The sequence below is a fragment of the Leptolyngbya sp. CCNP1308 genome (assembly GCF_034932455.1).
GTDB lineage: Bacteria > Cyanobacteriota > Cyanobacteriia > Phormidesmidales > Phormidesmidaceae > Nodosilinea.
In genome coordinates, this window is the sequence record NZ_JAYGIH010000036.1 from 168,637 (window position 1) to 225,006 (window position 56,370).

The 56,370-nt window shown below is 57.6% G+C and carries 55 protein-coding genes (2 of these 55 cut by a window edge); 30 read left to right on the plus strand and 25 right to left on the minus strand.

The features are described 5' to 3' along the window. The 3 genes from serA to VB780_RS10675 form a co-directional block, all read left to right on the plus strand. On the plus strand, positions 1-1,399 hold the 3' portion of the coding sequence (serA, locus tag VB780_RS10665; protein ID WP_323351127.1) for a phosphoglycerate dehydrogenase. Its footprint begins 182 nt before the window's first position; 1,399 of the gene's 1,581 nt are visible here — the last part of the coding sequence; its start codon lies beyond the left edge, outside the window; the stop codon is at positions 1,397-1,399. A gap of 156 nt (positions 1,400-1,555) precedes the next feature. Next, the gene (gene prmA, locus VB780_RS10670) at positions 1,556-2,458 is read left to right on the plus strand and encodes a 50S ribosomal protein L11 methyltransferase (protein ID WP_323351128.1); all 903 of its coding nucleotides are present in this window, start codon (positions 1,556-1,558) and stop codon (positions 2,456-2,458) included. Between the two features lie 222 nt (positions 2,459-2,680). Then, positions 2,681-3,859, plus strand: a complete 1,179-nt coding sequence (locus VB780_RS10675) for a homocysteine biosynthesis protein (RefSeq protein WP_323351129.1) — start codon at positions 2,681-2,683, stop codon at positions 3,857-3,859. Between the two features lie 10 nt (positions 3,860-3,869). On the opposite strand, the gene VB780_RS10680 is transcribed toward VB780_RS10675, so the two are convergent. Next, positions 3,870-4,991, minus strand: coding sequence for a hypothetical protein (locus tag VB780_RS10680; protein WP_323351130.1), 1,122 nt, complete (start codon positions 4,989-4,991; stop codon positions 3,870-3,872). Between the two features lie 455 nt (positions 4,992-5,446). Here VB780_RS10680 and VB780_RS10685 point away from each other — a divergent pair, with 455 nt between their 5' ends. Beyond that, complete coding sequence (locus tag VB780_RS10685; RefSeq protein ID WP_323351131.1) at positions 5,447-6,328, plus strand: tetratricopeptide repeat protein; 882 nt, start codon at positions 5,447-5,449, stop codon at positions 6,326-6,328. On the opposite strand, the gene VB780_RS10690 is transcribed toward VB780_RS10685, so the two are convergent. Then, positions 6,325-6,639 carry a hypothetical protein gene (locus VB780_RS10690; protein ID WP_323351132.1) on the minus strand — a complete coding sequence of 105 codons (315 nt, stop codon included), beginning with the start codon at positions 6,637-6,639 and terminating at the stop codon, positions 6,325-6,327. The genes VB780_RS10685 and VB780_RS10690 overlap by 4 nt on opposite strands. A gap of 131 nt (positions 6,640-6,770) precedes the next feature. Here VB780_RS10690 and VB780_RS10695 point away from each other — a divergent pair, with 131 nt between their 5' ends. Next, on the plus strand, positions 6,771-7,367 hold the full coding sequence (locus VB780_RS10695; RefSeq protein ID WP_323351133.1) for a pseudouridine synthase: 597 nt from the start codon (positions 6,771-6,773) through the stop codon (positions 7,365-7,367). A 379-nt stretch (positions 7,368-7,746) separates the two neighbouring features. Beyond that, positions 7,747-9,510 (plus strand): serine/threonine phosphatase, encoded by a 1,764-nt coding sequence (locus tag VB780_RS10700; RefSeq protein ID WP_323351134.1) that lies wholly within the window; start codon positions 7,747-7,749, stop codon positions 9,508-9,510. Positions 9,511-9,532: 22 nt separating this feature from the next. Here VB780_RS10700 and VB780_RS10705 read toward each other — a convergent pair whose 3' ends face one another. Beyond that, positions 9,533-9,769 (minus strand): DUF4327 family protein, encoded by a 237-nt coding sequence (locus VB780_RS10705; RefSeq protein ID WP_323351135.1) that lies wholly within the window; start codon positions 9,767-9,769, stop codon positions 9,533-9,535. Between the two features lie 388 nt (positions 9,770-10,157). Between VB780_RS10705 and thrS the strand changes: the two genes are divergently transcribed. After that, positions 10,158-11,939: a threonine--tRNA ligase gene (thrS, locus tag VB780_RS10710; protein WP_323351136.1), complete on the plus strand. Its 1,782-nt coding sequence runs from the start codon at positions 10,158-10,160 to the stop codon at positions 11,937-11,939. Positions 11,940-11,942: 3 nt separating this feature from the next. On the opposite strand, the gene VB780_RS10715 is transcribed toward thrS, so the two are convergent. Beyond that, positions 11,943-12,380, minus strand: a complete 438-nt coding sequence (locus VB780_RS10715; RefSeq protein WP_323351137.1) for an S-layer homology domain-containing protein — start codon at positions 12,378-12,380, stop codon at positions 11,943-11,945. Between the two features lie 137 nt (positions 12,381-12,517). Here VB780_RS10715 and thrB point away from each other — a divergent pair, with 137 nt between their 5' ends. The 4 genes from thrB to VB780_RS10735 all read left to right on the plus strand — a co-directional run bounded on the left by thrB (position 12,518) and on the right by VB780_RS10735 (position 16,687). Continuing rightward, entirely contained in the window at positions 12,518-13,435 is a 918-nt protein-coding gene (gene thrB / locus VB780_RS10720) for a homoserine kinase (protein WP_323351138.1), read from the plus strand. Positions 13,436-14,012: 577 nt separating this feature from the next. Then, a complete protein-coding gene (locus tag VB780_RS10725) occupies positions 14,013-15,623 on the plus strand; it encodes an NAD(P)H-quinone oxidoreductase subunit 4 (protein WP_323351139.1) in 1,611 nt (536 codons plus the stop codon). A gap of 257 nt (positions 15,624-15,880) precedes the next feature. Beyond that, positions 15,881-16,033, plus strand: a complete 153-nt coding sequence (locus tag VB780_RS10730) for a hypothetical protein (RefSeq protein WP_323351140.1) — start codon at positions 15,881-15,883, stop codon at positions 16,031-16,033. A 57-nt stretch (positions 16,034-16,090) separates the two neighbouring features. Then, positions 16,091-16,687 (plus strand): sulfite oxidase-like oxidoreductase, encoded by a 597-nt coding sequence (locus tag VB780_RS10735; protein WP_323351141.1) that lies wholly within the window; start codon positions 16,091-16,093, stop codon positions 16,685-16,687. On the opposite strand, the gene VB780_RS10740 is transcribed toward VB780_RS10735, so the two are convergent. Both VB780_RS10740 and VB780_RS10745 read right to left on the minus strand, forming a co-directional pair. Continuing rightward, on the minus strand, positions 16,684-16,986 hold the full coding sequence (locus VB780_RS10740) for a hypothetical protein (RefSeq protein ID WP_323351142.1): 303 nt from the start codon (positions 16,984-16,986) through the stop codon (positions 16,684-16,686). The genes VB780_RS10735 and VB780_RS10740 overlap by 4 nt on opposite strands. A gap of 103 nt (positions 16,987-17,089) precedes the next feature. After that, the gene (locus VB780_RS10745; RefSeq protein ID WP_323351143.1) at positions 17,090-18,535 is read right to left on the minus strand and encodes a GAF domain-containing protein; all 1,446 of its coding nucleotides are present in this window, start codon (positions 18,533-18,535) and stop codon (positions 17,090-17,092) included. A gap of 333 nt (positions 18,536-18,868) precedes the next feature. On the opposite strand from VB780_RS10745, the gene VB780_RS10750 reads away from it, so the two are divergent. Further along, positions 18,869-19,522 (plus strand): PTPA-CTERM sorting domain-containing protein, encoded by a 654-nt coding sequence (locus VB780_RS10750; protein ID WP_323351144.1) that lies wholly within the window; start codon positions 18,869-18,871, stop codon positions 19,520-19,522. 6 nt (positions 19,523-19,528) lie between these two features. Here the strand turns inward: VB780_RS10750 and VB780_RS10755 are convergent, their stop codons facing one another. From VB780_RS10755 to purE, 4 genes are all read right to left on the minus strand, one after another. Further along, positions 19,529-20,845 (minus strand): GTPase family protein, encoded by a 1,317-nt coding sequence (locus VB780_RS10755; RefSeq protein WP_323351145.1) that lies wholly within the window; start codon positions 20,843-20,845, stop codon positions 19,529-19,531. Between the two features lie 103 nt (positions 20,846-20,948). Then, positions 20,949-22,973 carry a DICT sensory domain-containing protein gene (locus tag VB780_RS10760; protein ID WP_323351146.1) on the minus strand — a complete coding sequence of 675 codons (2,025 nt, stop codon included), beginning with the start codon at positions 22,971-22,973 and terminating at the stop codon, positions 20,949-20,951. A 283-nt stretch (positions 22,974-23,256) separates the two neighbouring features. Continuing rightward, a complete protein-coding gene (locus tag VB780_RS10765; protein ID WP_323351147.1) occupies positions 23,257-24,684 on the minus strand; it encodes an ammonium transporter in 1,428 nt (475 codons plus the stop codon). Between the two features lie 514 nt (positions 24,685-25,198). Continuing rightward, complete coding sequence (gene purE, locus VB780_RS10770; RefSeq protein WP_323351148.1) at positions 25,199-25,732, minus strand: 5-(carboxyamino)imidazole ribonucleotide mutase; 534 nt, start codon at positions 25,730-25,732, stop codon at positions 25,199-25,201. Positions 25,733-25,907: 175 nt separating this feature from the next. On the opposite strand from purE, the gene bchM reads away from it, so the two are divergent. From bchM to VB780_RS10785, 3 genes are all read left to right on the plus strand, one after another. Then, complete coding sequence (bchM, locus tag VB780_RS10775) at positions 25,908-26,597, plus strand: magnesium protoporphyrin IX methyltransferase (RefSeq protein WP_323351149.1); 690 nt, start codon at positions 25,908-25,910, stop codon at positions 26,595-26,597. Positions 26,598-26,623: 26 nt separating this feature from the next. Next, on the plus strand, positions 26,624-27,010 hold the full coding sequence (locus tag VB780_RS10780; RefSeq protein ID WP_416349219.1) for a DUF423 domain-containing protein: 387 nt from the start codon (positions 26,624-26,626) through the stop codon (positions 27,008-27,010). 110 nt (positions 27,011-27,120) lie between these two features. Further along, positions 27,121-27,348, plus strand: a complete 228-nt coding sequence (locus VB780_RS10785) for a hypothetical protein (RefSeq protein WP_323351151.1) — start codon at positions 27,121-27,123, stop codon at positions 27,346-27,348. 53 nt (positions 27,349-27,401) lie between these two features. Here the strand turns inward: VB780_RS10785 and VB780_RS10790 are convergent, their stop codons facing one another. Both VB780_RS10790 and VB780_RS10795 read right to left on the minus strand, forming a co-directional pair. Further along, on the minus strand, positions 27,402-27,638 hold the full coding sequence (locus tag VB780_RS10790) for a ferredoxin-thioredoxin reductase variable chain (RefSeq protein ID WP_323351152.1): 237 nt from the start codon (positions 27,636-27,638) through the stop codon (positions 27,402-27,404). 117 nt (positions 27,639-27,755) lie between these two features. Continuing rightward, complete coding sequence (locus tag VB780_RS10795; RefSeq protein WP_323351153.1) at positions 27,756-28,193, minus strand: hypothetical protein; 438 nt, start codon at positions 28,191-28,193, stop codon at positions 27,756-27,758. Positions 28,194-28,350: 157 nt separating this feature from the next. Here VB780_RS10795 and VB780_RS10800 point away from each other — a divergent pair, with 157 nt between their 5' ends. After that, positions 28,351-29,058: a substrate-binding periplasmic protein gene (locus tag VB780_RS10800; protein WP_323351154.1), complete on the plus strand. Its 708-nt coding sequence runs from the start codon at positions 28,351-28,353 to the stop codon at positions 29,056-29,058. Here the strand turns inward: VB780_RS10800 and VB780_RS10805 are convergent. After that, positions 29,012-32,776 carry an EAL domain-containing protein gene (locus VB780_RS10805; RefSeq protein WP_323351155.1) on the minus strand — a complete coding sequence of 1,255 codons (3,765 nt, stop codon included), beginning with the start codon at positions 32,774-32,776 and terminating at the stop codon, positions 29,012-29,014. The genes VB780_RS10800 and VB780_RS10805 overlap by 47 nt on opposite strands. Before the next feature lie 268 nt (positions 32,777-33,044). Continuing rightward, the gene (locus VB780_RS10810; RefSeq protein ID WP_323351156.1) at positions 33,045-33,755 is read right to left on the minus strand and encodes a lysozyme; all 711 of its coding nucleotides are present in this window, start codon (positions 33,753-33,755) and stop codon (positions 33,045-33,047) included. Positions 33,756-34,163: 408 nt separating this feature from the next. Here VB780_RS10810 and VB780_RS10815 point away from each other — a divergent pair, with 408 nt between their 5' ends. Both VB780_RS10815 and VB780_RS10820 read left to right on the plus strand, forming a co-directional pair. After that, positions 34,164-35,483 carry a pitrilysin family protein gene (locus tag VB780_RS10815; protein WP_323351157.1) on the plus strand — a complete coding sequence of 440 codons (1,320 nt, stop codon included), beginning with the start codon at positions 34,164-34,166 and terminating at the stop codon, positions 35,481-35,483. 12 nt (positions 35,484-35,495) lie between these two features. Continuing rightward, positions 35,496-36,356, plus strand: a complete 861-nt coding sequence (locus VB780_RS10820; protein WP_323351158.1) for a fructosamine kinase family protein — start codon at positions 35,496-35,498, stop codon at positions 36,354-36,356. Here the strand turns inward: VB780_RS10820 and VB780_RS10825 are convergent. Both VB780_RS10825 and VB780_RS10830 read right to left on the minus strand, forming a co-directional pair. Next, on the minus strand, positions 36,345-37,445 hold the full coding sequence (locus tag VB780_RS10825; RefSeq protein ID WP_323351159.1) for an alpha/beta hydrolase: 1,101 nt from the start codon (positions 37,443-37,445) through the stop codon (positions 36,345-36,347). The two genes, VB780_RS10820 and VB780_RS10825, sit on opposite strands and share 12 nt — an antisense overlap. Positions 37,446-37,539: 94 nt before the next feature. Further along, positions 37,540-37,716: a hypothetical protein gene (locus VB780_RS10830; protein WP_323351160.1), complete on the minus strand. Its 177-nt coding sequence runs from the start codon at positions 37,714-37,716 to the stop codon at positions 37,540-37,542. Positions 37,717-37,749: 33 nt separating this feature from the next. Here VB780_RS10830 and VB780_RS10835 point away from each other — a divergent pair, with 33 nt between their 5' ends. Beyond that, on the plus strand, positions 37,750-38,460 hold the full coding sequence (locus VB780_RS10835) for a J domain-containing protein (RefSeq protein ID WP_323351161.1): 711 nt from the start codon (positions 37,750-37,752) through the stop codon (positions 38,458-38,460). A gap of 310 nt (positions 38,461-38,770) precedes the next feature. Continuing rightward, entirely contained in the window at positions 38,771-39,724 is a 954-nt protein-coding gene (locus tag VB780_RS10840; protein WP_323351162.1) for a pseudouridine synthase, read from the plus strand. Between the two features lie 50 nt (positions 39,725-39,774). Here VB780_RS10840 and VB780_RS10845 read toward each other — a convergent pair whose 3' ends face one another. Next, positions 39,775-40,182, minus strand: a complete 408-nt coding sequence (locus VB780_RS10845) for a GNAT family N-acetyltransferase (RefSeq protein ID WP_323351163.1) — start codon at positions 40,180-40,182, stop codon at positions 39,775-39,777. Positions 40,183-40,472: 290 nt separating this feature from the next. Here VB780_RS10845 and VB780_RS10850 point away from each other — a divergent pair, with 290 nt between their 5' ends. Next, positions 40,473-40,904 carry a pentapeptide repeat-containing protein gene (locus VB780_RS10850; protein ID WP_323351164.1) on the plus strand — a complete coding sequence of 144 codons (432 nt, stop codon included), beginning with the start codon at positions 40,473-40,475 and terminating at the stop codon, positions 40,902-40,904. Here VB780_RS10850 and VB780_RS31395 read toward each other — a convergent pair. From VB780_RS31395 to VB780_RS10860, 3 genes are all read right to left on the minus strand, one after another. Then, entirely contained in the window at positions 40,901-41,215 is a 315-nt protein-coding gene (locus VB780_RS31395) for a rhodanese-like domain-containing protein (RefSeq protein ID WP_416349220.1), read from the minus strand. The two genes, VB780_RS10850 and VB780_RS31395, sit on opposite strands and share 4 nt — an antisense overlap. Positions 41,216-41,351: 136 nt before the next feature. Next, entirely contained in the window at positions 41,352-41,822 is a 471-nt protein-coding gene (locus VB780_RS10855; protein WP_323351165.1) for a DUF6220 domain-containing protein, read from the minus strand. Continuing rightward, entirely contained in the window at positions 41,819-42,265 is a 447-nt protein-coding gene (locus VB780_RS10860; RefSeq protein WP_323351166.1) for a DUF6010 family protein, read from the minus strand. The genes VB780_RS10855 and VB780_RS10860 overlap by 4 nt, the downstream gene beginning before the upstream one ends. Before the next feature lie 98 nt (positions 42,266-42,363). Between VB780_RS10860 and VB780_RS10865 the strand changes: the two genes are divergently transcribed. Continuing rightward, complete coding sequence (locus tag VB780_RS10865; RefSeq protein ID WP_323351167.1) at positions 42,364-43,035, plus strand: helix-turn-helix transcriptional regulator; 672 nt, start codon at positions 42,364-42,366, stop codon at positions 43,033-43,035. 11 nt (positions 43,036-43,046) lie between these two features. Here the strand turns inward: VB780_RS10865 and VB780_RS10870 are convergent, their stop codons facing one another. Beyond that, a complete protein-coding gene (locus VB780_RS10870) occupies positions 43,047-44,801 on the minus strand; it encodes a M48 family metalloprotease (RefSeq protein ID WP_323351168.1) in 1,755 nt (584 codons plus the stop codon). Between the two features lie 238 nt (positions 44,802-45,039). On the opposite strand from VB780_RS10870, the gene VB780_RS10875 reads away from it, so the two are divergent. Next, positions 45,040-45,519, plus strand: a complete 480-nt coding sequence (locus tag VB780_RS10875) for a DUF4079 domain-containing protein (protein WP_323351169.1) — start codon at positions 45,040-45,042, stop codon at positions 45,517-45,519. A 128-nt stretch (positions 45,520-45,647) separates the two neighbouring features. Here VB780_RS10875 and VB780_RS10880 read toward each other — a convergent pair whose 3' ends face one another. Then, positions 45,648-46,397: a DUF1997 domain-containing protein gene (locus tag VB780_RS10880; protein ID WP_323351170.1), complete on the minus strand. Its 750-nt coding sequence runs from the start codon at positions 46,395-46,397 to the stop codon at positions 45,648-45,650. A gap of 227 nt (positions 46,398-46,624) precedes the next feature. Here VB780_RS10880 and VB780_RS10885 point away from each other — a divergent pair, with 227 nt between their 5' ends. After that, positions 46,625-47,287 (plus strand): SDR family oxidoreductase, encoded by a 663-nt coding sequence (locus VB780_RS10885; RefSeq protein WP_323351171.1) that lies wholly within the window; start codon positions 46,625-46,627, stop codon positions 47,285-47,287. Between the two features lie 190 nt (positions 47,288-47,477). Further along, positions 47,478-48,251 carry a DUF4058 family protein gene (locus tag VB780_RS10890; protein ID WP_323351172.1) on the plus strand — a complete coding sequence of 258 codons (774 nt, stop codon included), beginning with the start codon at positions 47,478-47,480 and terminating at the stop codon, positions 48,249-48,251. A 177-nt stretch (positions 48,252-48,428) separates the two neighbouring features. Here the strand turns inward: VB780_RS10890 and VB780_RS10895 are convergent, their stop codons facing one another. The 3 genes from VB780_RS10895 to ppsA form a co-directional block, all read right to left on the minus strand. Then, entirely contained in the window at positions 48,429-49,799 is a 1,371-nt protein-coding gene (locus VB780_RS10895; RefSeq protein ID WP_323351173.1) for a hypothetical protein, read from the minus strand. Between the two features lie 10 nt (positions 49,800-49,809). After that, the gene (locus VB780_RS10900) at positions 49,810-50,244 is read right to left on the minus strand and encodes a hypothetical protein (RefSeq protein ID WP_323351174.1); all 435 of its coding nucleotides are present in this window, start codon (positions 50,242-50,244) and stop codon (positions 49,810-49,812) included. 430 nt (positions 50,245-50,674) lie between these two features. Beyond that, positions 50,675-53,167, minus strand: coding sequence for a phosphoenolpyruvate synthase (gene ppsA, locus VB780_RS10905; RefSeq protein ID WP_323351175.1), 2,493 nt, complete (start codon positions 53,165-53,167; stop codon positions 50,675-50,677). A gap of 302 nt (positions 53,168-53,469) precedes the next feature. Here ppsA and VB780_RS10910 point away from each other — a divergent pair, with 302 nt between their 5' ends. The 5 genes from VB780_RS10910 to VB780_RS10930 all read left to right on the plus strand — a co-directional run. Next, entirely contained in the window at positions 53,470-53,682 is a 213-nt protein-coding gene (locus VB780_RS10910) for a hypothetical protein (RefSeq protein WP_323351176.1), read from the plus strand. Between the two features lie 163 nt (positions 53,683-53,845). Further along, positions 53,846-54,628, plus strand: a complete 783-nt coding sequence (locus VB780_RS10915) for an ABC transporter permease (protein WP_323351177.1) — start codon at positions 53,846-53,848, stop codon at positions 54,626-54,628. 5 nt (positions 54,629-54,633) lie between these two features. Further along, a complete protein-coding gene (locus VB780_RS10920; RefSeq protein ID WP_323351178.1) occupies positions 54,634-55,254 on the plus strand; it encodes a glutathione S-transferase family protein in 621 nt (206 codons plus the stop codon). A 233-nt stretch (positions 55,255-55,487) separates the two neighbouring features. Continuing rightward, the gene (locus tag VB780_RS10925; protein ID WP_323351179.1) at positions 55,488-56,072 is read left to right on the plus strand and encodes a hypothetical protein; all 585 of its coding nucleotides are present in this window, start codon (positions 55,488-55,490) and stop codon (positions 56,070-56,072) included. Positions 56,073-56,086: 14 nt separating this feature from the next. Beyond that, positions 56,087-56,370 carry the 5' portion of a hypothetical protein gene (locus VB780_RS10930; protein ID WP_323351180.1) on the plus strand. It continues 220 nt past the right edge of the window, so the window shows 284 of its 504 coding nt (coding positions 1-284); its start codon is at positions 56,087-56,089; its stop codon lies off the right edge, out of view.

Consider the following 56,370-nt stretch of genomic DNA (forward strand, 5'->3'; position numbering starts at 1 on the left):
GCAGAACCTAAAAATTATTGGCCGAGCCGGGGTTGGGGTCGATAACGTCGATGTGCCCGAGGCCACCCGGCGGGGCATTGTGGTAGTCAACTCCCCCGAGGGCAACACCATTGCCGCCGCCGAGCATGCCCTGGCCATGATGATGTCGATGTCGCGCTACATTCCCAGCGCCGATCGCTCCGTAAAATCTGGCGAATGGAAGCGCAAAGACTTTACCGGGGTTGAAATCTATAAGAAAACCCTGGGGGTAGTGGGCCTGGGCAAAATTGGCTCCCACGTTGCTACCGTGGCGCGAGCCATGGGCATGAAGCTGCTGGCCTACGACCCGTTTATTTCGGCGGAGCGCGCCGAGCAGCTGGGCTGCCGCTTGGTGGAGCTAGACCTGCTGTTCCGCGAAGCCGACTACATTACCCTACACCTGCCCAAGACCCCCGAGACCACCCACCTGGTCGATGAAAAAGCCCTAGCCACCATGAAGCCCACAGTGCGGATCATCAACTGCGCTCGGGGCGGCATCATCGACGAAGCCGCCCTGGCTAAGGCCCTGCGCGAGGGCACCATCGGCGGCGCTGCCCTGGATGTCTACGAATCTGAACCCCTGGGCGAGTCAGAGCTGCGCGAGCTAGACAAGGCCATCATTCTCACCCCTCACCTGGGAGCCTCGACCGAAGAGGCCCAGGTGAATGTGGCGATCGACGTGGCCGAGCAGATTCGTGATGTGCTGCTGGGGCTACCGGCCCGCTCTGCGGTGAATATCCCTGGCCTGCGCCCCGAGGTGATGCAAAAGCTGCGTCCCTACCTGCAACTGGCCGAGACCTTGGGCAACCTGGTAGGGCAGCTGGCCGGGGGCCGTGTCGAAGAGCTGACGGTTCGCCTCCAGGGCGATATTGCCGGGGGCGATACCCAGCCGATCATGGTGGCGGCCCTCAAGGGGCTGCTCTCCCACGCGCTGCAAGAGCGGGTCAACTATGTCAACGCCTCTATCGAAGCGAAGGAGCGGGGCATTCATGTGATTGAGACCCGCGATGCCGACATTCGCGACTATACGGGTTCGTTAAATTTGTCAGCTAAGGGCAGCCTGGGCGAACACTCCGTGACTGGCGTGCTGCTGGGGGGCAGCGAAATTCGCGTAACCGATATCGACGAGTTCCCTATTAACGTGCCGCCGACCCAGCACATGCTGTTTACCCTGCACCGCGATATGCCGGGCATTATCGGCAAAATTGGTTCGCTGTTGGGCAGCTTTAACGTCAACATTGCCAGTATGCAGGTGGGCCGCAAAATTGTGCGCGGCGACGCGGTCATGGCCCTCAGCCTCGACGATCCGCTACCGGAGGGCATCCTGGAGGAAATTCTCAAGGTGCCGGGCATTCGCGATGCCTACACTGTGAACCTGTAGCTTTGGTAACCCGGTAGGATGAGTAAGGGCAACAGCGCTTGGCTTTGCCAGAAAATGGGTGGTGGGCGGTGCTCACCCTACAGGGGCACGGTTAGGAGCGCAGGGTAGAAGGAGAGCGTTAGCTCCAAGTTTGATAGTTGCGAGGCAGCCCCTAGAATGGCCGTGGTTAATACCTGGTGGGAAGTAAAAGTACTGTGCGATCCATCCCTGGAGGACACGGTTTTTTGGCGGTTTGATAGCTTTGGCAGCCAGGGTACCTCGACCCAGCAGCGCGGATCTTCCTGCGTAGTGCAGGCCTATTTCCCGCAGCATCGGCTTGAATTGCTCGACCTATCGGCCATGGCTCTGCTAATTAAGCAAGACGCTCTGTGCAACGATCTGGTGATGCCTCGCATCAGCTGGCAGCTGATTGACGAAGAAGACTGGTCTAAAAGCTGGAAAGACCACTGGAAGCCTGAACCAATTGGCGATCGCTTCCTAATTACCCCGGCATGGCTAGAGCCCCCCGCCGACAACCAGCGGCTGGTGCTGCGCCTCGACCCCGGCGTGGCCTTTGGCACTGGCAACCACCCCACCACCCAGCTCTGTTTAGAATCGCTTGAAATGCGGCTCACCTACGAAAAAACCGATGTCACCATCGCCGATATCGGCTGCGGGTCGGGCATTCTCTCGATTGGGGCGCTGCTATTGGGAGCCCGGCGGGCCTACGCTGCCGATACCGATGATTTAGCAGTGCATTCGGCCATGGGCAACCGAGCGTTGAACGGGCTGACGGAAGAGCAGCTGCCGCTGCTGCACGGCAGTTTGGAGACCATTGCCCAAGCCATCGCCGCCCCCGTAGACGGCATCGTCTGCAACATTCTGGCGGAGGTGATTATGGATCTGATTCCCCAGATGCACACCATTGTCACCCCCGACGGCTGGGGCATTCTCAGCGGCATTCTGCTCGACCAATCCAAACTGGTGGCCGATACCCTAGAGCAGCACGGCTGGGTGGTGGCCACCCTCTGGCGACGACAGGAGTGGTGCTGTCTCAACGTGCGGCGATCGCCCGCCTGAACCTATGAATCGTTCTGATGTCAGCTTTGTGGCTAAGGTAATCGTACTCTCTGGGATCCTGAGCGTCCTGATCAAGTACGGGTTGCCTATGGCGCTGACGGGTTCTCAAGGCTCTTTCAATACTCCTGCCCTGGGAATAGTTATAGCGCTGTTGGTGGCTCCCTCAGCACTCATGGGCGGTCTTTTTTGGCTACGGCGCAGCTCTAACTCTTAGGCCAATCCATGCGCACCATCGACAGCATCAACGCCAAAATCCGCGCTGGGCAGGTGGTGGTACAAACCGCCGAAGCCTTTAAAGTTCTGGCCAAAGAGCAGGGCATTGCCGCCGCCGCCAAAGCGGTGGATGTGGTAGTTACTGGCACCTTTGAGCCGATGGAATCGTCGGGAGCCATCCTCAACCTGGGCCACACCGACCCGCCCATCAAGCTGCTGGAGTGCTACCTGGATGGGGTGCCCGCCTACGCAGGCTTTGGCGCGGTGGATGTGTGCCTAGGGGCGAGCCAGCCCGCCGTAGCTGGGCGAGGAGCCGACTTGGGCGACACCGAAACCCTGCGCGAGCACGGCGGCGGCCACGTGATTGCCGATCTGATCGCCGGGCGCAGCGTACCGCTCCAGGCCACGGGCCACGGCACCGACTGCTATCCCCGCACCGCCCTCGAAACCACCATCACCCGCGACAGCATCAACCAGTTTTACCTGTTTAGCCCGCGGGGGGTATACCAAAATTTTATTGTGGGGGTGAATGGGGGCGATCGCCCCCTCTCCACCTATCTCGGCCCTCTTCAGCCCCGCCTTGGCAATGCCGTGTACGCCAATCCAGGGGCGCTGTCGCCGTTGTTGAATGACCCCGACCTAGAGGCCGTCGGCATTGGCACCCGCATCTTTTTTGGCGGCGGCATCGGCTACCTCGCCTGGGAGGGCACCCAGCACTTTCCCCTGCAGCGGCGGTTGCCCAACCGCACCCCCATTGGCCCGGCCGCCACACTGGCCCTAATCGGCGATGCCAAACAGATGCAGCCCCACTGGGTGCGCGGCTGCTACTTCAAGGGCTACGGCCCTTCGCTAATGCTGGGCGTCGGCGTGCCGATCCCCATCTTCAACGAGCAGGTGGCCGCCCACTGCGCCGTGCAGGATGCCGACATTGTGGCTCCCGTGATGGATTTTTCGATTCCCCGACGGGTGCGACCTACCTTTGGGTTGGTCAGCTATGCCCAGCTCAAGTCGGGCAGCATTACTATCGAAGGTCAGCCGGTGCGCACGGCTCCGCTGGCCAGCATTTATATGGCTCGCCAAGTCGCCAATGAGCTGAAAAGCTGGATTGAAGCCGGGCAGTTTGAACTGACATCTCCGGTGGCCTCTCTGCCCAAAGACCGCGCCTTTTTGCCCCAGGATGTGGGTTAACTAATCAGGCCTATTCAGCGCTGCTTTCAGGGTTGTCGTCACGCTTTTTGGGGCGATTCGCAGGGCGATCGGGAACCGACTCGGAACGAGTATCCGTTCCGGAATCACTGCTCTTAACTCCGGTGGGACGGCGACTGGGCATGGGCGGACGGCTGCCCCCTGGCCCGCTGCGCATGCCTGGCTTACCTCGGCGGGGGCCAGCGCCGCCGCTGCCCTTGGCCCGCTTCTTAGGCGGCACAATCCCCACGGGTGAGGCTTCACTCAGCACCAGTACCTTGGCTTCGCGCTTGACTTTGAAGTCCCAGAAATAGCCGACGGTGCGACCCTCAATGGTGCCGTGGAGCAGCAGCTTGAACGGCTTGGAGGTGCCTGGGATACGCTTCGCCCCCTGCAAAATCTTGACGGCAATGCACTTGTCTTCTGGGGTGTACTTGATCACCTCACCGCGAATGGAGAAGAAGTTGTCGTCTACTGGCGGTAGATCGGCTAAATCCGGCTTTTCAGAGACGGCTTCCTCCGCTTCGTCCCCGTTTTCGCTGGCGGGGGCTTCCCCAGGCAGCCCTAGGGTTTCAGGCTCCCAAACCCCCACAATCTGCAAGTGCAGGTCTTGGTCGTCGTTGTCTAGCTCGCGCCGAGTGCGGGGATAGACCACCCAGAGGTGGGGCATGGTTAGATCGATATGCTTCTTAACCAGGCTGGTGATGCGCCCTAGCAGCACCGAATCAATTACGTGGCCGTCTTCAGTGGTCAGGTTGCCCCGGTTGAGCTGGTCGGCTTCGCTGGGTTCGTAGGTGCCCCGCACCAGGCCAATGGCCCGGTACTGCATGGGTTCACTAGGGGGGGCAATGGGCTGATAGCGATAGGCGGCAGGGTCAGGCTCAGGGGCAGCAGGTTCTGGGGCCTTTTCGGTGACCGTCGCTTTGGGCACCACAGTGGCGGTGTCGGCGGCCTTAACCACCGGCTTGACGGCCACTGAAGTCTCAGGAGCGGCGGCGGGGCGCACCGGACGTACCGGGCGCTGGGGCGGCGACATTAGTGATGGCCGATCCGCAGCGGATGCTGTCCCCTTGTCGTGACTATCCTTAGCGTTAACGTCGCTCTTATTAAAAGCGTCTTGCTCTGCAGAACCCATGACACCACCGATCTCCCTCTCAACATCAACCGGTCGCCCGGCGCAACGGCAACTCTGCGCCCGACTTAGCCTGTAAGCCTAGCGTAACATTCACCCTTTAATGTGCATGTCAGGGCAAATATTTAAGCCGTTAATACGACCCATCCAAGGCTTCACAAACGGAGGCGAGAACAGCTATCAAGGGCCATTGACTAACTCCCAAGGCATCTACTGCCGCCGCCGCTGTGCCCCTGACTGGGCAACTAGCTTAATTTTCCATCGGTGATGGTTAGCAATCCGCATTGTTTCTGAGCATTTTGACAACTTCTTTGCTACTGTAGCCCTGTCTATGGCCTGGGTTGGTCTGAGCTTAGGTTCAGGCCTGGGTCAAAGCGCTAAGATCATGCATTGACTTGCTCGACTTTTTGCGATCGCCCCTAGGCGCGATCGCGTCGCTCCCCTGAAGAGGTACACCCGTGACCGCAAACCGCAATCGTTGGCTCGTTGGCACTGTTTTAACCCTGGCGTTAGCGGCCTTTTTGTCGCTTTCGCTGCTGCCAATTTTGGGCAGCAATAGCGGCCGACGAGCCACTAGTACGGCCGATGCCAATCCTACCGCCGACCCTGTGGCCATGCAGGCCGAGCTAGAGGCCCAGGCAAAAGGCTACGAACTTGTGCTAGAGCGTGAGCCCGACAATCAAACTGCGCTTCAGGGTTTAGTCGATGCCCGCATTCAGCTGGGCGATATCAATGGTGTCGTGGCCCCCCTCGAAAAGCTGGTTGAGCTCAACCCCGACGTGCCTGACTACGCCGTGCTGCTGGCCCAAACCAAGCAGCAGATGGGCGATCTCGAGGGTGCCGCTCAAATTTACCGCCAGGTGCTCGACCAGCAGCCTGGCAATATGAATGCCCTGCAAGGGCTAACGGTTCTCCTAGTGCAGCAGCAGCGTCCCCAGGCGGCGATTGGCCTGCTGCAAGACACCTTAAAAACAGCCGATCAGCTGCAAGCAGAAGGCGGCGCCGCCAGTTTCGACGCGACATCGGTGAAACTGCTGCTGGCCCAGGTGCACGTCGAGAACAATAGCCCAGACCAGGCGATCGCCCTCTATGACGAAACCATCGCGGCGGCTCCTGAAGACTTTCGACCGGTACTCGCTAAGGCGCTAGTGCTACGAGACCAGGGCGATACCGAAACGGCCCAGGCTCTCTTTGCCCAGGCCACAACCCTGGCTCCAGCGCAGTTTAAAGACCAAATTGGTCAGATGGCAAACCAGGATCAGCCGACACCAAATGCCAGCGGCAGCGACATCATAGAGCCCGCCCCCGCTGAACCTGCACCCACCGACTCAGCGCCCTAGTTCATCGCTCTAGCTGGGGTAGACGAGGCAACCCCTCGATCGGGACGGCTTGAGGCCGCTGCACTGGCGTCCACGGGCTCAAACTCGATGTGGTTGAGCAGCGTGGTCACAAAGGCAAACAGCAGAAATGGCAGCGACAACACCAAAATTAGCCCTACGGTAGCCAGAGCAAAAATGGGCTGACGCGCCCCCATCAGCGCCAGGGATGCCGCCAAGCTGACAAACAAAATCACCAGCCAGGCGATAATTTGCCCATAAATGTCTCCAAAGGTAAGCGTGCAAGCGAAGCGATACTTATTCCCGGTATCCATGGTGTTGTCCTGCCAGAATCGATCTTATTAAAGTCAGCATATCGGCCTCACCTAGACCGCTGTGGTTTCTCAACATTTCCATAAGAGTTGCAATGAAATGTTGCAGCCCATACATAGATATAGGCCGGGCCATGGGGTATCAGTACATTTTGTTTTACAAGCCCTACAACGTACTCAGTCAGTTCAGCTCGGGAAGCACCCCGCCCGCTGCTGACTCAGCCCCCCGTCTAACGCTTAAGGACTTTATCCCGATCGCCGATGTTTACCCCGTCGGCCGTCTCGATCGCGACAGCGAAGGGCTAATGCTGCTGACCGACAACGGTCGAGTCCAGCATCGGCTCAGCGAGCCCCGCTTCGGCCACCGCCGCACCTATTGGGTGCAGGTCGAGCACTTGCCGTCAACCGCCGCGATCGCGCAGCTGCGGCAAGGAGTAACCATTAAGGGCTACCGCACCCTGCCCTGTCAGGTTGAACTCATGGCGATTGCACCACCGCTGTCGGAACGAGACCCGCCCATTCGCGATCGCCAGAGCATCCCCACCGCCTGGCTCGAAATGACCCTGCAAGAGGGCAAAAACCGTCAGGTGCGCCGCATGACCGCTGCCGTTGGCCACCCCACCCTGCGGCTGGTGCGTCAGGCGATCGCCCACCTCCACCTGGGCGATCTACAGCCTGGCCAGTGGCGGCCTGCCACCCCCGCCGAGCGGCAGGGGCTGCTGCAACTTTAGATCCTAGAGTGCGCCACACCTACGCAACTTGGCTGAGTCCGGGTCAACAATCGATCGGTTAGACAGGTCAGGGCAGGGGCATTAAGTTACCATGGGCTTGCAGTGGGGCGACCTAGAGGTGACCCGTGCGATACTTAACACACAACGGTGAGGCCAATTTACCTCCAAGGGGTGCATCGATCTGTCGTTCATGGTCTGCTTATTCCCCCAGTACCGCGCACAACTTATAGGCCTAGCGATGGGGTACACCCTACTCGCTGGCTGGCTAGCCTAACTTTGGATCATCGCTAGGATGCTAACTTGCCCCTTTTGTGAGTTTGACAATACCAATTCACAGCGATCCTGCAAACGGTGTGGCCAGCCACTCCAGCGGTGGCGAGTGATTGATATTCCCAAGGCAGGGGCCGGGGCGATCGCCCCTGGCGACCTCGACCCAGACGGCTATCTCGACTGCGATCGCCGCTACCGGCTCATGTCTCCGTCAGACAGTCAAACCTCCTTTGGTGCTACCCCTCTAGTCGTCATCGACTGCCAGCCCGCAGCCGATGCGCCACTACAAGCCCTACAGTCAGACTGGCTCGAGACTCCGGCCCTCGATCCCACAGAGCATCCCCTGGCGGCCACGGTGCCTTCTGAAGCCTATCCATACCTAGCCCTCCAGGCCGACTATTTCCCCGCCGTGCCTGAGCTGCACCATGCTTGGCAGACACCCCAGCGCACCCTTCTGCTAATTGAAGACCGCAGCATTTGGCTACCGCTAGCAGCAGGCTGGGCTGCCATAGATGACCCGCTTCAGCACCTCCAGTGGTTATTTGAGACGACGCTGCTGTGGCAAGCATTGGCCCCCTGGCAAGGGCAAGCCACCCTTCTGACCCCCCAGCGGCTTGCCCTCAACGAACATAACTTGCTCTGCCTTACCCAGATTGATCAGGTGCCTGACCCGTCGCCTCTACCCTTAGAAGCCCTAGGTCAAATGTGGCAGTCTACGCTGGGTACTGGGCAAGGCAATTTACCACCTAAAGTACAGACTCTCATCGGCCATTTGGCAGAGGGGCGGTTGAGCGACATCGACCAAGTGCAAAACACCCTGGCCGAAGCCGCCCAGGACTATTCGCCGCCTGCCGTTGATGTCGCTCCCACACTCTGGCCTAACCCCGATGAAGAGATTACCGCTTCAGATCTAGAGCCCGACCTGGAGCTTTCTGCCGCCGATCTTGACTTTGAGGCCGACGCGGTCTTTGATACCCAAGAATTGCTCGACGACGACGATGGCAATGGGCTGATGGAAACGCCAACCATGGTCTTACCCATGAAGCTGGCTCACCTTGACGATGCCGGCCAGAGCCATGTCGGTCAGCAGCGACACCACAACGAAGACTGGTTCTTTACCCAGACGCAGCTACAAAAGGTGAGCAGCCCCCAAGGCAACGTTTTGCGGTCTAAAGGACTCTATATACTCTGCGATGGCATGGGGGGGCACGCCTCGGGAGAAGTCGCCAGTCAGCTAGCGGTGCGCACGCTGCGCGACTATTTGACGCAGCACTGGAGCAGCGATCGCCTGCCGGATCACGACACCCTGGCTAAAGCAGTGATGACCGCTAACCAAACGATCTTCGACATCAACCAAGCCAATGCAACCTCCGGGGTCGGGCGCATGGGCACTACCTTAGTGATGGTGCTGCTGCACAACCTCGACATTGCCGTCGTCCATGTGGGCGATAGTCGTATATACAGCTATAACAAGCGCATGGGGCTGCGACAGCTCACCCTCGATCACGAAGTTGGCCAGCGAGAGATCAATCGCGGCGTAGAGCCAGCAATAGCCTATGCGCGCCCCGATGCTTACCAACTCACCCAAGCACTCGGGCCAAGGGGTGAAGAGGATCTCGTTCCCAGCATCGTCTACCACGAGCTCACAGAAGACACACTGTTGGTTCTGTGCTCCGACGGCCTCAGCGACAATGACTTACTAGAACGGCATACCGATACCCACATTGCCGGACTATTGAGCTCAAAGGCAAACTTAGAGACTGGTGTGGCTCAGCTCACCGATCTGGCCAACGAAAAAAATGGCCATGATAACATCACGACCATCTTGGTACGGGTTAAACTTCAACCCGACATGCTGTCAATTACGGGCTAACCGACTCGCAATTGACAAGCTGCTAATCTTCTTCCCAAGACTGCACAGATAGCAAGTCTTGGATTGGATCTTGAGTGGAAAAATCGAATTCTTCCAGTTCTTGCTTCCAGTGGGCCCAGTCATCCCCAAACAGGAAGGCAATTTTCCAAATCGGATCGCTGGGGCGAACGACTTTGGATTTTTTAACTAAGGACTCAACTTGGCGCTGAAATTTCACCATCGGGTGAGCGACAACTAAGTCGGCAATTGCTTCAGTCATATTTTCGATTTAAAAAGCTCTTCAGAACGTTGAACCGGGAGAATCTGCACACCCTTGAGACTTGCGCAGGCATTAACCCTAGATTCAGGAACACAGCATAACACAAGAATGCAATCAAGCAATTCTGTCTACGGTTATTTTTCAGAGAATTGTGGGTCTTGCCCAAAATCCAAATAGCAGTGCCCTTTCACGACTTTTATCATAACCCCAAGCGCGGCGATTGAGCGGGGGCGGATATTCTCCCTGGCGAAGGTCAGATAACCGTACCCCAGCAAGCGCGGTCTTGGGTTGACCCAATAGTCGCTAAACTAGAGACCGTATTCCTTTTTGCCTTCAGCGTTGACCCATGGCTCAAACTGATTTGTCTGCACCCCAGTCTAGTGTTCCCATGGTTCTGCCTCGCACGAGCGAGTCAGAGGCGCTTAAGCGCATTCGCCACACCTTCTCCCACGTCATGGCCATGGCGGTGCAGACCCTCTTCCCCAAGACGCAGGTGACCATTGGCCCCTCGATTGACTATGGCTTCTACTACGATTTTGACAGCCCTGAGCCCTTCACCGACCAAGACTTGAAGGCGATCAAAAAAGAGATGATCAAGATCATCAACAAAAAGCTGCCGGTCACCCAGGAGACCGTAACCCGCGATGAAGCCCAGCGCCGCATTGAAGCCTTAGGCGAACCCTACAAGCTCGAAATTTTGCAAGATCTGCAAGATCCCATCACTCTCTATCATCTGGGCGACCAGTGGTGGGATTTGTGTGCTGGCCCCCACGTCGCCAGCACCGCCGACCTCAATCCCAAGGCCTTTGAGTTAGAGAGTGTGGCCGGAGCCTACTGGCGCGGCGACGAAAATCGCGCCCAACTGCAGCGCATTTATGGCACGGCTTGGGAAACGCCAGAACAGCTTCAGGAGTACAAGCGCCGCCGCGAGGAGGCTAAGCGCCGCGATCACCGCAAGCTGGGTAAGGAGCTGGGCCTGTTTATTTTTGCTGACGAAGTTGGTCCTGGGCTGCCTCTGTGGACTCCCAAGGGTACGGTGCTGCGCTCTACCCTAGAGGGCTTTTTGAAGGACGAGCAGACTAAGCGGGGGTATTTGGGCGTGGTGACCCCCCACATTGCTCGGGTAGATCTGTTCAAGATCTCGGGGCACTGGCAAAACTACCGGGAGGATATGTTTCCGCTGATGGCCGACGATGATGCGGCCCGACTGGCGGAGGAGGGCTTTGTGATGAAGCCGATGAACTGCCCCTTCCATATTCAGATCTATAAGAGTGAGCTGAGGTCGTACCGAGAGCTACCCCTGCGGCTGGCGGAATTTGGCACAGTGTATCGCTATGAGCAGTCGGGAGAACTGGGCGGGCTTACCCGCGTGCGCGGCTTTACGGTGGATGATTCGCACCTGTTTGTGCGACCTGAGCAGCTCGATGACGAGTTTCTCAAGGTGGTGGATCTGATTCTCTCGGTGTTCCGTAGCTTGAAGCTGAAGAACTTCAAGGCTCGCCTCAGCTTTCGTGACCCTGAGTCAACCAAGTACATTGGTGGCGACGATGTGTGGGAAACCTCTCAAAACGCGATTCGCCGCGCTGTGCAGACTCTTGGGATGGACTATTTTGAGGCACCAGGAGAGGCGGCTTTTTACGGGCCTAAGCTCGACTTTATCTTTCGGGATGCCCTGGAGCGGGAATGGCAGTTGGGCACGGTGCAGGTTGACTACAATCTGCCGGAGCGCTTTGACCTGGAGTATGTCGCTGAAGACGGTTCGCGCCAGCGTCCGGTGATGATTCACCGCGCTCCCTTTGGTTCCCTAGAACGACTGATCGGCATTTTGATTGAGGAGTACGCGGGCGACTTCCCCCTGTGGCTGGCTCCGGTGCAGATGCGCCTGCTGCCGGTGACCGAAGAACAGCTGGGCTTTGCTCAATCTGTGGCTGACCAGCTTTTGGTTAAGGGCGTGCGGGTAGAGGTGGATTCTAGTGGCGATCGCCTCGGCAAGATGGTGCGCAACGCCGAAAAGGCTAAAATCCCCATCATGGCCGTAGTCGGCGCGAAAGAGCTAGAGGCCAACGCCCTCAATATTCGCACCCGCGCCCAGGGAGAGCTGGGTGCGCTGCCCGTGGTGGAGGTGGTCGATCGAGTGGCGGCGGCGATCGCCGCCCGCGAAGACTTCTAGCCCCTAGGGAGCTTCAGGCAGGTCAGACTCAATCTCGCGCAGGTCGCTGAGCGATTGCTCCATGGATTCGATCAGCGATCGCACATCTTGGTCGCTAGCTTGCTGCTGTTGCTGAGCCAGATCGACGAGCACACTCAGGCAGGAATCCATACCGGCGGCAAATTCGTAGCGGGTGACGGTGTTTTCACCGCGAAAGGTGCCGTCGGGGTAGCCGCTGACGCAGCCATAGACTCCGGCTAGATTGAGCAGAGCCTCGTAGGCCCAGTGGTCGGGCGACACATCGGTAAATGGAAGAACCCGCTGCTGTTCAGTACCCTGGGCAACGGGTTCAACGACTGTATCCCCAGCGGGATTGGCCTGGGCGGGGGCGATCGCCGCCAAAACTCCAAAGCCAAGCCCTAAAGCAACTGCACTACGTTTAACCACTAAATTTGCGTTCATCACAAAAATCCTGATTCCCCAATACTCACGAGCGATTCATCCCCTGGCCTTATCTTCAGTCTGCCAGAGGCTCCCCAAAAAGTGATAGTATCCTGGGCCTAAATGTTCCACGCCTGCCGGAGGCTTCTGTGGTGTCCATGCCAATCTCTGTTACTGTGCCCGCCACCACCGCCAACATTGGTCCCGGCTTCGATTGCCTGGGGGCAGCGCTGACCCTCTACAACCGCTTTCGCTTTACGGCTCGTGACGGGGCGGCGGGAACGGTTGCGATCGCGGTGAGCGGGTTGGAGGCTGACCGGGTGGTGACTGACGAGTCCAATCTGGTTTACAAAGCCTTCACTTACTTTTATCAGCAGCAGGGATTGGCGGTGCCAGCGGTCGAGATTGAAATTGATCTGGCCGTTCCCCTGGCGCGGGGGCTGGGTAGTTCGTCTACCGCGATTGTGGGCGGGCTGTTGGGGGCCAATGCGCTGTGCGAAACGCCCCTCGATCAGTCGGCTGTGGTGGAGATGGCGATCGCCCTAGAGGGCCACCCCGACAATGTTGTACCGGCACTAGTAGGAGGCTGCCAGCTAGCGGTTGGCAATGCCGACGGCACCGCTACTCTGTGCCCTATTCCCTGGCACCCTGACATTGTGCCGGTAGTGATTGTGCCCGACTTTGAGCTTTCGACCGCCGCCGCCCGCCAGGTTTTGCCCACCAGCTACAGCCGAGCCGACGCCATTTTCAACACCGCTCACCTGGGGCTGCTGCTGCGGGCGCTAGAGAGCGGTCGAGGCGATTGGTTGCGGGTAGCCCTGGGCGATCGCATTCACCAGCCCTATCGCCAATCCCTAATTCCGGGCTACGACGCCGTTGCCGCCGCCGCCCTGGGGGCTGGGGCCTATGGTCTCGTGATTAGCGGCGCTGGCCCCACACTGCTAGCTCTAACTCCAATCGAGCAAAGTGCTGCCGTAGGTGATGCCATGGCTACCGCCTGGAAGAATACCGGGCAGTCAACCACTGCTCATGTGCTCAGCCTAGACACCACTGGCGCTCAAGTCACCTCTGTCTAACTGCCTTCCCATGCGCCATCTCCAGCCAATTGTGGGCTGCTAGTTATGCCACTGCCGAGTAGCTCAGTGAACCGAACCACTTGGCTGGAAAGCATCCTGCCCATTCAGCTACGGCAAGACCGCTTCCTCCGAGAGAGCAGGAGCAAATGTAACGATTTAGATATTGACTTATCTAAATGTGAGTGCTCGCTGCAATTAATTCAAATATGCAAAACACCGGAAATGCTTGCATAGTCTTCATGTCAGCCGTTCAGATATCAACGTTTTGCGATTTTGGGCGAAAATTACTTATCAAATGTTTATTAAGTTTCCTATACTGAGGACGGGCGCAAAGATAGGTATATCTCTCTATCAATCTTGCAGTCCGGTTTGTCACTTCGTCGTGCCCTGTCAGGCAACGGCTCGCTCGCTGAAGTCCTCCGACCTCCTCCCCTAGGGTAGGCCGCCGCGAACAGCACAGGTAGCTCGTCTTACATAGATGTCCTACATCAAGGGTGTGTGTCCGCCTCAAACCAGACACTAAAACCGGAATCTGAATGCGCTGGCTGTTTCTGTAGTACTACTCACGCGAATTGGCATGCTAACTGAGCAATTTCCGTGGCTGACGACCCTAGTTTTATTGCCGTTACTGGCGATTTTGCCGATACCGGTGCTGCCCGATCGCAATGGGCAAACCCTGCGCTGGTATGCCCTGGGCATTGGCTTTATCGAGTTTTCGCTAATTCTCTACACGTTTATTAACTTTTATAACCTTAACCAGCCGGGTCTCCAGCTGGTAGAGCGCTACGACTGGGTACCCCAGGTGGGCCTCACCTGGTCTCTCGGGGCCGATGGCCTCGCCATGCCCCTGGTAGTGCTGAGCGGCCTGGTGACTACCCTGGCCATTCTGGCTTCGTGGAATATCACCCGCCGTCCGCGCCTCTACTTCAGCCTGCTGCTGGTGATGTACAGCGCCCAGGTTGGGGTCTTTTTGGCCCAAGACCTAGTGATGTTCTTTTTTATGTGGGAATTGGAGCTGGTGCCGGTGTACCTGCTGATTTCCATCTGGGGCGGCAAAAAGCGCCTCTACGCCGCCACTAAATTTATTCTCTACACCGCCATTGGCTCGATCTTCATTCTAGTGGCGGCCCTGGCGATGGCTTTTTATGGCGATACCGTTACTTTTAACCTGACGGAACTGGCTCAAAAAGACTATAGCCTGACATTTCAGCTGCTGGTCTACGCGGCCTTTTTAGTCGCCTTTGCGGTTAAGCTGCCGATCTTTCCGCTGCACACCTGGTTGCCCGATGCCCACAGCGAAGCCCCCGCCGCCGTGTCGATGATTTTGGCTGGGGTACTGCTGAAGATGGCAGGCTACGGCCTAATTCGCATGAATATTGAGATGCTGCCCGACGCGCACCTCTACTTCGCGCCTTTCCTGGCTATTCTCGGTGTGGTCAACGTTATCTATGCATCGATGATCGCCTTTGGCCAAGACAACCTCAAGCGCCGGATGGCCTACTCGTCGGTGGCCCACATGGGCTTTGTGCTGATTGGCTGCTCTGCTTTTACCACTCTGGGGATGAGCGGCGCTATGCTGCAAATGATCTCCCACGGGCTGATTGCGGCGGTGATGTTTTTCCTCTCTGGGGTGACCTACGAGCGCACTCAAACCCTCGATATGGATGAGATGGGGGGGATCGCGCGCAAAATGCCCACCAGCTTTGCTTTCTTTACCGCTGCTTCGATGGCGTCTCTGGCTTTACCCGGCATGAGCGGGTTTGTCAGCGAGATTGCGGTGTTCCTTGGTATGGCTATTAGCGATGTCTACAGCACGACCTTTAAGACGGTAATCATCTTCGGGGCTGCGGTTGGGGTGGTGCTGTCGCCCATTTACCTGCTCTCTATGCTGCGCCGCATTTTCTACGGTGATGCGGGTCAGGTGGTGGCTAAGGTGCCAAACATCATCGACATTCGCCCCCGCGAAGCCTTTGTGGCGGCCTGTTTGCTGGTGCCCATCATTGGCATCGGTCTCTATCCCAAGCTGGCCACTCAGGTATACGACGCTAAAACGGTTGAGGTGGCGAGTCGGGTGCAAAATATCCGGTTGGCGGCAGAACCCGCTTCTCCTCTCTATGCTCACATCATGGTGGCCCCTCGAGTGACAGTAGCCGAACTGCCCACCGTTTTGACCGCTCAAATCGACTAGACCCTGAAGCCTCGGTTCATGATCAATCGCTGCACTCTAGCCCCAGGGCTGGGGTGCAGTTTTTTTGAAAGCCCTATGGTTTTGAAGCCAATTTACCTACTGTCTCTGGGCACTCTGACAGACAAGGGCAAACCTTCAGAATGAATGACAGTAGGGCGATGGCCCTTTGGGCCGGTCTTTGACCATCGCAACTCCCCCAGGCGATCGCCAGTGACCCGACCGATAAATGCTTTGGTGCAGTTCTTCTTAGATAAGTTATGGCTCAGCAACACCAGTGTCCTCACTGCAACCATCACCACCTGTTGCGGATTGGGGTGCGCGGCATTCGCCAGTGCGCTAACTGTAAGGCCTACGTCGATGTGCGATCGCGCCACTGGCTGAAGCGTCTGATTCGCGATCGGGTTGCCTAGGTTCTCAGATTTGCCAGATTTGGGTGACAATAAAAGTGCCCTAGTTTGCGAGGCACCATGGCCGGCAAGTTTTTCCAAGAACCAGGCCCCGAACTGGCCGATCGCGTCCCTCCCGGCCAGCATTTAGCTAAAGGATTTCCGGTGCTCACCTATGGGGATACGCCCCAGGTGGCCCAGGCCGACTGGAGCTTGAGCATTACGGGGCTAGCCCAGCCCAAGATCTTTACCTGGGCCGAGATGATGGCGCTGCCCCAGGTCGAGCTCACCGCTGATTTTCACTGCGTTACCACCTGGTCAAAGCTAGACGTGACCTGGCGCGGCGTGGCTGTCACCGATCTGATGGAGCAGCTGGTGGTAGAGCCTGAGGCTACCCACGTCATGCTGCACTGCTACGGCGGCTACACCACCAACCTAACCCTGTCCGACTTTGCTCGACCCGAAAACTTTTTTGCCCATACCCTCGAAGGTGAGCCGCTGCCCGCCGAGCACGGTGGCCCCATGCGTCTCGTGGTGCCCCACCTCTACGCCTGGAAAAGCGCCAAGTGGATCAACGGTGTGGAGTTTCTCGCTGTCCCGGCCCTGGGCTTTTGGGAGCGCAACGGCTACCACGAGCGGGGCGAACCTTGGGCGGAAGAGCGCTACAGCGATCGCTAGCGATTGCCGTAACGGCCCCAGCTCAAAAAGGCTGTCACCACATAAAGCACAATGGTAGAACCAATGATAGACGGCACCAGCGGCACGCCTTGAAAGCTCCAGGTCAGCCAGGGTAGGCTAAAGCTGTATTGCTGAAGCAGGTAGTTGGCCACCCACTGCCCCACAAACACGCCGATCAGGCCAATCAGCACCAGGCCCAATAGCTTGCCGGGCACTTGTCTAGGCACCAGAATATTGGCTGCAAAGGCGCAGGCTAAGGCGATGAGAACTTGAACGAGCAGACTAATCAGGTCATCCATGGGGTTCGTGCTCCTAAAGCCAGGCGACTGGCTTGTATAGATTTACTGTACCCATCTGTGGCCCCTGCAATCTCTGAAACGAAGGCTTCGGGGTTGTTTGGGGTTAAATCCATCCCTGTATGGCGGCTTGGTAGACGGCCTGATAGCGATTTTTGGCCTGTAGTTTGGTGAGGCTATTGTTGATGTGGAATTTTACCGTACTCCCGCTGATGTAGAGGCGGGTAGCAATGTCGCGATCGCGCAGTCCCTGAGCCAGCAGCGCCATAATCTCTTGTTCCCGTTCGGACGGACGCGGCGGGCTGGAGTCACTGGAGGCTGCTTCTATCGGCTGCCCCTGGCTGACCCGCTGTACAACCTGACGCAGCTGGTCAACGTCTACTGTCCAGTCGATCACCGCTCGAGCCGATGGCGGGGGCGACGCCTTAACCCGCACCCAAATCGCGTGGGCGGCTTCCTGGGCAACGGGGCCACTGTCGGTAATGACTACGGCCTCGGGGTCGAAGGGGTCACACACCGTCAGCCGAGCTTTGTAGGCCATACAGGTAAGAGCGACCTGCACTAGAGCTGTGGTGCACTGAATGCTAACCTTTGCCCCCGGCGGCTCGCTATTGTATGGAGTTTGTAGGGCAATTTGCACCATCTGCTGCTGAGGCCCAGGCTGGGTTTGCAGACTGCCCCCTAGACAGGTGGCCATAAACCGCATCTGGTGGCAGCGCGATCGCCACTGGGCAGCCGCGTCGTCGGCCTCTTGAACCCCATTGGCTGTCGGTATCGCTACGATCGCCTCTAGCACCACATCGGTCGCACCGTAGACCAGCCGAGCGTAGTCACAGTTAAACTCGGCCAACAGCTCGGCTAACTGTACAAACACATGGCTAATAGAGGCAGACAGCGCCGTTTCGGTACCCACCAATGCCATCGTTGTGCTCTTGAGAATCGTAGCCAACTGGTCTGAGAGAATGGGTTGCTGTGCTAAGTCCCCTGCTATGGGCTGCTTGGTGTCTACGCTCAACGCCGCATCGAGGGCGATGGTAGCGGTCATGCAGAGCACCTGCAACACCTCGAGAAATTCTGCCGCCATCGGGCTGCGGCTAAAGGTGGCCAGTACCCCAATGACGCGATCGCCGGTCATCAGCGGGTAGCCCGCAAACCCCTTAATGTGGTTGGCGATCGCCCAGTCTCGATCTTTGACCCAGGCCTCTTCTGCCAGGCGATTGCTCAAAAATGGCACCCGATTTTGGGCAATTTTGCCGACCTTATAGGCCCCCATGGGCACCCGCGCAAAGGAGCCGTTGATGTGGGTGTATAGCCCCGAAGAGGCCACCAGCCGCAGGGCTGTTTGGTCAGCTTCTACAACCCAAATGCGGGCAAAGGCGCAGCCAAACTGATCGACCAACCCATTGGTGACGATCCGGGCAATGGTCTCGACATTTAAGCAGCCCGACAACCGCTGGGCAATTTTGTTGACCCGCTGCAAGTCAAGCAGCAGCCGAGTCTGGTTGGGCACATTGATGTTTGGGCTTTCCACCTCAGCAGGAGCAGCACTCACGGGTCTTCCTGGGATTTATGCCTATAGATTGAATTGAACCGGGTCAATACTCTGTATCGGCTGACACGCCCTAGGGCTTTTATGGGCGATCGTCAGCCGATTTTCTAAAACCTACGGCACAGGGAGATGGTTTCAGCCTTGGGGCGATCGCCATCAAACACTGATGGGGCTGTCAAGACTCGGTAAACTTTCTAACCTGGCCTTAGCCATATCTGCGTATTTTTTGTTAGAACGTGAGCGGAGTATGAACCACGCCCCAGGTTTGCCCGCGAGTCACCCGGATTGTGCATCTGCCTCTTGTAGTTATTTAAAGCCCCCATTTCGGAGAAGCAGATGAAGGAGAGACTTACAGGCGTTGGCCTGGCAGTTGGTACTGCCCTGACGCTGGGTATGATTTGGGCTGACTCGGCTCAGGCATTCTCGATCGGTAGCAGGGTCACTGTCGAAAATTATTTAATCGATGCCACTACCGGGAAAGAAAATGTTTTTCAAGGGCCTATACCTGTCGAAGTGATTGCAGGCCAAGAGCCGGATCTGTTTCAGTTTGGCGGCATCTGGGACATTGATTTAATAGCTGATCTAACTAAACCAAGCACTAGCTCTATTCTATTTGATTTGAATTCTATATTTGGCAACGTTGAGTCTGGACATGACGTCTATAGTTTTGTAGGACAACGGGCCATTAAGAGCATTGAGCTTACCACTTTAGGAAGCTCTACATTTCTGATTCCTCCAACCATCAATCGGCTGGGGAGTAATGGTTTTGAAGTCATATTCAGCCAGGGATTTGCCTTTCCAATTCCCGATCCCAGCATCCCGCCAAATCCAGAGGCTCCTAATTTGACGGATCCTGATACTGATCTGGGAGTGAGGATTAGCTTGGTTTTAGAACCAGCGCCTGTGCCTACCCCAGCGTTGCTGCCTGGTTTGGTGGGCATGGGTTTGGCGGCATGGCGTAGGCGGCGCAGCGGTGACCAGAATACCTAGCTGGGCCTAGGATTCTTCAGCACTGGAATGACTGGCTGCGGTAGAGCTGTTCTTGAACCGTTCTTTGGCCGCAGTAAAGGCTTCTGCCATAGCGGTTTGGATGCGATCGGGGTCGGGCTTTTTGCCCCCCATGAGGTCGCCAAAGTAGACGCAGGCTCCTTCGCCTAGAGCCCAGGTGTAGGCGGCGGCCCAGGAGGCGGCGACGACGCTGCCAAAGCCGGGGATGAATTTGATCAGTTCGCGCCCCACGGCCTGGGCAAAGAAGCCGCCTGCGATCGCGCTAATCAGTCCCCCCGCCTGGGACGGGCTGAGGGTTTGGCCGTAGAGCTTGCCTAACAGCCCCACCATCGACACCTGAAGCGCCGTCAGCACTGGCATGGTGGCAAAGGGCAACGGCACCGCCCCCAGGGTGGCCGCGATCACTGCAAAGGCAGAAATATAGTGCCGTCCCACATCGCGGTAGAGGTTGCCGAGCTGGTTGGCGGCTTCGGCCTGCTCGTCGAGCAGCTGGTAGAGGGCTTGGGCCTCGGCCTCGGGCAGCAGGTCGGCCAGGGCGTCGCGCAGGGTATCGAGGCCATAGAGCACAGGGTCAAAGCCGTCTTCTTCGAGGGTGAAGTCGATCAGCACGGTGCGATCGACTAAGTCCTCAAAATTGGCTTGCACCGCTGCAAAGGGCCGCTGTACGGCCTCTAGTTCAGGGGGGTAAGGGGGGTGATCGGCCTGGCTGGGGGGATAGACCTCATGGCTGGAGGTGACGACCAGCAGGCAGGGCACGGCGGGAAACTGCTGGCGCAGGCGGGCGGCGATTTGCCACAGGGTATCGGTGGCAAAGTCGTTGATTTTGACTGTCAAGATCAAAATGCGCGCGGTACGAGTGTCGCTGCTGAGGTCGTTGACCAGTTCGGCAATGATGGCTTCGGTGGCCTGAGCCACATCCCCTAGCCCCACGGTATCGGTAAAGATCAGCAGGGGCAGATCGTCGGAGGGGTAGGCGTAGCGCTGAGTGTTTTGGGTATGGGGTTTGAACCCCTGGCCAATGATGTCGGCGGAAACCCCGGTCAAACCCCGCACAATGGAGCTTTTACCCGACTGGGGTTTGCCAATTAGCAGAGCTTCGGTGGTGGGCAACTGCTGGCGCACCGCCGCCAAAATTTCGACCACCTTGTCATCGTCGATGTTAAACCAGCGGCTGAGCTGTTGGTCGGGCCGTAGCTGTCCGAGGCGATCGCGCAATAGCTGCCAGGCTTCCGTTACCGGAGCGGCCCAGGACGGGCTGCCACTGGGGCGGTCATTTTGGGGATTAGGTTTGGGGGAATCGCCCATGTCCACGCTCTACTGCGGCTGACAAGCTATGGTCATCATGCCATGCCCGGCCCATTTCGGCAGACCCAGGTGCCAATACCGAGGCGTCAAAGGGTTCCCCAGGCTAGTCGTCAAGCAGCACCGAAGGATTGCCGGGGAGGGTAGCGGGCTGGTTTTTTTTCGTCCCCGCCGAGCGGTTGCTGCGGCTGTCGAGCTTGCCTTGGGCAATGGGGACGGTGAAGTGAAACTGGCTGCCCTTATTTTTGCCCTCCGACTCGGCCCAGATGGTGCCGCCGAGTCCCTCCACAATTTGACGACACATGGCCAGGCCCAGCCCGGTGCCGCCGGTGGTGCGGCGCAGCGCTCCTTCTTCTTGGTAAAAGCGGTCAAACACTACATGTAGGCGGCTGGGCTCAATGCCGCGTCCGGTGTCGGCCACGGTAACTTGCAGATGGGTGGGGCTAGAGCGAGTTACTTGAATGGTAATTTTGCCGGTGGCCGGGGTGAATTTTTGGGCATTGTCGAGCAGTTTGGCCAACACCTCAACCAGCCACTCGCCATCAGCCCGCACCAGGGGCACCTGCTTGGGAATTTTGACCTTGATGGTAGGGATTTCGGCGCTGTCCTGGCTGCCGTGGATGCTGCTGAGGGCCAGGTCAACGCACTCTTGGATGGAGAGCGACTCCAGATTCCACTCGACGCGACCGCTTTCGAGCCGCGACAGGGTGAGGAAGTCTTGCACCAGCTTGCGCATGCGCTCGGCATCTTCGAGGGCCGATTGCAGCATAATCTGCCGCAGCTCGTTGGGCATGTCGGGCTCGGTGGACAGGCTTTCGAGGCACACCTGAATGGTGGAAAGGGGAGTGCGCAGCTCGTGGCCGGTGATGGCGATCAGGTTGGCCCGGGTGCGATCGAGGGCTTCGAGCTGCTGGTTGAGATCTTGCAGGTTGGCGTAGGCCTCGGCCTGGATGATCGCGACGCTGAGCTGGGTGGCGATCGCATCGACCAGAGCCGTATCGTCTTCGCTCCAGTCGTAGGGCTGGGGCTGGCAGTGGTGTAGCTCAATCATGCCCACCAGTCGGCCCTGGTAGGTGAGGGGCACAATCAGCCACGACTGAATCTGCCAGCGCTCAATCAGGGGTTGAATGGCCTCTAACTCATAGCTAAAGGGCGATTCGCGATCTTGGGTGTCGGCAATGGCGACAATTTCTTTGGTGTCTTGAATGTAGTCAAATAGGGGATTGGTGGCCAGGGGCCAGGTCTCACCCAGCAGCGACTCAACGTTGCTGTTGAGATGCTGGTGGGCAATGACTACCGTGGCATCGGTGGCGCTACAGGGATAGATCAGGCAGCGGCAGACATGCAGCGCTTGGCCCAGTTCTCGGGCGGCTTTGGCGAAGATTTCGTCGGCGTTGAGCGACTGCCGCACCACCGAGGTAATGGAGTTGACCAGACGCTCGCGCCGCTCTTGGGCGGTAATCGCCTTATAGGCTTTGAGCAGCTTGTACTGCCCCGCCTGGAGATAGGTGACCAGTCGCTGGGTGAAGGGGTCAGGCCCACCGCTGCCGTCGAGGCGTTCGGTGGGGGTTAGGGTTGGGTCGATGTAGCGCTGACGGGCGATCGCCAGTTTGGCAGTCAGATCAGGCCGGTACTCGGCAATGCGATCGAGCAGTAGCGCCGCCGCCGTTTGACTGACGTAGCGATCCTGAGTCCACACTCCCTCAAAGCGGCGGGTTTGATCGAGGTGGGGGCCATCGATGGCCGGTACGGGCGATCGCTCCCGGCAAATTAAACAGGCGCTGTAGTCAGCCCCCACCACCACCAGGTGCCACTCCTGGGTGAGAGCATCGTCGGGTTCAAAGGCGATCGTTTCGTAGTTCTCAGAGCGGCTGACAAAGCTTGTACCCAGGGCCGACAGCACGTAGACCTGGTCAGTCAGCTCGGCAATGCGCAGGTAGCGGTTGGCCTCCTGCAAATAAAACCGCTCCTGCTGAAAACTGGCAATCACTAAAAATTGCGCTGTTCCCGCCAGCACGTGATCTTCCATCGCGTGGGACAACGCGGTCAGAGACGTCTTGAAGTAAAGGCTAGGTCTCAGCTGGGGAATTGCGGTCAGCAATTCTTCCACTACAGAGGTGGAATGGCTCATGGTTCAGTTCAGGGAACCGTCGATTCAAAGGTTCTGCCCTGGCGCTCTCTAGAGAACCCCCAGGAGACCCGGTCGCATCGGCAGCAGTTACTCTCACCTAGCCTACCAGTTGCCTCCTTTCCCAGTAGATATATTGTAACCATTTGCCAAAATCGGCCCTTGGCAGTGCAGCATGCCTATTTCGTACGCCATAGCGGCGATCAAAAAAGCACCCGCGCAAGCTGCGCGAGTGCCTCAACACTATGGTGCTAACCCAAAGCAAAAACTAACGCTTTGGGAAAAGCTACATCACACCCGTCATATCACTGGTGTCTTTGAGAAAGCCACTGTAGGCCTCCATACCGTGCTCACCAATATCTAGACCTTTCATCTCTTCTTCAGCGCTGACCCGCAGGCCTAGCACAGACTTGAGAATCAGCCAGAAAATGGAAGAAATTACGACTGTGAACAGACCAATGGTCAAAATGCCGAGGATTTGTACTCCTAGCTGACCTAAGCCACCCCCGTAGAACAGCCCAGCGATACCTTCACCCCCTTGGGTGAAGTTGTTGGGGTTGGCAAACAGACCCACGGCCAGGGTACCCCAGATGCCGCAGACCAGGTGCACAGAGGTCGCGCCCACAGGGTCATCGATTTTGATGCTGTCGAAAAAGCCCACCGAGAACACAACGAGGATGCCTGCAACCAGACCAATCCAGAATGCCCCGGCGTAGCCAACAACAAAGCAGCCCGCTGTAACCCCCACTAGACCAGCCAAAATGCCGTTGATGGTCATCGAAAGGTCAGGCTTGCCGCTCAGAGCCCAAGAGGTAAAGGTAGCTGCTACACCACCGGCAGCAGCAGCCAGGTTAGTGGTCACTGCAATGTAGGGCACCGCCAGATCGGCGGCTAGCTGAGAACCGGGGTTAAACCCAAACCAGCCCAGCCAAAGAATTAGACAGCCCAGGGTAGCAATGCTCAGATTGTGACCGGGTAGAGCGCTGACTTGTCCTTCTGCGGTGTACTTACCCATGCGGGGCCCGAGGAAGGCAGCACCCATCAAGGCTGCCCAGCCGCCGACGGAGTGCACAATAGTAGACCCGGCAAAGTCATGGAAACCCAGCTCAAACAGCCAGCCGCCGCCCCAGAGCCAGTGCCCCGTAATGGGATAGGCAATAGCGGTCAGCAAAACGCTGAAGATAATAAAATCGACCAGTTTGATGCGCTCAGCCACAGCTCCCGACACAATGGTGGCGGCTGTACCGGCGAAGGCCGCCTGGAATAGGAAGAAAGTGTCCTTTGACAAGTTGAGACCGTCGGGCCCCAGACCGTAGAGCTCAGGCGCACCACCGAGAAAGAAGCTGCCCCAGCCAATCCAACCGTTACCGTTGGCTCCGAACATAAGCGAGAAGCCGATGAACCAGAAAGATAGAGTCGCCAGAGCAAAAACGATCAGGTTCTTGGTCAACACATTGACGGCATTCTTTTGCCGACAGAAACCCGTTTCTAGCATGCCGAAGCCGGCATTCATGAAAATTACTAAGAAGGCAGCAATCAGCACCCAAATGTTGTTGAGGGTGACTTGCACATCAGCCGCAGTCAACTCTTCCTGAGCCTGAGCCGCTACTCCCCAGGTGGCCAAAATAACCAGCGTCAGAGGGATGCAGGCTACCCAAGCCCAGCCGCCAACGCGGCCAAACAGACGCTTAATCGCCTGGTCAAAGGGCGGCACACTGGCGCTCCAGAAGCCGGGTTTAGACCGCCTCCGGAACTTAGAACGATTACGCAACACTAAATTAGACATCTCAACAGACGTTCCTTCAACACAATCAGACAGTGAACACGGCCTACCGTTTCTAGACCTGCACCCTCAGCCGCACGGCGGTGAGACAGACCCGTATGGGAGCTAGAGCCCACAGAATTAATGATTTCTGCGAACCGGTATGCAAAAGTTGCAAGTTTCTAACGGCAGCTAACGTTAGCCGAAAAATGCCTTTAGAAACCTACGCCAATCTGCCTGGGCATTTTTTCGACGCTGGCAGGCAGAGGGATTTGCGTATAGATAGAACATGTTGATTCCATCAATTCTGAGGCAGGCAATCTGTATCAGGCGATACACAAGGCTCCGCAAGACCGCTGCATCCCCCGTGTAGCCCTGAAAACATAGGGTTAATTAATCACAAATTGGTCCTTTGCCAAAGGTGTTTTAAGGCAAATCGCGGTTGAGAGAGCGTCGTTGAGAGGGATTAGCCCTGATTTTGCAGATAGCTTTGGGGACCGATCTGGTCGAGTTTTTGCTGCTTAGCCATCACCGATGCCTCTAGTTCGCGGCGGTACTCGGTGACTCGATCGAGGAGAACAGGGCGACCTGTGGCCAAGATCTGCACCGCCAGCAGCCCGGCATTCGTCGCGTTGCCAATGGCTACCGTGGCCACCGGAATGCCCGCTGGCATCTGCACAATCGAGTAGAGGGAATCGAGCCCCTGCATGGTGCGGCTGACGACCGGGACGCCAATTACCGGCAGCGGGGTGAGGGCGGCGACCATGCCGGGCAGATGGGCGGCTCCGCCGGCCCCGGCAATGATCACCTTGAGGCCGCGATCGCGGGCAGTCTGGGCATAGGTGACCATGCGCTCGGGGGTGCGGTGGGCCGACACAATGGCGACTTCGTGGGCAACCCCAAACTCGGTGCAGACCTCAATGGCGGCGGCCATGGTGGGCAGGTCTGAATCACTGCCCATAATGATGCCGATTTCGGGGCTAAGGTTAGGGCTAGTCATCGCGTTCACCGCTGGAGAATAGGGCCTTCCCATCATGCCACTGGCGGGTTCTAGCCATTGCTCCCCTAGGGATTTTGGTGGGCATTTTAGGAAGATTGCGTTTCGTTGCGAGCCGTTTTGGCGCAGCAAAACATCATAGAATTTTACAGAAGTTAGCAAACCCCAAAGCCCGCCCATGACTGCCACTGACGATAAGACCGTAGTTCGCGAGTATTTCAACGCCATTGGCTTTGACCGTTGGCAGCGCATCTACGGCGATGGCGAAGTCAACAAAGTCCAGCTCGACATTCGTAAGGGTCACCAGCGCACCGTAGACACGCTGATGGGCTGGCTAGAGGCCGACGGCAACCTGGCTGGGCTCACCTGCTGCGATGCGGGCTGTGGTGTGGGCAGTCTGACCATTCCCCTGGCCCAGGCAGGAGCGATGGTCTATGCCAGCGATATTTCCGCCAAAATGGTCGAAGAGGCCCGTCAACGCGCTGAGGTAGTCTTAGAAGGGCAAAACCTGCCCACCTTTGAGGTCAGAGATCTAGAAGAATTGGCCGGTCACTACCACACGGTGATTTGCCTAGATGTGCTGATTCACTATCCCCAAAACCAGATGCAGAGCATGATCAGCCACCTGGGGTCGTTGGCCGAGTCGCGCCTGGTCATAAGTTTTGCGCCCAAGACCGTGTTTTATAGTGCCCTGAAGAAGGTGGGTGAGTTCTTCCCAGGGCCGAGCAAAGCGACGCGAGCCTACCTACATCGGGAGGCGGATATTGTGAAGGCTCTGGAGGCCGATGGCTGGCGTATTGAGCGACGGGCGATGACTAAGTCTCAGTTTTATTTCTCCCGTCTGATAGAAGCAGTCAAGACCGCGTAACCCAGCAACACCAGGCAGTTATGACAGTGGAACGGCTCTTTATTGCGATCGCAGCGGTACTGGGCGGCACCGCCGTAGCAGCGGGGGCCTTTGCCACCCACGCCCTCAAACCTCAGCTCAGCGAGCGTCTGCTCACGGTGTTTGAAACCGCCGCCCGCTACCAGATGTACCACGCCCTGGCCCTGCTGCTAGTGGCCCTAGTGCGGCACCAGGGGTTAGGTGCTCCCGGCCTACTCACCGCCTCGGGTTGGGCTCTGATCGCCGGTACGGCCCTGTTCTCGGGCAGCCTCTACGCCCTGGCCCTCACCGGTCAGAGCGTGCTGGGGGCCGTGGCTCCTATTGGTGGCACGGCTCTCATGGTGGGTTGGGGGTGCCTGGCGGTGGCGGGGCTGCTGCGATCGGGAGACGCCTAACAAAACGGTGGAGAGGATGAGGAAAGAAAAAGTCCCTTCGCTTACCCACCCCCTCACTCACCCACCCCAGGCGGGCAGGCTATGATAACCCTGTGTCACGCCGGGCCGCTATGTTTGAATACCTATCGCCGCGATCGCTGGCTACGCCCCAGGAGGTGATCGAGTACCTGGAACTCCAGCAGGCCGCCCAAGACTTTCGCCTGGAGGTAGAGCATCGGATCAAGCTAGACGCCTACTACCAGTGGTATGACCAAGTGGCCGCCGAGAATCGGCGCGATCTGGAGCAGATGCGATCGGAGGTCAATGTACTGGCCTGGGTTAGCCGCCGCTCTGCCTAAAAATCAGCCAAGCAGGGATGCAATCAATTTTGGGAGAGCTGTAGAGCCCAGGGCTAGAGGGCTTCTAGCTCATCTCGCTTGAGGTGGGCGCGCATGGGCCGCTTGGCTCCCTCGACCTCAAACTCCACCTGAACTGGAAAGTTGGGGCTGATGGGGCGGCCTTTGTAGTCAGCGAGAATATTCAAAACGACCCCCTCTAGACCTTGGGCATCGAAGGCTTCGTTGCGGTGCAGCGGGTGGTGATAAAAAATAACTGATTCTTTGATTCGGACGCGATCGCCAACATTCATAACACACACTCGCTCTTACTCGATCCTCCCTAGCGCCTGGTGACCAGGTGGGGGCTTGCTTTTTTGTAGCCTTATTATCTTTGCACAGGTTGGACGCTTGCACGTGGGCGCTGTCGATTAGGTCGGGCTGTTCCCTGGCTGAGGGCCGTAGGGCTGCATAATTTCGTCCAGGCGCTGGGCCATGGCGGCCATTTCGGGGTCGCGGCGGGCCACCAACTGGGTGCGATCTTGAAAGGCCTGGCCAATCTCGGTGTCGTGCAGCAAGTGGCGGGCCTGGTTGAGCAGCTCGGGGGCGCGCTCTAGGGGCTGGGGCTGTTTTGACATCAGCACCTCGTCGATCTGCACAATTAGCTGAGAGATGGGCCGCAGCCAGCTAAACTGCTCATGGTTGAGCACCAGGCGCAGGTAGTCGCCTTTATTGGCGATCGCCCCGTGGCTGGCCTCGTAGCGGTCTTTCTCGGCATCCATCAAAATTTTGTGGGCCTTCAGCAGCAGTGGCCGAAACTGGCGCAGGGGTTCAAAGGCCGGATCGGTCGCAGGATTACCAACAGTCATCTAACTCTCGCGCAGGCATACATTACTCCCTTCACCATTCCACGAAAAGAGAGCGATTTCAAGCGGCAGGGCTCTCGGTGTGGCTCTGGGGGGAGGTAGCCCTCATGGGATGACTGGGTTTGGTGTCACAATAGCCCTACGTTCCTTTTACACGGTCATGGACTTTACCACCGTTCACCCAGGGCAGCTTGCCATTATTGCTAACGATTTCGATGCCCGGCCCATGAGCTTTGTGCAAGACGGCGATCGCCAGGGCTACGAACCTGCCGTGGCGCGGGCGGTGAGCGAGGTGCTGGGGCTAGAGCCGGTTTGGTTTGACTGCCCCCCCGAAGAGTATTACCCCACCCTCAGCACCGGCGACTATGACGTGGTGTGGTTTAGCCAGGCCATTACCCAAGATCGCCGCGCTTGGGCCGACTTCACCCGTCCCTACGGGCGCTTCGATGAGGCCGTGCTGGTGCGCGAAGACAGCCCGATCCACACGCTGGCCGACCTGGCGGGCAAGCGGCTCGGGTCCCTGGCGGGCAGCCGTCCCCTGGCCCTCACCGAGGCCCTGCCCGACCTGGAGTGGGTGCCATTCAAAGGGGCAGACCACACCCGGCCCACTCTGCTAACGGCCCTGGCCCAGGGCGCGATCGATGCCCTGGTGGGTGATGCCCTGCTGCTGCTTACCGCCGAGGCCGATACCACCAGCCTGCGGGTAGCCTTTCAGATGCCCACCCAAATTCCTTTTGGCATTGGGGTGCTGCCGGGCAACCGAGAACTGCTAGAGGCGCTCAACCAGGCGATCAATCAGCTGATTATGAACGGCACCCTGGCTAAGCTGTGGGCTCAGTGGATTTCCTACAAGCCGTTTCCGTTTTAGCGGGGCTAGGCTGAGGCAATTGGGCAATAAACGCCGTGGCGTCTGCCACCGAGAGGGGGCGAGAGAAGTAATAGCCCTGCCCCGCCTGACACTGGTGGGTCTGAAGATAGACGGCCTGTTCGGCGGTTTCAATGCCTTCGGCCACTACCGTTAAATTGAGGTTGGTGGCCAGACTGATAATGGCTTTGACGATCTCGTAGTCGCCTGTGCTCGGGCCGGAGCGGTGCAGGTTGGTGATAAACGACTTGTCTATTTTGAGCACGTCGATGGGAAACCGGTGCAGGTAGCTGAGGGATGAGTAACCAGTGCCAAAATCATCCATACAGATCGCAATGCGCCGCTGGCGCAGCTGTTGGAGCAAGTCAATGGCCATCTGGGCGTTTTGAATCAGCACGCTTTCGGTGATTTCGACCTTCAGATGCTTCCCCTCCAGGCCGTTGCAGCCCAGGGCGGCATCGATTTGCTGAATCAGATCTGGGCGCACAAACTGCTTGCCCGAGAGATTGACGCTGACGGTGAGAGCGTGGCTAGAGGGATGCTCGTGCTGCCAGCAGCTCAGCTGACGACAGGCTTCGTTTAGAGTCCACAGGTCGAGGGTGGTAATCAGCCCAGTATTTTCGGCGATGGGGATGAAGTCTAGGGGGGACACCAGTCCCCGACGAGGATTTTGCCACCGCACCAGCGCCTCAAACCCCTGGATAGCGCCGGTGACCAAATTGATAATGGGCTGATAGTAGAGCCGCAGCTCGAACCGCTCTAACGCTCGGCGCAGTTCGTTTTCAAGCTCCATCTGCTGCATCACCAGGGTGTGCATGGGAGCGTCAAAGATGGCGTACTCGCGGTTGCTGCCCTTGGCTTTGTACATGGCGATGTCGGCATCGCGCAGCACTTGGTTGGGGTCGGTGTAGGTGGTGTCGCTGAGGGCAATGCCGATGCTGGCGTGGATAAACACCTCGTGCCGTTCGAGCAGCACCGGGCTTTCGAGAATGGCGTGAATGCGCTGGGCCATGGTGACGGCAACGGCGGCATCGCTGAGGTTAGCCAGCAGCACCACAAACTCATCGCCCCCCAGCCGGGCGGCGACATCCACCGGGCGCAGGCAGGTTTGCAGCCGCTGGGCCACCACCTGAAGCAGCCGATCGCCGATCGCGTGGCCCAGGCTGTCGTTGATCACTTTGAAGCGGTCGAGGTCGAGAAACAGCAGGGCAAACTGGTTATCGCAGCAGAGGTCAGGCCGCTGATTGGGCGCGGGGAGAGCCAGGGGGGCGTGGTTTTCGCAGTGTTGGTGCAGCTGGTCGAGCGCCTCAGACAGCCGTTCTAAGAACAGCGTTCGGTTGGGCAGCCCGGTGAGGCGATCGTGGGAGGCGTCGTAGCGCAGCTGCGCTTCAAGGCGTTTGCGCTCGGCCAGTTCGAGCTGGGCTTGGGCATAGAGCTCGGCCTGGTGAATGGCGATCGCCAGGTGGTCGGCTAGCCGCTTAATCAGCTTGATTTCGGCCTCGCTCCAGCGACGGGGGCCAGGGCACTGGTGCAGGCTCAAAATGCCCTTCACCACGCCCCGATAGCGAATGGAAACGGCCAAAATAGCACCGATGGAAAGCTCTCGGGCCAGGGGCAGGTTGGGCACCAAGGTCGGTTCAAGGCCGACATCATCCACCACCACCGGCAGGTCTTCGGCCAGCACCCGCTGGGCGTGGGGATTGCCCTCGATCGGGATGGTCTGCCCCTGTAAACTGCTGATGCCGGGCACACTGGCCGCATTGGTGTGCACTAAAAACGCGTCGGTGGCCTGACAGAGAATCACCAACCCTCGGCTGGCTTGAAAGGTGTGCAGCATCTCGGTCGCTGCCCGCTGAAGCAGCGTCTTCAGCTCCAGGCTGTCGCCAATGGCACCAATGATGTTGTTGAGCAGCTTTTCCTGCTGGGCTAGGGTGGCGGTTTGAGCCAGCAGCTGACTCTGCTGGAGGGCAATGGCCACCTGATTGGCCAGCTGAGCCACCAGGGCGCGCTCCTTGGGCTGCCACAGGCGCGGGCTGCGGCAGTGGTGAACGCACAGCAGCCCCCACAGATCGCTGCCGCAGTTGATCGGCACCACCAGATTGGCCTGCACCTGAAAGCTCGCTAGCAGCTCGCGATAGCAGGGGTCGATGGTGGCCTCAGCCAGGTCGTTGACACAGTGGGTGCGCCCCTGGCGGTAACGGTCAACCAGCTCAGGCCTGGTCAGAAAGCAGGTGTCTTCGATGGTAAGCCCCAGGGTCACCTGCCAGGGGGGCAGCACGGCTTCGACCACCATGGTGCCGGTGAGGTCGGCGTTAAAGCGATAGATGAGCACGCGGTCGGTCTGCAAAAACTGCCGCACCTCGGTAACGGTCGTCTGCAGGATTTGATCGACCTCTAGTGACTGGTGAATGTGCTGGGTGATGGTGCGAATCAGGCGCTCTTCTTCGGCCCGGCGACGCAGCGCCGCCTGGGCCCTGGCCAGGGGAGTAATGTCGGTGGCCACCGACCCGAGAATGGTAGTGCCATCGGCTTCTCGACTGACCGGAAACAGCACCGAGCGAAAGACCCGCTGCTCTCCCCCAAGGGACAGGGTATCTTCTACGGTGAGAGGGGCTTGGGTGGCCACGATGTGCTGTACCCGCTCCATAAACCGGTTAAATACCGAAGGCGGCAGCAGATCGGCAAAGGAGCGCCTTACCAAATCGTGGGGATGCAGTCCAAACTGGTCGGCGGTGGCTTGGTTGACCTGCCGATAGTGCCCAGTGGAGTCAAAGATGCTGACCAGGGCCGGGGCGTTGTCAATAAACGCCTGTATCTGCTGGTTGGCCCTGGTCAGGGCTTGCTCGGTTTGCTTGTGTTCAGCGTCAAACCGGCCTCTTGCGCTGGCATCGATCACCACGATATCCCAGGCAATGGCCCCGCTATCCAGGCGTTCGGGGCAGCCGATGCCCTGGAGCCAGGTCTGCCGCCTTGAGGGAGCCCGCAGACGCCACTCGCAAAACCAGGGGGTGAGGGTCATGCCAGACTGCTGAAGCAGCCCCTGGACGGTGCTGCGATCGTCAGGATGCATGGTCTGCCACAGCTGTTGGGGATGTCCCTGCAGCTGGGCTGGCTCTAGATCCCAAATCTCGGTACAGCCTGGGCTGACGTAGGTAATATCGTCGCTGCCGGAGGGGTGCTGCACGTAGCGCAGCAAGACCCCCGACAGGTTGGCCACCACCCGCTGTAGGTGGCTTTCACTGACTTGCGGCTGGCGGTCGGCCTGGCGTTGAGTGGTAATGTCTTGCCCAATGCTGGTCAGGCGCTGCATGCGGCCGTCGGCGCTGGTTAAAATGGTGTTGTTCCAGGCGATTCGGCAGCGACCGCCGCTGCGGGTCAAAATGTCGGTTTCGTGGCGGGTGGGGAACTGGCCCTCGGCTATGGCCCCCTGCCACAGATCGCCCAGTGCCTGCCGATCTTCTGGGGGAATCAACAGCCCAAGCCATCTGCTGCCCACGACCTCATGGCGCTGCCAGCCGGTCAGATTCAGCAGGTAGTCATTACAGAACACAATGCGGCCGTCGCTATCGACCACAAGCCCAGCTAAGGCCATGGTCTCGATTACCGCCTGAAAATGCTGTTCTGATACCTGAAACTTCCCAGTTTGGCCATCAACTGACTGGGCGTCAGGGCTACCCGCTAGGCGATCGGTGTCAGGCGAAGAATTGCAGTCATCGGTCATACAAGACGTTTTTAGGGGCGAGAGCAGCCTGAAAGAGGCCACGTAAACTAGAGGCGTTCCCAGCTCATTTTTCCCACCCTGCGACCGGTTACTGGGGTGACCGTTCATAGGTCTTAATGGTTTCTATGGTAGCTAATGGCACCCGACCTTGACGATCCCGGTGCGATCGCACTGCCAACGTGAATCGGCCCTGGGTGCGATCGCACCCAGGGCCGGTCTGTCAGGGTTTTTGTGTGGGCCAAAGCCGGGGCGATCGCCCAGATGCGGTCTAGAGAAACTGCTGCCAGTTTTCGCTGCGAAACAGGGCGCGCTCAGCCTTGCGGCGGCGCTGTAGGCCGGGCATAATGTTGCCCCCCGCATATACCCACTTGGCAAACTCCTCCGACGCGCCAGCTATGTCGCCAGCGTTGAGCTTCTTCAGCAGAGTAGACGACTGCAAATTGCCGGGGCCAACGTTAAAGGTAAACGACACCAGGGCCGAAAACTGGTCGCTGGTCAGCGTCCGCGTCACGTTATCAGAAACGGCCTTTTCGTACTTTTTGAGGTCACGCTTGAGAATTTCTTCGGCCTCGGCACGGCTAATCGTCAGCCCACGGTAGACCTGCGGTGCCCCCGCAGAGGAGGTATGACCGTAGCCAATCGTCCAGGGTTCGCCCCCGGTACCGGGGTCAGGGTAAGCGCTGAGGCTGAGTCCCTCAAACCCCTTGACGATCGCTAGACCCGCTGCATTGATGACGTTGCCTGGCGGTGGCGGTGGGGGCGGCGGCGGCATCGGCTGGGGCTCAGGCCCCCCGGTGCCAATCGACACCGTCATGGCGCGGGGGTAGTCAGCCCGCTGAAACCACGACTTGATGCTGCCGATGTTGACCACCTGCTCCTTCGGGTTGTTGCTCGACGGATATTTTGTGATGCGAGAGATCCAGTAGCCTCCCTGCATCAGGTAGATGGCAATGTCTGTCTCTTTAATCCAGGTTCCCATGTGACCTCCCCGAGGCAGTCCGCATACCAGGAATTTACAATACTTTCGGAATAATGGGCCATTGAGTTCTATTGAGTTCTACTATTTTGCCCTCTCCTAGAAGAATGATTTCATCCTTCTTAGGCCCACCGATCGCCCCTGCCCTAGGGGCAAAATCGGCGAGAGCGCGGCGGCAGCCATGGGGATTAACCGGTTCAGGCCGGCTCATCTGCTAAGGTTTCGATCGGTAGTTCGACCGGTCGGTGGGCCAATTTTCTGTTACCTTTCCTGCGGGTTGTGCTTGCCGCCCAGAGCGGCTTGGCAGAATGATTTTCCCCACTGGCCGCCAGACAGGCGGTTGAGTCGTTAAGATATTCAAAGATTAGTATTGTTAAACTCAACTGTCTTTTCTGGTGGCTAGTTAACTCTATGGCTTTGCTCTCAGCAACCGCAGATCTGCCTTCTCGCCTGGTGTCGCCCACCATTCGTCGTCTGCCCAACGGCCTTACGGTCATCGCTGAGCAAATGCCCCTAGAGGTCGTCAACCTCAGCCTGTGGCTGCGGGTGGGCTCAGCGGTAGAAAGCGACGCCATCAACGGCATGGCCCACTTTCTAGAGCACATGATTTTTAAGGGCACCCAGCAGCTGCAGTGCGGCGAGTTTGAGCGCCAGGTGGAAGAGCGGGGCGCTTTTACCAACGCCGCCACCAGCCAAGACTACACCAAGTACTACATCACTACAGCACCCCAAGATTTTGCCGCCCTCGCCCCGCTGCAAATTCAGATGGTGATGGCCCCGCGCCTCAGCGACCACGACTTTGAGCGCGAGCGCCCAGTGATTTTAGAAGAAATTCGCCGCGCCGACGACAACCCCCGCCGCCGCACCTACTCCCGCACCATGGAGCTGGTGTTTGACCGGCTGCCCTACCGCCGCCCCGTGCTGGGGCCGACTACGGTAGTCGAGGGGCTCACCCCCGCCCAAATGCGCGAGTTTCACAGCACCTGGTACCAGCCCCAGAGCATGACGGCGGTGGCCGTGGGCAACCTGCCGGTCGAAACCCTGATCGCCACGGTAGCCGAGGGCTTTGAGCAGGCGATGGCCCAGCGATCCACAGCCCTCGACGCCACTGACTCCATTGAGCGGTTTAAGCCCCTGCTGCCCGGCGACCTAGAGCCGCCCTTTGCGGCGGTGCGGCGGGCCGTACATGTCGATGCGGCCATGACCCAGGCGCGGCTGGTGATGACTTGGCGGGTGCCCGGTGTCGCCAACCTCGAAGACACCTACGGCCTGGATATTTTGGCCTCAATTTTGGGCCGGGGGCTGACCTCGCGCCTGGTGCGCGACCTACGGGAAGAGCGCAAGCTGGTGACCAGCATTAGCTGTACCAACATGACCCTGGCCCACCAGGGGGTGTTTATGGTGTCGGCTCAGCTGCCCGCTGAGCATCTGGATCTGGTAGAAGGAGCGATCGCCCAGCACATCGCCACCGTCATGGCAGCGCCCGTCAGCCCTGCAGAGTTGCGCCGGGTGCAGACCCAGGTGGCCAATCGGTTTATTTTTGCCAACGAAACGCCGAGCGATCGCGCCGGGCTCTATGGCTACTACCACACCCTCACGGGCGACATTACCGAAGGCATCAACTACCCCGGCTATATTCAGCAGTTGGGGGTAGACGAGGTGCTCCATGCAGCCCAGCGCCACTTGTCGGGGGATGCCTATGGCGTGGTAGCCCTCCAGCCAGCGGCCTAGGACGAGTTGACTATGTGGACTGCGATCGCCCAGCACATTGGCGCTAAAACCGGCACCGCCTTTGCCATTGCCGATCGGCGATCGGTGGGGGGCGGCTGCATCAACCAGGCCTACCAGGTCAGCGACGGCATCCAGTCGTATTTTCTCAAGCTCAATCAGGCCTCGCAGGTGGCGATGTTTGAGGCTGAAGCCCTAGGTCTCAAAGATATGTACGATAGCCAGACGATTCGCGTGCCCAAGCCGATCTGCTGGGGCACGGTGGATGGATCGGCCTACATTGCCATGGAGTGGCTAGAGCTGGGCAGCGGCGGCGATGCCTGGAGCCGCATGGGTGAGGCCCTAGCGGCCATGCATCGAGTCACCAGCGACAAAGGCTTTGGCTGGCACCAGGGCAACACCATTGGTGCGACCCCGCAGCCCAACCCCTGGACGGCCACCTGGCTAGAGTTTTACCGCGAGCACCGCCTGCGCCACCAGTTTCGTCTGACGGGTCGCAGGGGCGGACGGTTTCCGCGTCAGCACGAGCTGCTGATGGCGCTGCCCGACTTGCTGGCGGGCCACGACCCGACCCCGGCCCTGGTGCACGGCGATCTATGGTCGGGCAATGCGGCGGTGACGAAAGATGGCGAGCCGGTGATTTTAGATCCGGCGACGTACTACGGCGATCGCGAGGTAGACATCGCCATGACGGAGCTGTTTGGCCGCTTTCCCGCAGCATTTTACGACGCTTACAACGCCGTCTACCCGCTGGATGCAGGCTACACCACCCGCAAAACGCTCTACAACCTGTATCACATCCTCAACCACTTCACCCTGTTTGGCGGCAGCTACGAGTCGCAGGCCAACCGCATGATCGACCAGCTATTGCGGTGAAGCGTCAGGCGGATTGGCAGACCCCACAGCCTGTTCTAAAAACTCAACCGATCGCTCCAGGGCGAGCTGACCCGCCTCGGTATCTAAAACAAACTGGTACTCGTGGCCTAGCCCCGGCTTGTGATCGGTTGGAAAGAACAGGGTGTCTGTCGGCACCCCCAGTTGCTCAAGGCGATCGGCCAGGGTCACCGAGTGCGGTAGCAGCGGGTCGGAGTTGCCAGCGGAGATAAACGACGGCGGGAAGGCGGCGGTGACGTAGTCGGTCACGTTGGCTAGGGCAAAGTATTCATTCTCCGAAAAGTTTGGGTCGCCGCTATAGGCCCACAGCACCGTGGTCATAAACCGGCCAAACGGCCCGCTGAGATTGATCGATCGCACGTTATAAGGGCCGCAGTACAGCAGCATTCCGGCGATCTGCTCGGGGTTGACGGTGGGGGTGACACCGAGCGCCTGGGCGTAGGTGGGCTCGGTGATGACCACGGCGAGCTGGGCCGAAATGTGGGAGCCCGCCGAGTCGCCAGCGAGGAAGAGGCGGTTAGGGTCTACATGTAGGCGATCGCTGTGCTCGACCAAATACCCCAGCGCCTTGTTGACCTGGCGAATGGGGGTAGGAAACTTGGCCCCCGGTGCAATGGCATAGCCGACGCTGACCACGGTAAAGCCGCGATCGGCCAGCACTCGCGCATAGTTGCCGATCTGTTCTTTGTCGCCTGAAATGTATGCACCGCCGTGGCTCCACACTACGGTGGGCAGCTTTTCGCCCTCGGCTAGGTCGGCGGGGAAGTAGACATCGAGGTAGGCATTGCGATGGCCCTCTTGGGCCGGTCTTTGACCATCGCCTACGGTGTAGTTCTCGTCGAGAATCGACGATACATTCCTTGGCACGTAGGATTCGAGGGCATCAGAAACATCTACCGCCCCGGCATCAAAGGCCTGACGAATCAGCAGTGCCGAGGGCCACGGGCTGAGGCGAAAGGCGGCATAGGTGCCAGCGCCAACCACGACCAACAACCCCAGCGCCGAGGCCAGCCCCACCGCCAGCGCTTTGCCGTGGCGTTTCAACCGCGAACCTTTCGAACTCTTTGCCATAGGAATCTCGTCGTCGCTCAATGGCCATGACAATAGTACCAAGCTCGCTTTTAGGATCCAAAAATTTTGGCTTTCCACTCCAGGCGTAGGGCCGCTATCTGGCGATCGCGCGCTCGATTACTGCCCAAACACACTGCCTGGGTCGAAACTTCTGTGAGGTAGTCTGCAATTCGCGCCGCCCCAGCATCGCGTTGGCATCGGCTTTGAGCAGGTTAAACACCTGGGGAAGGTACGCACTGTACTCATCCCGCGCTCCTGCTATACCCGCCACACCAACACTCCCTCCCTCCCCTAAAATGTCTCTATGGCTAACGAGACTCACTATCAAATCCTCAACATTTCCGAGTCGGCGTCCCAGGCGGAGATTAAGCGCGCCTACCGCCGTCTGGCGAAGCAATATCACCCCGACAGCAAGAGTGACCAGGCGTCGCACGATCGCATTGCCCGAATCAACATTGCCTATGAGGTGATTGGCGACCCGTCGCGGCGCACGGTGTATGACCAGCAGCGCCAGGGGTTTGTGGCTGCTGACCCGGTGGAAAGTGCCGCCAGCCGGGCGAAGCGTACCGCCGATATGCAGGAGGTGTATCGCTACGCGCGCAAGGCTACGCAGTCGTCTGAGGCGCGGGAAGATGCCTGGCTGAAGCTGGTGTATGGCCCGGTGGATAGGCTCTTGGGCAAGATTATGTCGCCGTTGAGAACCGAGATTCGCAAGCTGTCGGCTGACCCCTTTGACGACGAGCTGATGGAGGGGTTTATGGCGTACCTAGAGCAGGGGCGGGCTTGGCTGGGGCAGGCCCAGGAGAAGTTTAATTCGATGGCCAACCCGGTGAGTACGGCGGGGGTGGCGGCGGATATTTACCACTGTCTGGGGCTGCTAGAGGACGGGCTGGATGAGCTGGAGCGGTTCACGATGAGCTACGAGGAGAGCTATATTCACACCGGAACGGAGCTGTTTCGGCGGGTTAAGCTGCTGCGAGCCGATGCGAAGGAACGCTTGAAAGGGTTGGTGTAAGGCGTTTTGCTGGTAGGGGCAAACGGTTGTTTGCCCTCTAGAGCGTTGCTCATCTAGCTGATGTTTGGTGGAAGTTCTCGGTCAAAAACCAGACTTGCCGCTGGGGACATTTCGATTGTCCCCAGACCCCCTCGACCAGGGCCGTTCCGCCGCCCTGGACCCAACGGAAAGGAGGGATCGATGGGCCAGTTTAAACCCCTGTTTTGCAAAGTGACCTGTTGGCCGATCTATTGGGCTTATCATCCAACTCGTAGGGTGCATCCGCGCAGCGATGCACCATCCCAAGGGACTTTCCCACAATGGAACAGGTATGAATCAAGGATGGGTTTATAGCGATCGCATCACCCCCGCCGAAGCCGGTCTTTCCGTCCTCGATTTCTACAGCAATCGCTATAGGCACTCTAGTCGGGCGGTATGGCGCGATCGCATCCTATCGGGCCAAATTCGTCAGAATGGAACTCCCCTAGCTCCTGACTATTGCCTTGAGGCAGGGGCTAAGCTGGACTATCATCGGCCCCCGTGGGAGGAGCCGGAGGCACCGCTGGGGTTTGAGGTGCTGTATGAGGATGGGGATCTGATGGCGATCGCTAAGCCATCGGGTCTGCCGGTGCTGCCGGGCGGGGGCTTTCTCACCCATACGCTGCTGCATCAGCTCAGGTTGCGCTATCCAGAGAATCCGCCTATTCCGGTGCATCGGCTGGGGCGCGGCACGTCGGGGGTAATGGTGCTGGGGCGATCGCCCCTGGCCCGCACCGTGCTCAGTCGCCAGCTGCGAGAGTCCACTGCCACTGCTCAAGATCCCCAATCCGCACGCCCCATTTGTAAGACCTATCGGGCGCTGATTGGAGCCAGCGATTTACCCGCTGAATTCACCCTCACCACCCCCATCGGCAAAATCGATCATCCAGCTCTGGGTTACGTGTATGCAGCTTCACCCGCTGGTCTACCCTCTTATAGTGAGGGATTGGTCATTCAGCGCAATGCAGATTCGACCCTGGTAGAGATCACCATTCGCACCGGGCGGCCTCACCAAATTCGCATTCACCTAGCGGCGGCAGGGTTTCCGCTCGTTGGCGATCCCCTCTATGGGGTCGGTGGCCTACCGCTGCCAATCAAGCCATCTGCAACTGGCAGAGTCCCTGTCCCCGGTGACATGGGTTACCACCTGCACGCCTACCGTCTAACCCTCCCCCATCCCCGCACCCAAAAGCCTTTAGCAATTCTCTGCCCGGCCCCCACCATCTTGCAGAGTTCCATTCGCTAAGCTCATTCACGTCGGCAAACTCCCTCACCCCTTACTCCCCACTCCCTACTTCATCCATAGGGCCGCACCATCAACAGCTGCTCTGCCTGGCCAAAGCCATATTTTTCGTAGAAGGGGCGCATCTCGGGGGTGCAAAAGAGCTGAATGCACTCTACCTGGGCGAGTCGGGGGTGGGTGGTGACATGCTCGACCAGCTGGGCTCCCAAACCTTGGCCCCGATAGTCTGCTGCCACTATCACATCGAACACGATCGCCCGATATACCCAGTCCGTCAGCACCCGGCAAAAGCCCGCCAGCCGATGGGTTTCTGCATCCCACAGGCCGAAGAGTAAATCGCTGTTGCCCAGCAGGGTGGGCACATCGGCCAGGGTGCGGTCTTTGCTCCACCACTCTTGCAAATACATCTGGTGAAGCTGCTCGACCTGGGCCGGGGTGAGCTGGTGAATAAGGGTCAGCATGGGGAGATTGCGATTCTTTACGGTACGGATATCTTGACCTAGTGGCCTAGAGAAAGGGCTACGATCAAGGAGTAGCAAAGGCGCAAGACCTATCTTACTGCCGATGGCAAGGGCCAAGGCCACCGATACAGTTTAGGAGTAGCTGCAATCCAATCCCCTTCCTGCCCTGGGCAGACTGCACGCGAGATTGAGGGGAAACGGCACGCTATACCTGTCAGCTAGGGCTCAAACAGAGCTTGAAAAGAGAAAGCGCTGGCACTGCTCTATTATCCATACCGGAGGATACCTCCATGAAACTTACTTTACTGGCTGGGGCCGCCGTTGCCCTCCCTTTAGCATTTGCTATGCCCGCTCTGGCCGAAAACCCGGCCCACGTGCAGCAACTGCTCGAAACCAACCTCTGTCAGAGCTGCGATCTGTCGGGGGCCGACTTGACCCAAGCCCATCTCATTGGAGCTGACCTGCGCGATGCCAACTTGGCGGGGGCTACCTTAGCCGAAGCCAACTTGGAAGGGGCCGATTTGAGCCGTGCCGATTTAACCGGTGCCAACCTGACCCAAGCTTTTTTAACCAACGCCCTGTTAGCCGATGCCACCCTTGACTCGGCCAACCTCACCGACGCAACGATCTATTTCGCCGATGTCACGGGTGCCTCTCTGCTGAATGCGGAGCTGACTGGGGCTGAGATTGTGGGCACCCCTATCAGTGTCGGTGGTGACTAATGCGATCGCGCTATTAGGCAGGCGTTCTCACTGGTTTCATGGGATGGCCTGGGTGGAATGGGTGACAGGTCTGCCACGACTGAATGCCCTTCGGCCATCCACTTTGAGTGACCTCCGTTTAGAACCCTGACGTTGTCGTGCCCGACCAGTCTTAAAAAGCAAAATATCCAAGAGCTGGTGCCAGGATAGCTGCCGTAGGCGATCACGGTGGTCTGTGGCACAATCCCTGAGTCAGCCAGCAGTTGTTCGACTCTCAGCGGATCGTTCTGGGGTGAAGATCGGGCCAGAATAAATCGTGTTGGATGTGCCAAAAAACGGCCCCTGGCAGATGCCTATTTTTGTGAATTGCTGGGCTCATATCTACCTCTACAATCCTCAGGTTTGGGGTGTAAAGGCGCTCGGCAAGCCACTGGGTTTCTACAAAAATGCTGGAGGCAGCGGGCTGGTTCAACGGTCTTCTCCCAGGTCAATAGCGGGGTGCGACAGCAGGCTGGGTGGGTCTTGATCGGCTGCTAGCAGGTGCCCCACCCGATGCACCAGCGTGGTAGAGGCAGAAAAGAGCGAAAACCCAATCAGAGGGTGTAAAACGGCTATCGGCACGGGAGTCTGTAGGTGAACCGTCAAAAATTGCAGCCCTAGCAGAATTGGCAAGCCGAGGGCCAGGGCCTTCACCCGTTGAGGCCAGGAGAAATACCAGGCGATCGCCGCGATCAGCAGCGACAGCCCCCCGTAGGCCCGCACCAGCCAAACATGTACCGTCCACCAGTGTGAGTCATAAAAGTAAGCTAGCCCGACGGTGAGAACCTGAATGGCCAGACAGAGATTGAATAGGATGGCTGCGGCAAAAAAGCCGAGAATGAGCGATCGCGGTGCCCATTCATCCCAACCTAAGAAAGGGGTTTGACTCGACAGCTTCATGGTTGATCAGAGAGAGTGTGGCTGACAGAAAAGCGGCCAATGCTGAGCGGCACAAGCGCTGGAGCATTGCAAAAGAACCAGATCGCTAAAACCATATCCAGGGTCGCGCACCCGACGGATGACAGCGGCAGCGTGGGCACCAGGGGAGAGGCATTGAGGTGGTGCAAGAGGTCGATGCCAGCGTGGGTTAGCCAGGCCGCGCCAATACCCCAGTAGTGGGTCAGCCCAAGGTAGGCAAATCCCAAGAGGGCAAGGCTCAACGGTACTTCCCAAACCCCTAAAGAGCCGATTAGGTAAACCCCTCCTGCCATAGCGACAATGACAACCTGCGTTTTTTGCCGCATCGGCTCTGGCAAAAGACCGGCCAAACCGATCCAAATTAATCCCGAGACGATGTTAAACACCAGCGTCAGGGGGTAAGAACTTAAGGTGTTTTCAAGCATCAGCAGAGTCCTTAAGATAAGGTAATTGCAGATTAGCCCCCGGTACCGCGCTCGGGATAGACCTCGATCGGGTACACCTGTCGCTGGAGACCTGGCCCATGCAGTCAGTCACCGATGGTGCGCTACAGAACTTGTTTGGCGCGATCGCCCAAACCCAAACCGAAGCCGACCTCAGACAGTCTGTTATGGCAGCGCTGGGCGAATACTTTGCGGCCCGTCGGTGGATGCTGAGCTTTGCTAACGAGATCCCGGCCATTGACCACACCACACCCAGGCTCATGCGATTGGCGCTGTCGCTCGACTACAACCCGGTGCTGCGCTACCTGGTGAAGCGCCATACCGCCGTTCACGACGAGGTGGTGTTGCCGCCGGGGGTGTGGCAAACCCTGTGCCCCCGTGCCGACCACGGCCACGTTATGGCCGGGCCGCTCGTCAGTGAGGGGCAGCTGGTGGGGGGCGTAGCCTTTACCCGCCATCGCGATGACGGTGCCTTTGATGCTGACAATCTGGCTGATCTGGGGGCGCTGTGTCTGCACCTATCGACCAAACTGGCGGCGCTGCGGGCCAAGCAGGCGGTGGGGCTAGACTGCGGCGCGCTCACCCCCCGCGAGGCCGAAATTGTCGAACTCGTTGCCCAGGGGCTGACTAACAAAGCCATTGGTGCCGCCCTGTGGATCACCGAAAATTCCGTGAAGCAGGCGCTCAAGCGCATTTTCCGCAAGCTTGGGGTGTCGTCGCGTGCCGAGATGGTGGCCAAACTCGCCGCCTAGGGCGCTCAACATCAGCGGCGATCGCGGATCGGGGCGTCGTCTTCAATGCCCTGCTCTAGCTTGTACTCAGTAATCAGTCGGTTCATTTTGTGGCGCATTTTGAGGTGGGTCTCGACCCCCTCGTAGGTGTAGCGGTTAAAGCCGCCCTGATCGATCAGCTGCTTGAGGTAATTGACGCGATCGCCTGGGTTAGGGTGCGAGGCAAACCAGCTCACCCCCTGATTGCCGTACTCCGCTTCGAGGGTGATCATCAGGTTGTGGAGGCCGTCGGCGGCGTAGCCGTTGTTGGCCAGCAGTTTGGTGCCCAGAATGTCAGACTGGCGCTCCATATCGCGGGAGTAGCTCGACACGATTAGGCCCGCCGCAATGTTGGCCACTTCAGGAATCGGGATGAACGAGGCCAGGCTGGCGGTGAGGTTGCCCTGGGTCACCATTTGAAAGCCGTGGGAGAGCACCGCATGGGCAATCTCGTGGCCCACCAGCCCTGCTAGCTCGGCTTCAGAATGACTTTTGGTGATGGCCCCAGCGTTGAGAAAAATTTTGCCGCCGGGCAGGGCAAAGGCGTTGAGGCTGTCGTCCATAATCACCTCAAAGCTGTAGTCAAATTCGTCGCGCCCCGCCAGCGCCGCCAACCGCTGGCCCATGTCATTCACGTAGGCGCGAATTTCGGGATCGTCAACGATGGGGAGCTGGCGCTTGACCTGCTCAGCCACCTGATTGCCCAGGCCGCTTTCGCCCTGCATCATCAAAATGCCGGAGTTGAGGGCGCTAAACGGCCCCAGCAGTCCCCCAGTCAAGATGTACCCGGCGGCCCCGGTAATAATGTTCGACACCAGATTGCGGGTCAGGGTCTGATTCATCTCGCCGCGAAAGCGATCCAGGTTTTGCCGGGCCAGAGCGCTCATGGCCTCGGCCTCGGGATGCTCAGGGTTGAGAATGGCGAACTGGTTGGCGGTAATGGCGGCCTCAATCCACTGTTCGCGGGCCATTTGCACCTCGGCCTGGGCCCTGAGCAGGTCGGGGTTGTAGGGGTAGCGGGCGATCGCCCCATCCAGCACTTGCAACGCCTCATCGGCGCGATCGTTTTGCACCAGATAGCGGGCGTAGAGTGCCTGCCCCGGCAGAAATTCGGGGTAATTCTTGACCAACAGTTCCAGGGGAATCAGCACCCGGTTGGGAAACTCCGACTCGGCCCCGGCCTGGGCTTCGCGCCAGTAGACCTGCCCAGCGGGGGGCAGGTCGGCGGGGTCGGTGAGGGGGGCGATCGCCAGTTCCGGCCCGGTTTCGGCCAGCCACGCCGGGTCTTTAGCCGCCCGGTAGAGCAGTTCGGCATCGGCGCTATTGCCCGCCTGGTAGTAGCGATCGGCCTCAATCAACAGCTCGCTGCGCTTAGCCACCTCGGGCGACAGCCCCGACAGCAGCAGCGCCCGGCCCATGGGAGAATCGACATCTAGCTCAGCGGCATCTGGAGTGGCTTCAGCGTCCGCTCCCGGCACGATTTCGGGAATATCGGGATCTTTCTCCGGCAGCTTCAGGGTGCCGTCGGGTTGCTCTGGAGAGGGGGTAGGCAGCGTATTCTCGGGCAGCGTCGCTGGGTCAACCTGGAGCGCATCCTCGGCATTGGCCAGAACCGGAGCGACTGAGCCTGCTGGAAGAGCGGCAGGCTCAGTCGCAAACCCTGGGGCACCGCTCAGCCCCTGACTCAGCAGCACCGCCCCCAAAAAACTGGCCAGTAACCCCGTCACAAACCGCTGCGTTCGCCCCATGACATCTCCCTAATTTTTTCTTTGAATAAGTATTTTTTGAATGACGAACGGGGCTACGCTGCCTGGGCTCTGATGACTGGGGGCAGTCCACGGAGCTATGTCTGCACGACGCGATTGACTAAGCGAGGTTCCCACCCGGCACCTTTTCATTCTGACTAATGCTTTGCCAAGCCAGAATCTGTGCTCTTATAATTTTGTTAAATAAATGTAACGCCAGAAACTATAACGACGGAGCCCCATGACTTTAGAGACGATTCAACCCTGGCTCAACTTTGTTCACCCTGTGGTGATGTGGCTGCTGCTGGCGACCACCCTCTATGCCCTCTACCTGGGGATTCAGTCCCGCCGCACCCGCTTGGCTGACGCTGAAACCCGCAAAGAATTGATCAAAGGCAAATTTGCCCTTAAACACCATAAGGTGGGTTCGGCTTTGCTGGCCGTTATGGTGATCAGCACCGTAGGCGCTATGGGGGTCACCTACCTGGAGGCTGGCAAACTGTTTGTGGGGCCTCACCTGCTGGTGGGTCTAGGCATGGCCACGCTGATCGCCACCTCGGCGGCGCTGGTGCCCTTTATGCAAAAAGGCAGCGAAACCGCTCGGCTCACTCACATCACCCTCAATATGGTGCTGGTTGGGTTGTTTAGCTGGCAAGCCTTTACCGGCATGAAGATCGTGCAGCGGCTGCTGGCTGATCTTCAGACCACCGCTGGCTCGTAATCCTGAGGGCGAAAGCCTGGGTAAGCCTTGAGCAATCAAATCGTCGGCGATCGCGGCCTAGAGTTTCTCTCTGAGCCGCGATCGCTTTCATTGCCGATTAAAACTATCCCCACCTCTAGCCTTCAGGTCTAGGCTTGGGTACCGTCGCCCGATCGCCGCCCCCAGTTAGACCAAAAGTGATGGCCTCGGTAGCTTTCGGGCAAGGGTAGATGGTGGCTCTGGTGAAAGTCTTCTTGCACCTTGCGGGTGAGCCGCTTAGAGACCTGGCGCACCACCTGGTTGAGCAGGCGATCGCCTGAGGTCTTGAGCAGCGATCGCGGCACCGAATTTAGCATTCTCGGCATGTGAATCTTGACCGCCAGGCTGAGATCCCAGTCAACCTGGGTGAGTGCTGTCGCCGGAGGCTGGGCCTCGGGCATATCCTGCAACCGCAGCACTGAGTGAAAATCAACATCGTAACCCGGGGGCACATACCCAGGAATAGGAATCGTGTCGATGCGGTAAACCTGGTGATCGAGGGGTGACAGGTAAAGGCCCACCTTGGGTTCTACCTCGTAGCTCAGCACCGAAAAACGCCCCACCACCAGGGCGTAGCCGTGGTCAGAAATCGGCTCTACCTGCATAGGGTGAGCACAGCGGGTAAACCAGCCCCGATGGCTGTTTAGGTAGCGGCCTACGGTGTCGCTGTCGGCGGCCATATCCATTTTGCCGGCGTAGTGCCCCTCTAGCACCAGTGACCCATCGGCCTGGGCTGCTTGCACGGCAGGCTGCTCAGCAACGGCAGGGGAAATGGGCGCGTTAACCATTGTCTCCTCAATGCCACCGTCCTTGCCCCCGTCAATCAAGGGCAAAGCGTCGGTATTTTGAGCAGACGACATGGATTCCAAAGTCACTGTGCAACCACTTGCTTAAACAACATCAGACAACGTAATTGCGCCGGGGTTACGTTACAGGTTTAGCCCATCGTAAGGCTTTAGTATCTCAAGTGTGCCCCGCAGAACTGTCATGCCCATCACGATTTCATCTTAACCAGCCCTAGGGTGAGTTTCTTTTTAGGGCCCCATTCCTTAAAATCAGGCCAGTTCTACACACTGGGGAAGCAGCCGTGAAAGCATTTGTCGCAGGGGCCACGGGGGCCACAGGTTCGAGAATTGTTACCCAGCTAGTGGGCCGCGGTGTGCCTGTGGTGGCCTTTGTGCGCGATGCCGCCTCAGCCCGCGCCCAGATGCCCATTGAGGTCACGCTGGTAGAAGGTAGCGTCACCGATAAAGCGAGTATTCAGCGGGCCATGGCAGGCTGCACCGTGCTGATCTCCGCCACTGGGGCACGCCCTAGCTTTGACCCCACCGGCCCCTACCAGGTTGACTACGAAGGCAACAAAAACCTCGTTGATGTCGCCAAAGAAATCGGCATTGAGCATTTTGTCATGGTGTCATCGCTCTGCGCCTCTCGCTTTCTTCACCCCCTCAACCTATTCTTCTTAATTCTCTATTGGAAGCATCAGGCAGAGGAATACCTGCAAGCCAGCGGCCTTACCTACACCATCGTCCGCCCCGGCGGCCTCAAGGATGACGATAGCGACACTCGCACGCTGATCATGGCTCCGGCAGATACGCTGTCTGAGGGCAGCATCCCCCGGCTGCGGGTGGCCGAGGTGTGCGTGGAGGCTCTCTACCTGCCTCAAGCGCGCAACAAAATTGTGGAAGTTATCGTGCAAGACAATGCCAACCCCCAACCCTACGAAGCCCTGTTTGCTGGGGTAGCTTAGGTTTGGAGTAGATAGACGATTGCGGCGGTGCGTCGCGCAGAGTAATAGGGCTGAACGTTAACAAGACTGTGTCAGCCAACAACGTGCCCTACGCTGATCTGGTACTGAGCTCTTTTTGTCGCAAGCAACTACAGCTGACAAAGGTGGGGCTTACAATTTAATTGGTAGCGCCAGTCTTGAGGATTTTGGGTTGGTTTCTCCCTTTCCTGGCATGGATCCTTACTTAGAGCACCCGGAGATTTGGCCGGGAGTTCACCTGCTGCTGATTGCCGCTTTAGCTGAGGCGCTAGGCCCGCAGTTGCGACCTAAGTATTCAGTTTCTGTAGAAGTGCGTATGTACGAAACCAGTGGTGATCAGGCGCTGCTGGTGGGCATCCCTGACTTAGCTATTCAGAGGGCTAAGCCGCAGACCGAGGCGGTACCAGCTGCTGTAGCTGTGGCCCCGCCGCCCCAACCTATTCAGGTGAGGGTGCCCATGCCGTTGACGGTGCGGCAGGGGTACTTAGAAGTGCGCGAGGTGACGACGAAAGAGGTGGTGACGGCGATTGAGTTGCTGTCACCAATCAACAAGCGATCGGGCCGAGGGCGGCAAACCTACGAAAGCAAGCGAGAGCAGGTGCTCAGCAGCGCGACTCATTTTGTGGAAATTGATCTGCTGCGGGCCTATGAGCCAATGGCAATGTTTGGGGCTGAGGGGCAAAGCGACTACCGCATTTTGGTGAGCCGTAGTGAGCAAAGGCCGATCGCAAGTCTCTATGCATTTAGTGTGCAAAACTCGATTCCGGCGTTTGTGCTGCCGCTGCGATCGGGCGACCCAGAGCCTACGGTTGACCTACAGGGGTTGCTGAATGAAGTTTACGATAAGTCGGGTTATGACCTGAAGCTAGACTATGGGGCAGAACCCGTGCCACCTCTATCTGAAGCCGATGCAGATTGGTTTCGTAAAACGCTTGCTATTTCTTAAAGGATTTGCCAAGCCAAAACCCGCTTAAGTACTACCGCAGTAATACCAGCTAAAATGCCATCTTCCTCCAAGAACTTATCTAGAGAAGATTCAATATGAGAGTTGTCAATCATCAGCTCGGCAAATAAAGGTTTTGGCAACCGAGATGCAGTCTTTCAGTTGTTTTTTATTCAGCAATCAACTTGACGGATATTTCGTTGAACAGTCGCCGCACTCATGCATTCCATTCTCACGAAAGATGTCAGGAGTTCTTCTGCTAACAATCTCTTGAGATATGTCCATTTTCAAAACATAGTTCCCTGCCAAACTTTTCCAGTGTGGACACTTCCGATTGAAGTGATATCTTCTGGTTGGCTCGCTTAAGTTGCCAATATATTCTCCATTTAATGCTTTTATTTCAGAATACTTTCCGAGTTCATCCCTGAGTTGATCAATCTCCATATCTCTCTGCCTGATGTCTCTTATCAACTCATTGATTTCCTCTAAAAAAGCATTTCTTTGAATTTGATTGTCTTGCTCTGTCTTGTCGAGTTCGCTTCGCAGGTTAGTTAATCTGTTTAAATAACTTCGAAGTTCTCGTTGATCCGCTTTGTTTTTTGACTCAAGTGCTTTCAATTGCTCTTCGAGCCCTCTTTTTTTGTCCCTTAAGTCCTTGATGACTTGCCTTGTGAATTCATCAAGTTCAGTAGCATTCAGACGAGAAACATCTTTGCTAGATAATTCTTGAAGCAAAAATCTTATTTTGTAAAGAATCCCTAGGTTCGCAGGGCTAATATTTTCAATATTTTTTTCAATCTCTTCTGTTACCTTTTGATTTAAGGTATGCAAAATATCATTTGATGGCTCTTGATTCTTCATAAAAAAAGCTATCTGGCTTAGGAGCTCATCAATATGAGTTAAATCTCTTTCCCCTTTTGTCGCTAGAATTGATTCAAATTGTTCTTGAATTCGAAAAATATTACTATATCGCGATCCTTGCAAAGGTTGGAGATCGATTTCAACTTTCTGCTTTTTGAGTTTTAAGGTCTCAATGGTTTGAGCTAATCTTTCACGGCTTTCAGGGCTTTTTGAGCCAAGATTTTGTAAGACTTTCAAGTATAAACGGGCTTGAAAATCAAGATTGTTTAGTTCTTCCACTGAGTCGGTCGTTGATGTTTCTCGTTGCCATTTCTTCTGCAATTTATTTATTTTGGAGGAAATATTCCCGCTTAAACAGCTAAAAATTAGAGTTTTAACTTGCTCAAGTGGGAATGGAAAAGTAGTGAATAAGCCAAAGATGGCCCAAAAGACGAATGTAAATAGAAGAAAGAAAAATACAGTAAGGTAATTAGATGTTTTTCCCCAGAAGCTTAGAGGTTCTAAATCCTTGTCTTCAAGAAGGGTATATGGGTCTAAGCTTACATATATCTGTCTATTGTCTTGGTATTGATAATTGCCATCTCCATTAGCTGCTTGTTGTCCACCTCCAAAAAAGCCGCTAGCTGTTTGATTCATGCCGGGCTGCGAGTTTTCAGAATTATTGCTCGTAGGACTGGAGTTATCATCCATGGTTGATTGGTCAACCTAGAAGTGCCCAGAGGGATCCTGCTGCTGTACCTAGCCAGCCAGCAATCTTAAGCAGCATTGGACTAATGGTTTTCATTATGTGCTGACTAGAATCTAATGTTTTTTCGAGCGAATCTATGTTTTTCGCAACTCGCTCAAGACTTTTGGCAACTAATTCTTTGTTTGGTTCTTCTTCTTCTGCCTCTATCTTTGCTAGATCTAAATATTTGACACTCTTTTCTTTTGCTGGCTCGGATACATCTAAGTTTTGAATTATTTGTTTGACTTGCAAAATAAGTTCAATTGCTTCATTCTTTGTAACTATGTCAGTAGCTGAGGAGTCATTACTCGGTGCTATTTGCGTATTGTTATTCCCAACTGCTGCTTGCATTCCTCCCGCCATCAAGCCGGAGTTCACTTGGTTGATGCTACCAGGGTGATTGTTCACAAATCTTATGTCTCCTGAGACTCAACAAATAAACAACTTTAGAGCCAAACATAGTCTGGCTTTGCTTAATTCTTCACACCATAACTTCCCAAGTCCTGCCATGTCCATCGCTAGTATCAAGGTATGTTAGCTATCCCTACCGTGAGATCCACATAGCAACAAACAAAGCTGCACTCTGGGCGTGCGTCTTGCAAAGTAATTCTGCGGGGAATGTATCTGGGACGGGAGTAGGAGAAGTTGTTGCTTCCCCTGCCTTCTGAGACATCCCAACTTAGTCCAGTCAGCGAGTACATCAGCGTGATGACTCGTCTCATTACACCAGCAGAGAGCTAAGGAAAGCGAGGTAAACCTCTCACTCTGAGTCAAAAAAGCCTCAGCTTCTTTGTGAAGCTGAGGCTTGCTCTTGTAGCGTTTTTTGGGTTGCGACGGGCTATCCCATCTGCCGCTCCATATCGGCGATCTCCAGGCGGGTTTTGATCACCGTGTCGGGGTTGAGGCTGATCGAGTCAATGCCCTGCTCTACCAAGAAGCGGGCAAACTCGGGGTAGTCGCTCGGCCCCTGGCCGCAGATACCGATCTTGCGGTGGTACTCCTTCGCGGTTTGAATCGCCATCTTCACCATGCGCTTCACCCCGGTGCTGCGCTCATCAAACAGGTGGGCCACCAGAGACGAGTCGCGATCCAATCCCAACGTCAGCTGGGTGAGGTCATTAGAGCCGATGGAGAAGCCGTCGAACACCTGGCTAAATTCATCGGCCAGCACCACGTTGTTGGGTAGTTCGCACATCACATAGACCTTGAGATCATTTTCGCCGCGCACCAGGCCGTGCTTGGCCATTTCTTCGAGCACCCGGCGGCCCTCGTCGGGGGTGCGGCAGAAGGGTACCATCAGAATCACGTTGGTGAGGCCCATGTCGTCGCGCACGCGCTTGAGGGCCTGGCATTCGAGGGCAAAGCCATCGCGGTAGCGATCGTCGTAGTAGCGAGAGGCCCCGCGCCAGCCGAGCATCGGGTTTTCTTCGTCGGGCTCAAAGGTGCTGCCGCCCAGCAGGTGGGCGTACTCGTTGCTCTTAAAGTCTGACAGGCGCACCACGACGGGCTTGGGATAAAAGGCAGCGGCCAGGGTGCCGACGCCCTGGGCCAGCTTGTCGATGAAGTAGTCGGGTTTGTGGTTGTAGAGGGCGGTGAGCTGTTGAATCTCACGCTTTTCGGAGCCGTTGGTGAGGCTGTCGAAGTTGAGCAGGGCCAGGGGATGCACTTTAATGTGGTTGGCGATGATGAACTCCAACCGGGCCAGGCCAACACCGTCGTTGGGCAGCGCCGCTAGGGTAAAGGCCAGCTCGGGGTTGCCCACATTCATCATGATCTTGGTGCGGGTTTCGGGCAGGCTGTCGAGCTTGGTGGTTTCAACCCTGAAGGGCAATTCACCCCGGTAGATGACGCCTTCTTCGCCGCCCGCGCAGGAGACGGTGACGGGTTCACCCATGGTGAGCAGCTGGGTGGCGTTGTCGCAGCCGACGATCGCCGGTATGCCCAATTCCCGCGCAATAATGGCGGCGTGGCAGGTGCGCCCCCCCTGGTCGGTGACGATCGCACTGGCCTGCTTCATAATCGGCTCCCAGTCGGGGTCGGTGCGGGCGGTGACCAGCACTTCTCCAGGGCGAAACTGGGCAATTTGGTTCACATCCAGAATGACGCAGGCCTCTCCCTGGCCGATCAGGTCGCCTACGGCGCGACCTGTGGCCACGGGTTCTACCCCACTGGGAACGTCCAAAATGTACGATCGCAGCTCATTCTGCGACTTCTGCGACTGCACCGTTTCGGGCCGGGCCTGGACGATAAACAGCTCGCCCGTAATGCCATCCTTGGCCCACTCAATATCCATGGGGCTTTTGCTGCCCCGCAGCTGGCTGTAGTGGTCTTCGATGGTGCAGGCCCAGTGGGCCAGCTGCAAAATATCGGCTTCTTCGATAGCGAATCGGCCCTGATCGGCCAGGGGCACCGGCTCGTTTTTGGTCAGCTCCGTCCCTGTCGTGTCGTAGACCATGCGCAGGGCCTTGGTGCCCAGGCGCTTGTTGAGAATGGGCTTGTGGCCCGACTTCAGGGTGGGTTTAAACACCACATACTCGTCGGGGTTGACGGTGCCCTGCACAACGTTTTCGCCCAGGCCATAGGCGGCGGTGATCAGCACGGCATTTTCAAAGCCGGTCTCGGTGTCGATGGAAAACATGACGCCGGAGGTGGCGAGGTCAGATCGCACCATGCGCTGAATGCAGACCGACAGGGCGACATCAAAGTGGTCGAAGTGCTTGGTGGTGCGGTAGGAGATGGCGCGATCGGTGAACAGCGAGGCGTAGCACTTTTTGCAGGCGATCAGCACCGCCTGGTCGCCGTAGACGTTGAGGTAGGTTTCTTGCTGGCCCGCAAAGCTGGCGTCGGGCAGGTCTTCGGCGGTGGCGCTAGAGCGCACGGCCACATCAACTTCGGTGTAGGCGTGGTCTGACAGGCACGACTCATCCCCCAGACAGAGGTTTTGGCCCGCCGTTTCGCACATGTGGTGGTAGGCGTCGAGAATGGCGGATTTAAGATTGTCGGGGAAGACGGCGTTGAGGATGAGCGATCGCGCCTTTCTGCCCCGCCGCCGCAGCTCGGTCACATCGTTGACATCAAAGCCGCCCAGCACCGCGCGCAGCTGGGCATCGAGCCCGGTTTTCTCAATGAAGTAGCGGTAGGCGTAGCTGGTGGTGGCAAACCCCATCGGCACCCGCACGCCCTGGGGCGTCAGCTGCTGAATCATTTCCCCCAGGGAGGCATTTTTGCCGCCCACCAGGTGCACATCCTCTAGGCGTACTTTGTCAAGCCAGAGCACCAACTGCTGATCGCGCTGCACTGGAGACTGCTGAACCACAGACGTAGCTACCATGTCGCCACCTTAAACAAGTACTCATTAACCAAGCCACCCGATGACCAGCGCTGCCCTAAGCAGACCAACAGCGTCGTGAAACAGCCAGGAATCCGCGATTTTCTTGGGAGAGGCTGAGCGATCGGGTCGCACACCTCCATGCTAAAAACCTGGGAATCAGCTCACAACCTTGTCTAACTTTTCGTATCTCGAACGCAATAGATGTATACAACCCTCAAGCGCTCGAACAGCGGGCTCACCCACGGGCAAACAATGGGAACCGTTGTTACAGTTATTCATGAACGCTACGCAGCAGGTTGACCATGGATAGCCGCGAACTCGCCCAATTCATTGAAGTCAGAGACGGTATCTCTAAACCCTGGCTGCTGGTGCTGCTGCGCTTAAAGAAGCTGGAAGAACGCAAAGACACCACGCCCCCTGAGGTCTATATGGAAGAACTCAGCGCCCTGCACAAAGAGCTGATGGGTCTGGGCGAGTGGTGGGTGGGCAACGAAGACGAACTGTTTAACCCTTAGGGAGATTTAACCCGCCGTCGCCGTTGTTTACCATAAAGCCCCTGCCAGCTCAGGGCAGAACGGTCGGGCGAGAATCCCCCGACGCCTTAGACTATTAAGAAGCGTTGCAAATGATGTCGTGACCAATATTCTTTCCCGTTCGCGCCCGCGTCAGATCGAGGCCTTGCCCCTACGTACCCTTTGGGCCGACATGCTGACGGTGTTTTGGGGCGACTGGCTCGACCTGCGGGTGCGCATTCCCCAGGTGGCGGCCTCGGGGTTGGTGTCGCCCTTGATTTACATTCTCGCGTTTGGTCTGGGTTTGGGTAGCGCGATCGACCAGGTGACGACCCCACCAGCGGGGGACAACTATCTGGAGTTTATTCTGCCAGGGATGGTGGCGCTGTCATCGATGGTGATTAGCTTTGGCGGCACCACGTTTTCGATCTGCGGCGATCGCCTGTTCACCAAAACCTTTGAAGAAATGCTGCTCTACCCGGTGCATCCCCTGGCGCTGCACCTAGGCAAGATGCTGGCGGGCATCGTGCGCGGGCTGATGACGGCGGGCTCGGTAATTTTGGTGGCGATTATATTTACTGGGCGTTTCTGGAGCTTTGTAAACCCCCTATTTTTGCTGCTGGTAGTGCTCAACTGCGCCGTGTTTGCAGGCCTGGGGGTAATCGTCGGGCTGAATGTGAAATCCCTAGAGAGCGTTGGACTGTTCAACAACTTTTTGATTGTGCCGATGTCGTTTCTGGGTGGCACCTTCTTTGACCCGGCGACGCTGCCCGTAGCGCTGAAGGCGATCGTCTACCTGCTGCCGCTGACCTATACCACTATTGGTCTGCGGGCGGCAGCCTATAAGCCCCTAGCGGAGTTCCCGTGGTTCACGATTCCCATTTTGGTGGCGGTGGCGGCTGTGCTGGCGGCGATCGGGGCACGCCAGTTCTCTACTCAGCAAGATTAGATTTCATGTATCGCCTTTACGACTACCCGCCCTCGGGCAACGGCTACAAGGTCAGGCTGCTGCTGTCGCACCTGGGTCTTCCCTTCGAGTATGTGGCGCTGGATATTCTCAAGGGAGAAACCCGCACCGCTGAATTCTTAGCCAAGAACCCTAACGGGCGTATTCCGCTGCTAGAACTTGAGCCGGGCAGCTATCTGGCTGAGTCGAACGCAATTTTGTTTTATCTGGCACAGAGTACTCCCTTTTGGCCGACTGCCCCGCTGAGCCAGGCGGAGGTGATGCGCTGGCTATTTTTTGAGCAGTACAGCCACGAACCCAACATTGCCACGCCCCGCTTCTGGCTGTGCCACCTGGACGAACTCAACGCCTATCAGCAGGCAGCCCTGCCCTACAAACAGGAACAGGGCTACCAGGCGCTGGCGGTGATGGAGCAGCACCTTGGGCAGCACGCCTTTTTGGTAGACGAGAGCTACACCATTGCCGATATGGCCCTCTATGCCTATACTCATGTGGCCCACGAGGGCGGCTTTGAACTGGATCGGTTTCCCGCTGTGCGGCGCTGGCTAGCGCAGATCGCGGCCCAGCCCAACCATGTACCAATCACGCAAACGACCTTTGAATTTTGATCTCTGGTAAGGCGTAGTATTGCTAATCGCGAGGGGTAGGGCCTTCATGAAAACTTCTTCCGGTATTTTGGTTTTCAGCCTCCGGACACGGGCATTCTCAACATGAAGAAGGTGATGCATCTTCTTGCCTTTAGTGTTGTTTGCCAATGCCGGGAATGCGACGAGCCGACAGACATACCTCATCCGACGATAATTCAAACCAGCATCCGCGCACGAAGCGGGCTGAGCCACCATTGCCTAATGACGTCAAGCAGCTTCTGAGCACCATTCGATCGCAGCGGGATGAGGCGAAGGATCAGGTTGTCGAGAAAGCGCGACAGCTAGAAGAAAGCCAGACGCTTTACCAGGAGCAACAGGAAAAGCTGCAATCAACGATTGTTCTCTATCAGGAAACCCAGGAGCAGGCCAATTCCTACCTGGCCCTGTATACCGAGGAGCAAGCCAGGAGCAGCGATCTGGAGGTCAGGTACAATGAGGCCCGACAGGAGTCTGAAAACTACCTGGTGCTGTATAAGCAGATTGAGCAAGAGCTGAAAATTGAGCGGCGATCCAAGGCCGGCATTAAGGGCTGGGAAACCCGGCGCAAGCGGGAAAATGAGCGATTAAAGCAGGAAATTGGTGAAATGGCGATCGTACTCCGCGAGTCGCTAACTAAGAAGGATCAGGCGATTCAAAGCTTGGAAAATGTAGCGGCTCGGATGGATCGCATTCAGAGGCTGGTAGATTCCGTCGATGATGAGGCAGCCAATAACCCAGTAGGGATGCTGCAAAAGTTTCAGCGGGTATGGGCTGCTGTTAGGGAAATTATGGCGGAGTAAGGAATGGCTAACCCATGAGCAACGATTCGGCTTCGATAATTTCGGCGTCACAACCTGTGACTTTGGGCGATCGCCTGCGCGGTATTGCCAAGGAGTTACGCCAGGAAACGGATACTCAGATTAAAGCGACCTCCCGCATATTGGGCGCAGCGGCCCAGATGGCCCAAAACCATGATCAGCTGATTGGTGAGGTGGTGGAGATGGTCAAAGAAGATCTGGATCAAATGGAGCAGAGTAAGCCCCCATCTGCTTACGCAGTGCCCGATCTAAAGCAGGAGTTTAAGACCCTCAAAGCAGC

Bases quoted from the DNA above. Each gene is read 5' to 3' on its own strand.
- VB780_RS10755 (WP_323351145.1), bottom strand. From the start codon at position 20,845: ATGGGCGATTCCCCCAAACCTAATCCCCAAAATGACCGCCCCAGTGGC.
- VB780_RS10875 (WP_323351169.1), top strand. From the start codon at position 45,040: ATGACTTTAGAGACGATTCAACCCTGGCTCAACTTTGTTCACCCTGTG.
- VB780_RS10725 (WP_323351139.1), top strand. From the start codon at position 14,013: ATGCTAACTGAGCAATTTCCGTGGCTGACGACCCTAGTTTTATTGCCG.
- VB780_RS10895 (WP_323351173.1), bottom strand. From the start codon at position 49,799: ATGGATGATAACTCCAGTCCTACGAGCAATAATTCTGAAAACTCGCAG.
- VB780_RS10910 (WP_323351176.1), top strand. From the start codon at position 53,470: ATGGATAGCCGCGAACTCGCCCAATTCATTGAAGTCAGAGACGGTATC.
- VB780_RS10845 (WP_323351163.1), bottom strand. From the start codon at position 40,182: ATGCTGACCCTTATTCACCAGCTCACCCCGGCCCAGGTCGAGCAGCTT.
- VB780_RS10730 (WP_323351140.1), top strand. From the start codon at position 15,881: ATGGCTCAGCAACACCAGTGTCCTCACTGCAACCATCACCACCTGTTG.
- bchM (WP_323351149.1), top strand. From the start codon at position 25,908: ATGACTGCCACTGACGATAAGACCGTAGTTCGCGAGTATTTCAACGCC.
- VB780_RS10675 (WP_323351129.1), top strand. From the start codon at position 2,681: ATGCGCACCATCGACAGCATCAACGCCAAAATCCGCGCTGGGCAGGTG.
- VB780_RS10760 (WP_323351146.1), bottom strand. From the start codon at position 22,973: ATGAGCCATTCCACCTCTGTAGTGGAAGAATTGCTGACCGCAATTCCC.
- purE (WP_323351148.1), bottom strand. From the start codon at position 25,732: ATGACTAGCCCTAACCTTAGCCCCGAAATCGGCATCATTATGGGCAGT.
- VB780_RS10870 (WP_323351168.1), bottom strand. From the start codon at position 44,801: ATGGGGCGAACGCAGCGGTTTGTGACGGGGTTACTGGCCAGTTTTTTG.
- VB780_RS10850 (WP_323351164.1), top strand. From the start codon at position 40,473: ATGAAACTTACTTTACTGGCTGGGGCCGCCGTTGCCCTCCCTTTAGCA.
- VB780_RS10705 (WP_323351135.1), bottom strand. From the start codon at position 9,769: ATGACTGAAGCAATTGCCGACTTAGTTGTCGCTCACCCGATGGTGAAA.
- VB780_RS10825 (WP_323351159.1), bottom strand. From the start codon at position 37,445: ATGGCAAAGAGTTCGAAAGGTTCGCGGTTGAAACGCCACGGCAAAGCG.
- prmA (WP_323351128.1), top strand. From the start codon at position 1,556: ATGGCCGTGGTTAATACCTGGTGGGAAGTAAAAGTACTGTGCGATCCA.
- VB780_RS10860 (WP_323351166.1), bottom strand. From the start codon at position 42,265: ATGCTTGAAAACACCTTAAGTTCTTACCCCCTGACGCTGGTGTTTAAC.
- VB780_RS10785 (WP_323351151.1), top strand. From the start codon at position 27,121: ATGTTTGAATACCTATCGCCGCGATCGCTGGCTACGCCCCAGGAGGTG.
- VB780_RS10920 (WP_323351178.1), top strand. From the start codon at position 54,634: ATGTATCGCCTTTACGACTACCCGCCCTCGGGCAACGGCTACAAGGTC.
- VB780_RS10800 (WP_323351154.1), top strand. From the start codon at position 28,351: ATGGACTTTACCACCGTTCACCCAGGGCAGCTTGCCATTATTGCTAAC.
- VB780_RS10820 (WP_323351158.1), top strand. From the start codon at position 35,496: ATGTGGACTGCGATCGCCCAGCACATTGGCGCTAAAACCGGCACCGCC.
- VB780_RS10740 (WP_323351142.1), bottom strand. From the start codon at position 16,986: ATGGATGACCTGATTAGTCTGCTCGTTCAAGTTCTCATCGCCTTAGCC.
- VB780_RS10815 (WP_323351157.1), top strand. From the start codon at position 34,164: ATGGCTTTGCTCTCAGCAACCGCAGATCTGCCTTCTCGCCTGGTGTCG.
- VB780_RS10690 (WP_323351132.1), bottom strand. From the start codon at position 6,639: ATGGATACCGGGAATAAGTATCGCTTCGCTTGCACGCTTACCTTTGGA.
- VB780_RS10680 (WP_323351130.1), bottom strand. From the start codon at position 4,991: ATGGGTTCTGCAGAGCAAGACGCTTTTAATAAGAGCGACGTTAACGCT.
- VB780_RS10855 (WP_323351165.1), bottom strand. From the start codon at position 41,822: ATGAAGCTGTCGAGTCAAACCCCTTTCTTAGGTTGGGATGAATGGGCA.
- ppsA (WP_323351175.1), bottom strand. From the start codon at position 53,167: ATGGTAGCTACGTCTGTGGTTCAGCAGTCTCCAGTGCAGCGCGATCAG.
- VB780_RS10795 (WP_323351153.1), bottom strand. From the start codon at position 28,193: ATGACTGTTGGTAATCCTGCGACCGATCCGGCCTTTGAACCCCTGCGC.
- VB780_RS10695 (WP_323351133.1), top strand. From the start codon at position 6,771: ATGGGGTATCAGTACATTTTGTTTTACAAGCCCTACAACGTACTCAGT.
- VB780_RS10750 (WP_323351144.1), top strand. From the start codon at position 18,869: ATGAAGGAGAGACTTACAGGCGTTGGCCTGGCAGTTGGTACTGCCCTG.
- thrS (WP_323351136.1), top strand. From the start codon at position 10,158: ATGGTTCTGCCTCGCACGAGCGAGTCAGAGGCGCTTAAGCGCATTCGC.
- VB780_RS10715 (WP_323351137.1), bottom strand. From the start codon at position 12,380: ATGAACGCAAATTTAGTGGTTAAACGTAGTGCAGTTGCTTTAGGGCTT.
- VB780_RS10805 (WP_323351155.1), bottom strand. From the start codon at position 32,776: ATGACCGATGACTGCAATTCTTCGCCTGACACCGATCGCCTAGCGGGT.
- VB780_RS10840 (WP_323351162.1), top strand. From the start codon at position 38,771: ATGAATCAAGGATGGGTTTATAGCGATCGCATCACCCCCGCCGAAGCC.
- VB780_RS10880 (WP_323351170.1), bottom strand. From the start codon at position 46,397: ATGTCGTCTGCTCAAAATACCGACGCTTTGCCCTTGATTGACGGGGGC.
- VB780_RS10810 (WP_323351156.1), bottom strand. From the start codon at position 33,755: ATGGGAACCTGGATTAAAGAGACAGACATTGCCATCTACCTGATGCAG.
- VB780_RS10790 (WP_323351152.1), bottom strand. From the start codon at position 27,638: ATGAATGTTGGCGATCGCGTCCGAATCAAAGAATCAGTTATTTTTTAT.
- VB780_RS10735 (WP_323351141.1), top strand. From the start codon at position 16,091: ATGGCCGGCAAGTTTTTCCAAGAACCAGGCCCCGAACTGGCCGATCGC.
- VB780_RS10835 (WP_323351161.1), top strand. From the start codon at position 37,750: ATGGCTAACGAGACTCACTATCAAATCCTCAACATTTCCGAGTCGGCG.
- VB780_RS10865 (WP_323351167.1), top strand. From the start codon at position 42,364: ATGCAGTCAGTCACCGATGGTGCGCTACAGAACTTGTTTGGCGCGATC.
- thrB (WP_323351138.1), top strand. From the start codon at position 12,518: ATGCCAATCTCTGTTACTGTGCCCGCCACCACCGCCAACATTGGTCCC.